This window comes from Sphingomonas pruni NBRC 15498 (assembly GCF_001598455.1).
Classification (GTDB): domain Bacteria; phylum Pseudomonadota; class Alphaproteobacteria; order Sphingomonadales; family Sphingomonadaceae; genus Sphingomonas; species Sphingomonas pruni.
Genome location: NZ_BCYZ01000032.1, coordinates 1 through 49,116, shown reverse-complemented (window position 1 = coordinate 49,116; position 49,116 = coordinate 1). Strand labels below are relative to the sequence as shown.

Here is a 49,116-nt window from a genome sequence, read left to right as displayed (position 1 = left end):
TTCGCGGCTCCCTCCCTCTCCCACAAGGGGAGAGGGAATTTGATCACTTCACTCCCGTGCCAGCAGCGCCTGCGCCGCGCCCTCTGCATCGCCTTGCTCGTCCTCGATCGTGACGACGACCTTCGCCAGCTCTCCGGTGAAGGTGAACGGCGCCTCATAGCGCGATACCGGGCTCGACCGGTCGTGGCCGATATCGAGCCCCGACCAGCTGATGAAATTGACGAAGCCGAAGCGGATCGTACCGCTGCCGATCGGAGCGCCGTCGCAGCGCAATTCGGCCTGCACGGGAGCGCCATGGGCGACATGGACCGAGAATATGTGTTCGCCCGCCGGCACCGGCGCGTCGGACGATACGATCTGGTGCTCGCCGACATTGACGTCGAAGTGGAGACGCCCATCCTTGAGGTAGAGGCTGTAGCCGCAGGTCGCGTCGCCATGCGCGATCAGCACGCCTTCGTCGCCCGATTTCACCGTCGCATACGCCTCAATGCGATACGAGCGCGCGCGGAGGTCGGGCGCGATGTCGGTCGGGATGTGCCCCATCCCTTTGTGGAAAGTGAAGACGCGGCGGTCGCCCAACCGCCGCGCGGCATTCTCGGCGAACCGCGGGCCGAACCGGTCGTCGAGCGGCAGCACCTGGTGCGCCTCCGCCTGTTGCCACCACAGGTCGATCAACTCGGCCAGCTTGTCGGGCTGTTCCGCGGAGAGATCGTGCGTCTCGGCGAAATCGCGCGACAGGTCGAACAATTCCCATTTGTCGGCGTCGTACGGCGTGCCCGGCGGGTGGAACGCCACCGCTTTCCAGCCGCGATGGATAATCCCGCGATGCCCGAACATCTCGAAATATTGCGGCGTGTCGCGTTCCGGCGCGGCGGCGTCGGTCAAGGACGCGGCGAAGCTGACGCCCTCGATCGGCATCTGCTCGACGCCCGCGATACCGGCGGGTGCATCGATCCCGATGAGATCGAGCAGGGTAGGGACCAAGTCGACCGCATGGGCGAATTGGTGCCGCACTTCACCGCGCGCGGGCAGGCGGCTGGGCCAGCTTACCACCAGCGGATCGCGGATGCCGCCGCCATGGGTGTTCTGCTTGTAGCGTCGCACCGGCGTGTTCGACGCCATCGCCCAGCCGAGCGGAAAGTTCGAATGCGTGTCTGGCCCGCCGATATCGTCGATCCGCGCGATCTTCTCCTCGATCGTCTCGGGACGCATATTGTACGGCCCCATCGCGTTGATGAAGCCGTAGCCGAGCCCTTCCTGACTGGCGCCATTGTCCGACAGGACGAGCACCAGCGTGTCGTCGCTCAGCCCGGCGGCGTCGAGGAAAGCGGTCAGCCGCGCGATGTTCTGGTCGGCATGATCGAGCATCGCCGCATAAGCACCCTGGAGCCGCGTGAAGAGCCGTTTGGCATCGGCGTCGAGACTGTCCCAGGGCTGCACGAAATCGTTGCGGGGCGGCAACGTCGTTCCGGTCGGAACCAGCCCCATCTCGATCATCCGCGCCAGCCGTCGCTCGCGCTCGGCATCCCATCCGTCGCAGAACATCTCGTCATATTTCAGAATCAGGTCGCGCGGCGCCTGGTGTGGGGCATGGCACGCGCCATAGGCAAGCCATAGCAGGAACGGTTTGTCGGGCCGTGCGGCGACATGATCGGCGACGTAGCGGATCGCCTCATCGGTCAGATCCTCGGTCAAATGATAGCCGGTCTCATACGTCCCCGGCGCCCTGACCGGCGTATTGTCGCGCACCAGTTCGGGTGCGTATTGGTCGGTTTCGGCGTCCATGAAGCCGTAAAAATGGTCGAACCCGCGCCCCAGCGGCCAGCCGTCATGCGGCCCGGTCGGGCCGGTTTCGTCGAGCGGCGTCACGTGCCACTTGCCGACCATGTAGCTGTTATAGCCGTGCGGCCGCAGCATCTCGGGCAAGGTGCCCGCCTCGCGCGCGATCTTGCCCCGATAGCCCGGATAGCCGCTGTCGAAATTGGCGAGGCACCCCATGCCGACCGAATGGTGGTTGCGCCCGGTCATCAACGCCGCGCGCGTGGTCGAGCACATCGCGGTCGTGTGAAAGCTCGAATAGCGCATTCCGCGCGCGGCGATGGCATCGATCGCCGGCGTCGCGATCGGCGAGCCGTAGCAGCCGAAATCCGACAAGCCGACATCATCGAACAGGATGACGACGATATTCGGCGCGCCGGCCGGAGGCTTGGGTCCCGACGGCCAGAACGGCGCGTGCGGGGCGGCCAACGGGTCGCGGTTCGGCATTGTCACTCTCCTGGCGAGCCGCGTCTGGCGTGCGGGGTCTCGGAACCTGGCTCGTGCTGCGCCCCTAATCCCTCCCCGGCGAAGGCCGGGGCCCAGTCGCGACGTCGTCTCGATGGCGGGATGCCACCTCTTGTTCGCCGAACCTGGGCCCCGGCCTTCGCCGGGGAGGAGTTCAAGGTCGGTGAGCCCGTCCTTAGTCGGTTATGGAGCAAGCCAGATACGGGACAAGAGCCGGCTTACGCGCATTGAACAGCGGTGTCGGTTCAGGCGACCACGCGCAGCCAGATCGCGGTGGCGTCGTCGCCCTGCTTGAAGCGCGGCCAGCGCATGCATTCGGCATCCTCGGCCTCGGCGGCTCGCAGTCGCGCTGCGATGTCGGACAGGCCGTCATTAGTAAGCAGTCCGGGCAGGGCCGCCTGATCGATCAGGCGATAGAGATCGGTCACCGCGACGAACCCGTCGGTCATCAGCAGCAATTCGTCACCGGCCACGCAGGGCTGGCTCGAATAATAGATCTGTTCGGCACCCGCCGGATCGATTCCCAGCACCTGGCGTCCCGGTCGGCTGCGTGCTTGCCGCAGGACATCCAGAACTGGAGCCGCGCGCTTGATCGAGCCTAGGCCGTGGTGCGCGACGCTGCGCGCCAGGTCGGTCTCGTCGTCGCGAATGTCGCGCTGCGGGCCGATCCGCGTCGCTTCGCCGTCGCGGATCAGTAACGCGGCGCAATCGCCGAGCCAGGCGCAATCGACGACATTGTCGGCGACCGCGACTGCCAGGAATGAGGCCGAGGGGATTTCCCAACTCTCGGGCTCACGCGTGCGCTGCTCGGTAAAGCGCGCGGCCACCTGTTCGAATACCATCCGGCAGGTCTGCTCGATCGACCCGTCCTCCGGGGCGGCAGCGAAGGCGCGGTCGGCCTCGGCCGCGATCCAGGCCGCGCCCCCGCGATTGCCGAGCAAGCCCGGTTCGCCCAGGTCGGTCGCGCCGTCGATCACCCAGGCATGGGCGTGGCCCGCGCCGGTGCGGTCGTCATTCGCTTTCGAACTGTCGCCCGCGATGGAAAGCGACTGGATCACGTCGAGGTGCATCTGCCCCTCCGCTTCAAGAGGAGGTCAGGCGCCCGCGGCGTCGAGCTTGTCGAGTTGCGCGGCGCTGAGCGTCAGGTCCATCGCCGGCAGCAATTCCTCGAGCTGCTTGACGCTGGTCGCGCTGGCGATCGGCGCGGTGACGCCGGGTTGCGCCGCAAGCCAGGCAAGCGCGATCTGAGCGAGGGTCGCGCCGGTTTCCGCGGCAACCTCGTCCATCGCCTTGAGCACTGCGGCGCCCTTGCCCTCGAGCAACTCGGTCATCCGGCCGCCGCGCACGCTCTTGCCGAGATCGTCGGCCGAGCGGTACTTGCCCGTCAGGAAGCCCGAGGCGAGCCCGTAATAAGGCAGCACGCCGATATTATGCTCAACGCAATAATCCTGCAGCTCGCCCTCGAACTTGTGGCGGCTGACGAGATTATATTCGGGTTGCAGCACCTGAAAATGCGGCAGGCCGGCGGCGCGCGCGACGTCGTTGGCGGACTTCAACCGCGCCGCGTGAAAATTGGATGCGCCCAGGACAGCGACCTTGCCGGCGGCGACCAGCTTGGCGAACGCCTCCATATAAGCTTCCTGCGGCGTCGCCTCGTCGTCCTGATGCGCGTAATAGAGCGCGATCTGCTCGACCCCGAGCCGCTGCAACGACGCGTCGCAGGCTTCGGCGATCCGCGCGGGCGCCAGCTTCTCGCCCGCCGCGCTGGGGATCATGCCGACCTTGGTCGCGACGTCGACCGTCTTGCCGCTCGACTTGAGCCACTCGCCGATCACCGTCTCCGACTCGCCGCCTTTGTGCCCGGGGACCCAGGCCGAATAGACGTCGGCGGTGTCGACCAGCGTGCCGCCGGCATCGACGAATGCGTCAAGCACGGCGAAGCTGGTCGCCTTGTCGGCGGTCCAGCCGAAAACGTTGCCGCCGAGGCACAATTTCGGCGTATGCAGATGGCTGGCGCCGAGACGGCGAAGATCGGTCATTGCGCGTTTCCTTGGTCGGACGGCGTCGGATCGGAAGGTTGGGCAGGCACCGCATTGTTGGCATCGAGCATCGCGGCGGCGTCGTTCAACGCGCGCTGGTCGTCGGCCGACACCCCGCCGGTATCGTCACGGCTCGAACACGCCGCCAGCCCCACCACCAAGGCGAGGCCGGCGAATGCCAGGCGAGCGCGCATCAATCCTCGATCTCGTTGCCGGCGTCCTTCAGTGCCTGACCGGCATCCTTCTTCGCGTCCTTGGTCGCCTTGTCCATTTTGTTCGACGTGGCATCCATCTTGTTCTCGGCGGCGCCGAGCGCGCTGTCGACCGCGGCGTCGGTGGTATTGACCGCGCGCGCCATCGTTGCGTTGGCATCGCCTGCCATCGTATTGGCAGCCTCGGCCGCCTCGTTCTGCGCCTTCTGACTGCACGCGGCGACGCCGAGCATGGCGATGACGGCGAGCGAGATTGCCAGCGTCTTGGGGGCCTTGGTCATCGGGAAATCTCCTCCGAAATGGGTCGGAAACACCGCTACCGCCGGCACGTTCCGTGCGCAACGCGTTGACGGCATATAAAGATATCTTTATATCTCTATCTGCCATGCCGAATGCCCTCGACATCTTCCGCGCGCTTGCCGATTCGACGCGCCTCAGGATCGTCGCGCTGGTGCGCTCGATGGAGTTGTCGGTCGGCGAACTCGCGCAAGTGCTGGGGCAAAGCCAGCCGCGCGTCAGCCGGCATGTCAAGATATTGTCCGACGCCGGCATCGTCGAGCGCCGCAAGGAAGGCAGTTGGGTGTTCGTCGCGATGGGTGCCCGCGACGTGGTGGCGCCGCTTTGCACCGCGCTCGATGCCTGGGAAGGCGACCGTGCCCAGGCGCGTGCCGAAGCCGATGCGGCGCGGCTAGCGGCGGTGCGCGCCGACCGCGCGGCGCACGCGGCGGGCTGGTTCGAGAGTAATGCCGGCCAATGGGACGCGATCCGCTCGCTCCATATCGCCGAGGAACAGGTCGAGGCCGCGATGGCCGCGGTGCTCGGCGACGCCAGGGTCGAGCGGCTGATCGATATCGGCACCGGCACCGGCCGCATGCTCGAATTGTTCGCTGGCCAGGCCGATCATGCGCTCGGCATCGATCGCAGTTCCGAGATGCTGCGGCTGGCGCGGGCCAAGCTGACCGAGCGCGGGCTCGACAATACCGAATTGCGCCAGGCCGATCTCTACGCGCTGCCGCTCGACAGCGGGACTGCGGACCTTGCGATCCTGCACCACGTCCTGCATTTCGCGCAGACGCCTGACGCGGCGATCGCCGAGGCGGCGCGCGTGCTCGGACCGGGCGGCCGGCTGCTGATCGTCGATTTCGCGCCGCACGGACGCGAGGAGTTGCGGATTCGCGATGCGCATGCGCGCCTCGGCTTTTCCGACGAACAGATGCTCGGCTGGTTCGAGCATTCGGGGCTCGCGCCGGTGCGGACGGAAACGCTCGAGGGCGGCGAACTAACGGTGAAATTGTGGCTGGCGCGCAAGGCAGGCGCGCCGGCGCGTATAGCGGAGGCAGCGTAATGGTTTCGGTCAAGGAGATGGCGGAAGCGCGCCGTGCGCTGGGGAGTCCGTTGTTCGCGGACCTGGCGGGCGACGCTCGGGTCAGCTTCGAATTCTTCCCGCCCAAGACCGAAAAGATGGAAGAAACCTTGTGGGAGTCGGTCCAGACGCTGAGCCCGCTCGGCCCGCGTTTCGTCTCGGTGACTTATGGCGCCGGCGGCTCGACCCGCGAGCGGACGCACGCGACCGTTGCCAGGATCGCACGCGAGACCGATATTCCGGCCGCCGCGCATCTGACCTGCGTCGAGGCGACCAGGGAAGAGATCGACCAGGTCGCCGACGATTACTGGAACGCCGGCGTGCGCCATATCGTCGCGTTGCGTGGCGATCCGCCGCGCGCGGGCGAGAAATATGCCTCACATCCGGGCGGCTATGAGAATGCCGCCGATCTGGTCGCAGGGCTGCGCAAGCTGCATCCGTTCGAAATCTCGGTCGCGGCCTACCCCGAATGCCATCCGGATTCGCCCAATGCGGCCGCGGACATCGACAACCTCAAGCGCAAGCTCGACGCCGGCGCGACGCGCGCAATTACCCAGTTCTTTCACGAGGCGGAGACCTTCTTCCGCTATCGCGATGCGATTGCCGCGGCGGGGATCGACGCGGAAATCGTCCCCGGCATCATGCCGGTGATGAACTTCGCCAGCGTCCAGCGCATGTCGGCGATGTGCGGCACGGCGGTGCCGAGTTGGATGGGTCGCCTGTTCGAGGGGCTCGACGATCATCCGGCGGCGCGGCAACTGGTATCGGCGACGATCGCCGCGGAATTGTGCCGGCGGCTCTATGCCGGCGGCGTGCGCAATTTCCACTTCTACACGCTCAACCGCGCCGAGCTGAGCTACGCGATCTGCCATTTGCTGGGGATCCGGCCCAAGGGCGCGGCGAAGGCGGAGGCGGCTTGAGTAGTCGCCCCGGCGGAGGCCGGGGCCGCCGGGTTGGCTGGCGAGAAATAACGTAACGGCCCCGGCCTGCGCCTGGGCGACGGGAAAAAATGATGACACCACGTGAAAAACTGCTCGCGGAAGCGCGGAAACGCATCCTGATCACCGACGGCGCGTTCGGCACCGAGATCCAGAACTGGAAACTCGCCGAGGCCGATTATGCCGGTAACCTCGGCCTGAGCCACGACCAGAAGGGCAATAACGACATCCTCGCGCTGACCAAGCCCGAGGTGCCGGCGTCGATCCACCGCGCCTATTTCGAGGCTGGTGCCGATATCGCCGAGACCAACACCTTCTCGGCCAACCGGATCAGCCAGGCCGATTATGGTGCCGAACATCTGGTGCGCGAGATCAATCTCGAAAGCGCGAAGATGGCGCGCGCGATCGCCGACGAGTTCGAGGCCAAGGATGGCCGCCCGCGCTTCGTCGCCGGCGCCATCGGGCCGACCAACAAGACGCTGTCGCTGTCGCCTGACGTCAACGACCCCGGCTATCGCGAGATCGACTTCGATTATCTGAAGGACGTGTATCGCGAGCAGATCGACGCTTTGGTCGAAGGCGGGATCGATTTCGTCCTGATCGAGACGGTGTTCGACACGCTCAACGCCAAGGCGGGGATCATGGCAGCGATCGAGGCAGGGCAGGCGCTCGGCCGCGACTTGCCGATCATGCTGTCGATGACCTTGACCGACTTGTCGGGCCGCAACCTGTCAGGCCATACGGTTGAGGCGTTCTGGCACGCGGTGCGCCACGCCAGGCCGGTGACGATCGGCCTCAATTGCTCGTTCGGGGCGGAGCAGCTCCGGCCGCACGTCAAGGCGCTGGCCGAGATCGCCGACACTCTGATCATGGTCTATCCGAACGCGGGTCTGCCCAACGAGCTCGGTGCCTATGACGAGGCTCCGGCGACCACGGCCGGTCTGGTCGGCGAATGGGCCGAGGCCGGGCAGGTCAACATCCTCGGTGGCTGCTGCGGCTCGACGCCGGAGCACATCAAGGCGATCGCCGATGGCGTGAAGGATCTGGCGCCGCGCAAGATCGTGACGCCGGAAGTACGGACTCGGCTCGCCGGGCTCGAACCGATGACGATGGCGGCGTGAGAGCCGTCACCCCAGCGAAAGCTGGGGTCTTTGAGTTGATAGGGCACGCGCTTGCCGCGTGAGATCCCAGCTTTCGCTGGGATGACGAATGGGAAAACGATGACGATTGCCTCCTCCTCCGCCAATTTCGTCAATGTCGGCGAGCGCACCAACGTCACCGGGTCGGCGGCGTTCAAGAAGCTGATCATGGCCGGCGATTACGCCAAGGCGGTCGAGGTCGCGCGCCAGCAGGTCGAAAACGGCGCCCAGGTGGTCGACGTCAACATGGACGAAGGGCTGCTCGATGCGGTCCACGCCATGACCACCTTCCTCAAGCTGATCGCCGCCGAGCCCGATATCGCGCGCGTCCCCGTGATGATCGACAGCTCGAAATGGGCAGTGATCGAGGCGGGGCTGAAATGCGTGTCGGGCAAGCCGATCGTCAATTCGATCAGCATGAAGGAAGGTGAGGAGCAGTTCCTCGAACACGCCCGCAAATGCATGGCTTACGGCGCCGCGGCGGTGATCATGGCGTTCGACGAGACCGGCCAGGCCGACACCAAAGAGCGCAAGGTCGAGATTTGCGAGCGCGCCTATAAATTGCTGATGGGGATCGGCTTTCCGCCCGAGGATATCATCTTCGATCCCAACGTGTTCGCGATCGCGACGGGCATCGAGGAGCATAACAATTACGGCGTCGATTTCATCGAGGCGACGCGCGAGATCAAGCAGCGCTGCCCCCATGTCCATATCTCGGGCGGCTTGTCGAACCTGAGCTTCTCGTTCCGCGGCAACGAGCCGGTGCGCCGCGCGATGCACTCGGTGTTCCTCTATCACGCCATCCCCGCGGGCATGGACATGGCGATCGTCAATGCGGGCCAGCTCGACGTTTATGACACGATCGATCCCGAACTGCGCCAGGCTTGCGAGGACGTCATCCTCAACAAGGATCCGGACGCCGGCGAACGGCTGGTCGCTCTGGCCGAGAAGTTCCGCGGCACCGACGCCGCCGCCGAGAAGGCCGCCGAGGAATGGCGCGGCTGGGCGGTCGAAAAGCGCCTCGAACATGCGCTGGTGAAGGGCCTCGACCAATATGTCGTCGAAGATACGGAGGAGGCCCGCCTTCAGGCCGCCCGCCCGATCGAGGTGATCGAGGGTCCGCTGATGGACGGCATGAACGTCGTCGGCGACCTGTTCGGGTCGGGTAAGATGTTCCTGCCGCAAGTGGTCAAATCGGCGCGCGTGATGAAGAAGGCGGTGGCGCACCTGCTGCCGTTCATCGAGGCGGCGAAGGAACCCGGCGCCAAGGGCAAGGGCAAGGTCGTGATGGCGACCGTCAAGGGCGACGTCCACGATATCGGCAAGAACATCGTCGGCGTCGTGCTCCAGTGCAACGGGTTCGAGGTCGTCGATCTCGGCGTGATGGTGCCCTGGTCGAAAATCCTCGAGGCGGCGAACGAGAATGACGCCGACATGATCGGCCTGTCGGGCTTGATCACGCCGAGCCTCGATGAGATGGTCACCGTCGCCGAGGAAATGAAGCGCGCCAAGATGTCGATGCCGCTGCTGATCGGTGGCGCGACCACGTCGAAGGTTCACACCGCGCTCCGCATCGCACCGGCTTATGACGGCCCGGTGGTGCACGTGCTGGACGCCAGCCGCGCGGTCGGCGTCGCCACCACGCTGGTCTCGGATACGCAGCGCGACGATTACGTGACCAAGGTCGCCGACGAATATGAAGCCGTGCGCAAGGCGCGCGAGGGCAAGGGGCAGAACGAATTGCTGCCGATCGGCGAGGCGCGAAAGAACGGCTTCAAGGCCGACATGGCGCTCAAGCCGCCCGCCCCCAAACAGCCTGGCAGGCACGTTTATACCGACTGGGACTTGAGCGACTTGCGCGCTTGCATCGACTGGACGCCGTTTTTCCGCGCCTGGGAGCTTGCCGGTACTTATCCCAAGATCCTCGACGACGAAGTGGTCGGGGAAAGCGCGCGGTCGTTGTTCGCCGATGCCAACAAGATGCTCGACCGGATCATCGCCGAGAAATGGCTGACCGCGCGTGCGGTGGTTGGTCTGTGGCCGTGCGTCCGGCACAGCGACGACGTGTTCGTCGACCCGGAGAATGTCTGGAGCCCCGACGAACTCGGCGGCTTCGAATATCTCGGCCTTTCGGAGAATAGCGATCTCGTGCGCCTGCCGATGCTGCGCCAGCAGATCGTCAAGCGTGAAGGCCGGCCCAACATGTGCCTGGCCGATTTCGTCGACCCCGCGGGCGACTGGATCGGCGGCTTCGCGGTGTCGATTCATGGCATTGAGCCGCATCTCGCCCGGTTCAAGGCGGCGATCGACGATTATTCGGACATCCTGCTGAAGGCGCTGGCCGACCGCTTCGCTGAGGCACTGGCCGAGCGGCTGCATCAGCATGTCCGCACCACTTTGTGGGGCTATGCCGAGGGCGAGCAGCTGACCAACGAAGCGCTTATCAAGGAAGAATATCGCGGGATCCGTCCGGCACCGGGTTATCCCGCGTGCCCCGATCACAGCCTGAAGCCGACATTGTTCAAGTTGCTCGACGCGCATCATGCGACCGGGATCAGCCTGACCGAGAGCTTCGCGATGCTGCCGACCGCGGCGGTCAGCGGCTTCTATTTCGGGCATCCGCAGGCGGAATATTTCGGCGTTGCTCGGATCGGCAAGGATCAGGTCGAGGATTACGCGAAGCGGCGCGGGATCCAGCTGCCCCAGGCTGAGCGCTGGCTGCGGCCGAATCTGGATTGAAGTCTTTATTCCCCTCTCCCTCCGGGGGAGAGGGAGGGTGAGGGTGCCAGCCGCAGGCTCGCGCGGCGCTTCGCGCCGCATACCCCTCATCCAAGCTTCGCTAGGCGCCCCGGTAAAGGTCGGGGGCACCAAGCTACGCTATCCTTCTCCGCCAAGGAGAGAAGGAGTGCATGTCGTCGTCACGACTCCTCCCGTTTGTCTCTCCTTGGGGCAAACTCTAGGCGTGTTCATATCTATGGCCGCCGCTTGTCGTGCGACGCGGGTATTAACCGTCATTCCAGCTACCCCAGTCGCATTCCGCGTCCGATAGCCCAGCGCAAAGGAGTCCCTTAATGCGCCGCGCCTTCATCGCCCTGCTTCCACTGCTTGCCACCGCACAGCTGCACGCCGAGCCCGCCGCGGCGCCGTTCACGGTGCAGGAAACCGGGCAGGTCTTCGCTAATCTCGACGATGCGGTGCAGTCGATCCGCATGGGCACGGCTACGATCGTGATCGCGCCGGGTGTCTATCACCAATGCACCGTCCAAGCGGGCGGCAACATCACCTTCAAGGCCGCGGAACCGGGCAAGGTGATTTTCGACGGCGAAACCTGCGAAGGGAAAGCGGCGTTCGTGCTGCGCGGGCTGTCGTCGGTGGTCGACGGCATCGTGTTCCGCAACATGCGCGTGTCGGATGGCAACGGCGCCGGCATCCGCACCGAGATGGGTAATCTGACCGTCCGCAACTCGATGTTTCTCGACAGCCAGGAAGGCATCCTCGGCGGTCAGCCGGCGGGCCAGCAGATCGTCATCGATCGCTCGACCTTTTCCGGGCTCGGCCAATGCGACGAGACGGTCGATTGTTCGCACTCGATCTATCTCGCCAACAAGGGATCGGTGACGATCACGCGCTCGCGCTTCGAGCGCGGCACCGGCGGGCATTACGTCAAGCTGCGCGTGCCGAACCTGACGATCACCGATAACAGCTTCGACGACAGTCAGGGCCGCAAGACCAATTACATGATCGACCTGTCGGAAGGCGGCACCGGCCTGATCGCGCGCAACACTTTCGCCGACGGCCCGAACAAGGAGAACTGGACGGGCTTCATCGTCGTCGCGGCGGAAGGGCGGACCTATTCTTCGGCGGGACTGAAAGTGGTCGACAATGTCGCGACGCTCGCGCCGAATTTTAGTAAGAGTCCTGCCTTCGTGGCGAATGTCGGGCGCGACCGGCTGGACGTGGGGGAGAACCAGTTGGCGGCGGGGATCCGCAAGTACGAAGAGCGCTGAGCGCGTAGGGCGGTCATCAGTTTTCACGCTTCCCCGGCGAAGGCCGGGGCCCAGTTCCACTGTCGTTCGTCGGAGACGGTGCGAGCTAACTCAAGTCGCCGAAGCTGGGCCCCGGCCTTCGCCGGGGAGGCGTATTTTTGCTGGTCCGGTTCGCGTTTTAGGGCCGGTTCGATAGCTGGAACCGATTCCCGTCGGGGTCGTCACCGTCGCATAAGTGCAACTCGCCGAACACCTTGACCGGTCCCATCTTCGCCCCGCGCGCCACCAGATCCTCGCGCGCGGCGGCGACGTCGTCGGCGTGGAACACGATCTTGTGCGGCACTGCGCCATCCCCGCCGGCCGCTCCCTTGCCTGCCGCGTGGATGGCGATGTTGCAGTTGCCCGCGGCCATATCCGCCCAGCCCTCGTCCTCCTCGACCACTTCCAACCCGAACATGTCGCGATAGAAATCGCGCATCGCGGCGAAATTGTGCGTGAACAGGATCACGCGGCGCATGGCGTAGCTCATCGGCAGGTACTGGCGGTGCCGCCATCGAGATCTAGGCAGCGGCCATCGACGTCGCCCGGCTTGAGCGCGAAGCCGAGTACGCCCGCCAGGCTGGGCATTATGTCCACTGTCTCGATCGACAGCGGCTGCTCGAACCCCTTCATCCCCTTGCGCCAGAACAGGATCGGCACGCGGCGGTCGTAATCCCAGGGCGATCCATGCGTCGCCACCGCGCCGGGATAATCGCCGGGTGGGATCGCGGTGATGCGCGGCTTCAGGAATACCACGAAATCGCCCGATCGCGCCGGGTCGAACGACTCGCGCTCGCGCTGCAACAAGGTCCAGGTTTCGGGCGGGCCGTCGGGCAAGGCTGCCGCCGCGATCTCGGCCTGGGTATAGACGGCGGCGACTTGCGGGTCGGCGCGATAGCGCGCGACGGCGGCAGTGAGTACCTTGGCGCGCTCGCCACCGGTGATCTTGGGATCGATCCAGACGTCGCCATTGGTCACGCCGTAGAGCAACCGGCCGGTCAGGCCCATGTCCTTGGCGATCGCATCGCCGACGGCCTTGGGCGACAGCGCGGCCGCGACCCGGTTAGCCATCGGCATCGCCCGCTCGCGCTCGCGTTCGGGAACGTCGTTGCCGCCGTGATCGGCCGTCAGCGCAACGACATAGTCGACGCCGGTCTTGTCGAGTGCGGCGAACAACTTGCCCAGCGTCTGGTCGAGAGTGGCCAGCTGGATGCACATCTCGGCCCCTTCGGTGCCATAGGTGTGGCCGACATAGTCGGTGGCCGATGCGCCGATCGTCAAAATGTCGGTCGATTTGCCCTGCCCGAGCTTCATGTCGCGAATCATGGCGGTAGCCAGTCCGACCACCGAGCTGTCGAAGGCGGGCGACGCCTTCCACTTGGGTTCGCTGTTGGCGGGCCGTTCGAATTTGCCCGCGCCGACGTTCTGGCCGTTGGCCAGGATCGCGCGGTCGATCGGCTTGCACCAATCGGGTTCGGCATAGGCAGCGCCGGGTTTCGCGATCTCCGCCCTGGCGGCAGTGTTGGCGGCGGTCACCGCGGCCGGTTCGGCACGGCCGGCATAGGAAATGAAGCCCTTGCCGTCGCGCCAGAACCAGAGCTGGTCGACCTTGTGCCCGCCCATCATGATCGCCGCGCGGTCCTTGCCCGCGATCGACACGGTGCGGACATTGGGATCGGCGTCCTTCATCCGCTCACCCAGCGTCGGCACGCGAAGGTGGAGGTCGGACGCAACATAATCCTTGGCCGTGCCTTTCGATGGGTCCTCGGCGCAATAGACCGATCCCGGCCGTGGGCCGGTCCACTCGTACCAGTCGTTGGCGATGATCCCGGTGCGCGTGGGGCGATCGCCGGTCATGATCGTCGAATGGCCTGGGCAGGTTTCGGTCGCGGCATGACTCTGATAGCCCGCAGGGAATACCGCGCCGTCGAGCAGCCGCTTGAACCCGCCGGTGAACCGGTTGCGATATTCGGCGAACAAATCGGCGGAGAATTGATCGACCGAAACGACCACGACCAGTTTCGGTGGCGGTGCTTTGGCAGCGGCGGCGACGGGGGGCGCGTCCTGCGCGGCGAGCGGAGCGGCCGTAACCGCGAGGAGGAGCGGAACGAATTTGGCTAGGCGCATCAGTGGGAAACTCCGCTGGCGGGCTGGGCTAGGTGATGAAGGACCGCTAAGGGGCGGACGGGTCAGGTACAAGAGGTCGCATGCGCGCTTTCGGTTTCGTTCCGATGACAATGATGCTGACGATGATCCTGGCGATCTTCGCCTGGGCCGTGCCGGCGTCCGCGCAGGGCGATCCGGCGAACGACCCGCCGCCGCATCTGAAGATCGAGCTCGTCGCCGAAACGAGCACGCCCAAAGCGGGCAGCACGATCAATCTCGCGCTCGACACGCGGCCGCAGCCGGGCTGGCACGGTTACTGGCAAAATCCGGGCGATGCGGGATTTCCGGCGAAATTCTCCTGGACCTTGCCCAACGGCTTGGCCGCGGGCGACCCGCGCTATCCGGCGCCGCAGCAACTCATTGTCGCCGGGTTGATGAACTATGTGTTCGAGCAGCCTTATGCGGTGATCGTGCCGCTGACCGTGCCCAAGGGCCTGGCTGCCGGAAGCTCGCTGCCGATCAAGCTCCACCTGCAATATCTCGTCTGCACCAAGACCCTGTGCGTTCCCGAGCAGGCTGACCTCTCGACGGTTCTGACTGTCGGCGGCGGGCAGCCCGATCCGGCGCGCGCGGCGCAATTCGCGCAATGGTTGCGCGCGCTGCCGCAGCCGCTGGGATCGCCGGCGACCTACCAGGCGCAAGGCGGCGCATTGCGGATCGCCATCCCTTATCCCGCGAGCGCGGCGGGGAAGGGAGCCTATTTCTACCCGATCACTGCCGATGCGATCGATTATGCCGAGCCGCAAAAGGTGGCGCGCGATGGCGATCGCCTGGTCATCACCACCAAGGGCAAGGGCTCGCCCGGTCCAATCGAGGGGGTGCTGAACGTCGATGGCCATGCCCTCGCGCTGACGGCCGATCGCGGTGTCGTGCCGGCTCCGGCTGCTTCGGCCGCCGGCGGCTGGACCACCGCCTTGCTCGCATTTCTCGGCGCAGTGCTGGGCGGGCTGATCCTCAACGTCATGCCCTGCGTGTTCCCCATCCTGAGCCTCAAGGCGCTGAGCCTGGCGCGCGCCGGTGGCGACGAGCGCGCCGCGCGACACGAGGCGTTGGCCTATACCGGCGGTGCCATCGCCGTCTGCCTGGCGCTCGGCGCGGCGATCCTGGCGCTCCGGGCCGGTGGCAGCGCGGTGGGCTGGGCGTTCCAGTTGCAGGATCCGCGCGTCGTCATGTTGCTGTTGCTGCTCGCCGTCGCGATCGCGCTCAATTTCGCCGGCCTGTTCGAAGTGCCCGTTCCCGCTTTCGTCAACCGAACTGGTAGTGCCGGCGGCGCGTTCGTCACCGGCGCGCTCGCCGCGTTCGTGGCCACGCCGTGCACCGGGCCGTTCATGGCTGCGTCGCTTGGCGCGGCATTGGTCCTGCCCTGGCCCGCTGCGCTGGCGGTATTTGCAGGCCTGGGACTGGGGCTCTCACTGCCATTCCTGTTGCTCGGCTACGTGCCGGCGCTGCGCAAGCGGCTGCCCAAACCGGGCGCCTGGATGGATACGCTGCGCCGCATCCTGTCGATTCCGATGTGGGTGACCGCGGTGGCGCTCGCCTGGGTGCTGGGCAAACAGGCGGGGGTCGACGGCATGGCGCTGGCACTGCTCCTGTCCCTGGGTACGGCGATCGTTTTCTGGGTGGCCGGGCGCCGCCAGGCGAAGGGCTTGGGATTCGGCACCGTGCCGCTTGTGCTGATGTTGATCATCGCTGCCGGCGGGTTCTGGCTGGTCCGCGCGCATCCGGCCGGGGCGAATGCCGTAGCCGCGGGCGAGGAGAAATTCAGCGAGGCGCGGCTCGCGCAATTGCGCGCGCAGGGGCGGCCGGTCTTCGCCTATTTCACCGCCGATTGGTGCCTGACCTGCAAGGTCAACGAACGCGTCGCGATCGACACCGACGCCGTCCACGCCTCGTTCAAGGCAAAGAATGTCGCGGTGCTGGTCGGCGACTGGACAAACGGCGATCCGGTGCTCGGCCGCTTCATCGAAGCGCATAATCGTGCGGGCGTGCCGCTCTACATTTATTATCCCGCCGGCGGCGGCGAGCCGCGCATATTGCCGCAGGTATTGAGCCCGTCTCTGCTGGAGGAATTATGATGACCGTCAGAATGCTGGGCATGGCCATAGCCGGGCTATCGCTTGCCGCGGCGGCGCCGTCCGACGATCCGCCAGCCTGGACACAGCCCACGGCGCCGTTCCGCATCGCCGGCAACATCTACTATGTCGGGACGGCGGGATTGGCATCCTATCTGATCGTCACGCCCAAGGGGCTGATCCTGCTCGATCCGACGATGGAGGAGAATGTTCCGGCGATCGAGGCGAACATCAAGGCGCTCGGCTTCAAGATCTCCGACATCAAGATCCTGCTCAACAGCCACGCCCATTTCGATCATGCCGGCGGCCTGGCCGCGATGAAGCGCGATACCGGCGCGAAGCTCGACGCGATGGAACAGGACGTCTGGGCGCTCGAGAACGGCAAGCATTTCGGCGACCAGAATTATGTCGGTACGTTCCCGCCGGTGAAGGTCGACCGCCGCCTGAAGGACGGGGACAAGGTGACGCTTGGCGGCGTGACGATGACTGCGGTGCTGACCGCCGGACACACGAGCGGCTGCACAACCTGGACGACGACCGTGAAGCTGAAGATCGGCGTGAAGAGTGTTGTCTTCCCGTGCAGCCTGTCGGTCGCCGGCAACAAGCTATACGGCAACAAGACCTATCCGGGCATTGTCGCCGATTACCGCGCGAGCTTCAAACGACTCGCCGCGATGAAGGCGGACATCGTGCTGACCGCACACCCCGAATTGTCCGACGTGATGGGACGCAAGGCGAGCGGAAAGTGGCTGACGCCAGACCTGCTGCCGAAGATGGTCGCGGAGTCCAAGGCGGCGTTCGACAAGGAGTTGCTCAAGCAGCAGGCGATCGCGAAGTAGGGGCGGCCTGGGTCGGGAGCATAAGCTGCCTGGCGGCTTACGACCCAATCTCGGACGCCAGATCCTATTCTGAACGAACGACGGCTTACGGGGTTCGTCAGACGTTGTGGTTAAGCGTCAGCTTCACTGCGGTTGCCGTTAAGCCGATCGTTGCCTTCCCACCAGTTTCCGACATTCCATGCCCACATGAACGGAGGTCCGCTTTCGGGGTAAGGGCAAACATCATCGACCGTCTGATGATAGGGCGCTAAGCGGACTTTGCGGGTCCGATTGACGCCCATCGGGCAGCGAGCTGTGCAACGCTGCTCGTCAGGAGCAGTGCAATGAAAAGCATGGTCCATTGCAGCCTGCTCGTGGGCGCCGACGCCACACCGGGCAGGTGCACCAGCAGCACGAAGGAGAGCATCATCGCGGCCTCGATCGCAGCGGCGATGATGGGCGCAGCGCCGACGACCAATAGCACGCCCGCCGCGACATGGATCGTACCCGTCAGATAAGCTAGCGCCAAACGAGCCGGCAGCCAGGCAGGAACCATCTGGGCGGTGAATTTCGCATAAGCGAAATGCGACAGGCCATAAACGAGCATGCAGGTGCCCAATCCCGCCGACAACAGGCGCAGATAGCGATGGTTCGACACCGTCGCCGCGGTCAGGCCGATCGCGATCCCCGCGCATTCGGCGACGCCGAGCAGGCCGGGAATCCCGCCGCCCGTCGCGATCCAGATCGGGAGGTGCAAGGCCAGCACCCATAGCCCGATCCAGAAGCTGGCCAACCGCAATCCGATCGATCGCCTAATGCCCGAAAGAACCGACAGTCCGGCGAGCAGCAAAATGCCTCCCGAGGCGATGCCGATAGGGGCGCGCATTTCGGGCACAAGCGTCAACGGCTGCCATTGCAGCAATCCATCTCGATAGGCCAGATTGAGCGCGGCAAGGCCAAGCAGAGCAATCCCGCAGCCGAATGTCGCTAACCGCCAGACGATCGACATAAAGGTCCGAGCGCGCCGCGCCTCTTGGCTCGATTCAGCCCCAAACGCTGCATGAGACGAGACGATAGATTTGGCCATGCCTGCCCCCCTGTCAGACCGGAGTCTTAGGCCGGCGCCAGCGGGAAGCCCCATCGTTGTTGCGAGCGACCGCCTTGGCGACGCGAATGGCATGATGGAGAGACGTTTGAGCCTGGACACGATCAAACTGGCGGACGACTGCCGTAGCGAGCAGGCGATCAGGCTCTTTCGCGAAAAGACACGAACGACCGCTTCGGCGCAATGAACAGCGACTTCGCCACACCCGCGTTGCCGATCGCGAACGCGGCGCATCGCCTCCGATGGCACAATGGCAGCGGGCTTTCGGTCGGTCGGCGGCGGCGCAAGCCTGGAGGGCCGCAGCCGGACGCCGCCGCCACGGCTCTAACGTGAGCCGCGATCATCGAGCAGTCGGACGCGCTTATTGCCGTTTGTGCTGGCCAGCCTGCTGTTCATGAATTTCGCGGTCTCTCTGCGATTTGGCGTCGCTAGTCCTCCCCCCTGGAGTCAGCTCCCGAGAGGCTGACAAACAAAAAGGGTATGTTCATGACAGCTTCGCTTCGGGCGCAATTGCTCGCGACCTCGGTCGTGGCCAGTTGGCTAATCGCTTTCCCCGCCGCTGCGCAGGCCACCGCCTCTGTTGGCGATGCGACCACCGCCGCGTCGGCTTCCGGCCAGACGGCATCGACGGTCCAGCCGCAGGACGCCGCACCTCAAGACAACACGCCGGACATCGTCGTCACGGGCACCTTGTTCTCGCGTACGAACGCCGAAACCCCCTCGCCGGTCACGGTCCTCACGGCCGACAATTTGGCCAAGGCCGGTATCAACAACGTAACCGATGCCGTGCGCTCCATTTCCGCTGACAATAGCGGATCGATCCCGATCGCATTCTCGGCCGGCTTCGCAAATGGCGGCGCGGGCGTCTCCTTGCGCGGACTCACCGTAAATTCGACGCTGGTCCTGTTCGACGGCGTTCGCGCGGCAAATTTCCCTCTCGCAGACGACGGACAGAAGAGCTTCGTCGATCTTCAGACGATCCCCGATGCGATCATCGACCGGATCGAGGTTCTGAAGGACGGAGCCTCCGCCACGTACGGCGCCGACGCCGTGGCAGGCGTCGTCAACATCATCACCAAGAAGCAGATAACCGGCATCTCAGGCACCGTCGAAGCCGGAATTTCGCAACGCGGCGACGCGGCGGAACGCCGGGCGTCGCTCACCATGGGCATAGGCGATCTCGAGAAGGATCGCTTCAATGCGTATCTCAGCGTCGAATATCAGCACGATGCCCTGATCATGAACACCGATCGCGGCTTCCCGTACAATACGACGGACCTCAGGTCGATTGGCGGTGTTGACGCCAACACCGGCACGACCGGCGGCGGATCGTCGACCAGCGCAGTGGTCCGTCCGGCGACGCGGCTGCCAGGCGGATCGCTCGCCGACGGCACGGCGGTTCCAGGTGGTCTCTATCAAGTGTTGAATGCGGGCGGATGCGGCGCCGGAACGATCGCTCATACAACGGCGAAAGGCAGCTTCTGCGAGCAGAATATCATCGGTCAGACGGGAGTCATCTCGCCGGAGCAGTCAAGATTCGGCGCTACTGCCCACTTCACTGGCAAGCTTGGTGATAATGCTCAACTATATGCCGTTGCGACCTATTACCAGGATAAGGTCGTAACGCCCGGCATTCCCCAGAACATCCGGCAGATTCTTCCGGTCGGCAACACCTCGCTCCCCTCGACCGGCACGCAAAATATCGTCCTGCCGGCCCACCTGACGAACGGTGCGCTGAATCCTAACGATCCCTTTGCCGCCTCTGGGCTCGACGCTCAGATATTCTATCGCTTCGGTGACATCCCGCAGGGCACCGTGGCGTTCAGCCGCACCTATCGCGGTGCGATCGGAGTGAACGGAGAATCCGGCGGCTGGCGATATACCGCCGACCTCACCGGCATGCGCAGCACCGTCGACATCACGCAAAGCGGCTTCATCAACGCGCCCGGCCTGTTGGCGGCGATCGCCGATGGCTCCTACAATTTCGTCAACCCGTCGCTCAACACCCAGGCCGTCCGCGACCGCATCGCGCCGACCCTTCGCAGCACGGCGAACTCGTCGCTCGCGATGGTCCAGGCAAATGTCACCCGGAACCTGCTCGATCTGCCGGGCGGCCCGCTCGCCTTGGGCATCGGCGGATCGGTGCGCTATGAAAGCCTCTTCAATCCCTCGATTAACCCGTTCGGGGACACGCTCAACGCAAATCCGATCCAGGCCAAAGGCAGCCATACGGTGGAGGCCGCGTATTTCGAGTTGAGCGCGCCGCTCGTCAAATCGCTCGAGCTCAACCTCGCCGGCAGGTACGACCATTACTCCGAGGGATATGGCCACTTCTCGCCCAAGATCGGCGTGAAATTCACTCCAATTCCACAGCTTGCGATACGCGGGACGTTCAGCAAGGGATTCCGCGCGCCCGGCTTCGCCGAGACGAACGGCCAAGTCGAGGGCTTCATCACCGCGCCCGCGATTCCCTGCAACATCGTTGTTCAACATGGCGGCACCGCGACGGCCGGCGGCGGCTGCACTGGCGGCAACCAATATGTCCGCCCGGGCGCGCTGGGCCTCCTGTCGGTGGCGAACCCGAACATCAAGCCGGAATTGTCGCGCAGCTTCACGGGAGGAGTCGTACTACAGCCGGTGCGGTGGCTGAGCTTCACCGTCGACTATTACAATATCAAGAAGACCGACGTCATCGCCGGCGGTCCGGACTATGCGCAAGCGATCAATGCCTATTATGCCGGAACGGCGCTCCCGGCCGGCTATTCGGTGATCCTGAACGCGCGCGACCCGGAATTCCCGACCGGCACACAGACGGTGGCGGTGGTCGAGGCGCCTTATGTCAATGCGGCCTCGATCCGGACGTCGGGACTGGACGTTTCAGCCCAGGCCAAGTTCAAACTGGCCGACAATATCCGCTTCACGAGCCGGCTCGAAGTGACCGACATCTTCCAGTACAAGTTCACGACCGCGGCGGGCACGTCGAGCTATGTGGGCACCGAGGGCCCCTATTCGCTGTCATCGGGCGCCGGCACACCAAAGTGGCGCGGGAACTGGCAGAACAGCCTCGAGATGGGCGCGCTGACGCTGACCGGCACCGCATATTACACCAGCGGGTTCAAGGAAACGGCTGATGATTCTACCGGACCCGGTACGTCCGGCGACTGCGCCAACGAACTCTACAACAACGACCCGGCATTTTGTCGCGTCAAACGCTTCATCGATGTCGACTTCGTCGCCAGCGTGAAGGTGAGCGACAAGTTCACCTTCTACGGCAACCTGGTGAATGCGTTCGATGCCGCGGCACCGCTCAACGCCGCGAATTATGCCGGGCTTAACTACAACCCCACTTATCATCAGGCCGGTATCATCGGGCGGTATTTCCGCTTCGGTGCCAATGTGAAGTTCTGAACGCTGGCGGTGCAGCGCCGGGTATGATCGGAAGGGGAGGCCTCGCGCCTCCCCGTCTAGCTCGCCGGCCGCGCCAAACGATGCCTCGCCTTGTACAACCGAGCGCCTGGCAGTCCTCAGGTCGAGCGAATTTCCGAGTCCGTCGAACCGAGGCCTGTCCTGCTCAACAGCCGACCGCGGGCCAGTCTCGCATATTTCCGTCCAAGCGGAAGGCGCTCGCCATCGCGCAATTGGAGCTCGCTGGCGCCGTGCAAGGTTCGTCGGATCGACGCGACATGGTTCAGCCGGACAATATGCGACCGGTGAACGCGGATGAACCGCGCCGGGTCGAGGCGCGCCTCGATGGCCCCGATCGAGGCGCGATGCAGAAAAGTATGCGCGCCGCTGTACAAGCGGACATAGGCGCCCTCTGCGGCAATCCTGTCGAGCCGGGCGAGGTCGACCCGCACCATCTCGCCACGCCGCTGCACCCACACATGGGGCTCTCCATAGGGATCCGTCTTGCCGCGCGCGGCATCAAGCATCCCTTCCAGATCCGCCAGCCTCCGGCGCGCATCCCGAGCGGCGGTCGCGCCTCGGGCCCGGCCGATCGTTGTTTCCAGGCGGCTCAACCGCACCGGCTTCGACAGGAAATCGATCGCGCCGCTATCGAATGCTTCGGGCGCGAACTGCCGGAACGCCGTGACGAAAGCGATGAAAGGCGCGTCGGCATTAGGGCGGTCCCGCGCCAACATCTCGACGATATCGAACCCATCCATGTCAGGCATCTCGATATCCACCAATGCGAGATCAGGCGACAGATCACGGATGCCGGATACCGCATCCTGGCCGGTTGCGGCGACGCCGACGATGCTGACGCCGTCGATCTGCGCGAGCAACCCCTCCAGCCGGCGAATTGCGAGCGGTTCGTCGTCACAGATAAAGACACGCACGGGGGTCACGACGGCCGTGCCAGCGGCAAATTGATATGGACAGCGAACCCGCCCTCCGCGGGGCGCCTGGCGATGATCGCCTGGGAGTCGCCAAACCGCGCGCGCAGGCGAGCCTCGACATTGGCAATTCCCACACCCGTACCCTCGGCGGCCGCACGCAGCGGCCGCCCGTCATCGGCAACGATCAGGAGCAGCATTCCGTCAAGGGCATTCGCAGTTAGTCGGACCGTCACCGGTTCAACGCTGCGTGCGACGGCATGCCGGATACAATTCTCCACCAGCGGCTGGGTGATAAGAGCGGGAATATGGGCGTCGAGCAAGTCGTCCGGAACATCGATCACGATGATCAACCGATCGGGAAAGCGCAGTTGCTCGATCGCGAGGTACATTTGCTGCAACTCGATCTCGCGGGCCAAGCTGATATCCTGGTGCGGATCGAGCTCGAGCGTCGCGCGCAGGAAATCCGCGAGATCCTCGACCATTCGCTCCGCGGTATCGCGCGCGCCGGTCGCAATAAGCGACGCGATCGAATTGAGCGTGTTGAACAGGAAATGCGGATTGAGCTGATAACGCAGCGCCGCCAGCTGCGCCCGATTGGCGATCGCCTCCATCGCCGCGAGACGGTGGTCGCGGTTGCGCATCTCGAGATTATAGGAAAGCGCCAACAGCGCACCGGCGACCGAAAGGCAAAACCACGACCAGGCGAAGGCGGTATAGACATATTCGCCCGCGTTGAAGCCGACCTTCCCTCGCGCAGAGGCGAGATAGAAGATGCCGAAGTTGACTGCCAGGACCAGGAGACAGAACAGCAACGCCCATAGCGACGTGAGGATCAGACGCGTCCGGAACGGTCGTCGCTCCAGCTTGGCGACGATCTCGACGAAGCCGAACATGAGGATGACGCCGACCACCATCACCATCGCGCGGGGCTCGAGCGACTTGACCGCGGCATCACGGCCCTCGATCAGACTGAGCAGGCTGAGTTCGACAAACTGCAGCAGCCAGAAGAATAGCACGATCCAACGGCTGGCGCGGCGCAGGTCGGCCAGCGATTGTTGCGATTCAGATGCCAGATTTGCCATCGGCTCGTTCATGACTCGTCCGGGACTATCACAATATCGGCGGATGCGGTCGCTCGCATCATCTCCGCTTTCGCCCGGGATGGTAGCGACCGATGCTCCGTCCCGGGCCCGGAATCTCGATAGCGCAGCGCACATAGGGATCCGGTTCTGACGGGATCGGGGGGCGCGCATAGTTTTGACAAGCCTAACACTGGCTATCTGGCCAGGCAGGCGGACCGAACAGCGCCCCCGAATGCCTTCCGGCGGAATATTCGTCGCATCTCCTGCGGGCTCGGAAAGCTAGGGGGCCGGCAAGAGATATCATCGACAGAGAGCGCCCTCCGAATTCCGTGAGGGATGACGCCGTCCGGTCATCACTGCCGCGGCCGCAAGTGTCGCAGCACGAACGACCGCGACGATGGCATGAACGACGGTGGACGGCACGGCTTGATCGACGACGGGCGTCAGTGCCGTCGGCGGGTCGGCCATTGAGGTGGCTACAGGATCAACTCGCGATGACGTAGCGAGGCACAGTCAATCCAATAACCGGCGCTGTTGAACCATGCTCATCCGGATCGACCCGCAAACGCAACATATTCATTCCGAGCCGTTCGAACGGACAACACGCGCCGATCTGGCGAAACTTACCGCGAATATGGCCCAGCACCAGCGAGCGGGTCGCAGGATTGGCGCCATTATTCGCCAATACCTGATTCAGTTCCTCATAGGTCGCTCGACCGCGGCGGCAGATATAGGCGTAGACTTGCGCTTCCGTTGGCGAAAGCGGCACGCATCGACCGCGCCACGTTACTAACAAGGGGTCGAAGGTCAACACGACCGCCCCGCGCTTGATCGCGCGTTCCATGTCCGGTGCGGCCCTCGCGTCGGCGGACGCCGTGCCAGGGCCGCCAGCCGACGGCGAGTCGATCGCTGTGCCCCGCAACGACCGGGTCGGGAGTACATCTGCTTCCATCCGGAAGCTCTTGCCTGGCGTACCGCTGTAAAGGCACTGCGAAGTGACGAACGGGCGCGCCAGAGTTGCGAGCCGTCGATCCTTTATGAACGACCGCCTGGCGGCGCCGAACGCACGGCTCTCGCCGCCGCGTATTGGACTTAGTTGAAGGCGAACTTTGTTCAGCGCGCTTACTGCTCTACGCCTTCATTTGGCTCTCGGAATGCATGCCCCGCATGCATTTATTTCCGGCGGCGCTTGTGCACCGCAGCATTCCGTTGCAGCATGGAACTCTGACACCTGGCGGGGCTTTGGCATTTGGTGGGAATTGGGCCGGCGTTTGACGAGATCATGGGCACTTCGGGTGCTGCGCTCGTTCGTCCCGAATTGACCGCGCTCGGCGAATGGCTCGACACCACCGACGCCGCCGAGCTCAAGCGCCGCCAGCAATCCGCCGAAGTCACGTTCCGCCAGCTCGGCATAACCTTCGCCGTCTATGGCGATGAGGATGCCAGCGAGCGGATCATCCCGTTCGACATCGTGCCGCGGGTGTTCCTGGCCGACGAATGGGCGCGGTTATCGGCCGGGCTGGTGCAGCGGGTCGAGGCGATCAACGCTTTCCTCGACGACATATACGGGGCGCGCCGCATTCTGAAGGACGGCGTGCTGCCCGAGGACCTGATCTTCGGCAATCCGCAATTCCGGCCTGAGATCGCCGGCATGCGCCCGCCGCACGGAATCTGGGCGCATATTTGCGGGATCGACCTAGTGCGGACCGGACCCGACGATTTCTTCGTGCTCGAGGACAACGCGCGAACGCCCTCGGGCGTCAGCTACATGCTCGAAAACCGCGAAGCGATGCTGCGCCTGTGCCCCGAGCTGTTCCGCCAATTCCGCGTCGCAGCAGTCGATTCCTATCCCGACCGCCTGCTCCAGACGATGAAATCGGTCGCGCCGCAGGGCACTGGAAGCAATCCGGTCTGCGTCGTGCTGACGCCGGGCCATTTCAACTCGGCCTATTACGAACATAGCTTCCTCGCGGACTCGATGGGCGTTGAGCTGGTCGAGGCGGCGGACCTGGTGGTCGACGATGATATCGTCTGGATGCGGACGATCGCCGGGCGGGTGAAGGTCGATGTGATCTATCGCCGGATCGACGACGATTATCTCGATCCGCTGGTATTCCGGCCGGACTCGATGTTGGGCGTGCCGGGTCTGATCGCGGCCTATGCGGCGGGGAACGTCGCGTTGCTCAACGCGCCGGGCAACGGCATCGCCGATGACAAGGCGATCTATTCCTACATGCCGGAAATTGTGCGCTATTATACCGGCGCCGAAGCCAAGCTGCCCAACGTCCAGACCTTCCGCTGCCGCGAGCCCGAGGCGTTGCGTTACGTGCTCGACCATCTCGACGAACTGGTGGTGAAGCTGGTCGACGGATCGGGCGGTTACGGCATGCTGGTCGGGCCGACCGCGTCGAGAGACGAGATCGAGCGGTTCCGGGCTGCCCTGATCGCCGAGCCGCATCGCTACATCGCGCAGCCGACGCTGGCGTTGTCGACTGTCCCGACGTTGGTCGAGCAAGGACTCGCGCCGCGCCATGTCGATTTCCGTCCGTTCGTGCTGACCGGATCGAAGGGGATACAAGTCGTGCCTGGCGGCCTGACCCGGGTAGCGCTGCGCGAGGGATCGCTGGTGGTCAATTCCTCGCAAGGCGGGGGGACCAAGGACAGTTTCGTATTGCTGGATAATGGCCCGGCGCATTTCCAGGTGCAGGGAGGGGCGGCATGACCCCCCTCAACGCTTCCCCGGCGAAGGCCGGGGCCCAGTTCCACTGCGGTTCGTCGGCAAGGACAATCCAGGCAAACTTAAGCCGCCGAAGCTGGGCCCCGGCCTTCGCCGGGGAGGCGTCTGGGATTGGGCGAGGGCGCCACTGATGCTATCCCGTACGGCTTCGTCGCTCTACTGGCTCGGTCGCTATGTCGAGCGCGCGGACTTCATCGCGCGCCTCGTCGAAGCGACCGTGCGCCTCGACGTCCTCTCCCCACGTCCGGCCGGCGAAATCGCCTGGGCCAGCGCGCTGGCGGTGATCGACGCGCAGGAAGCGTTCGCGGCCTCGGGCGCGACGATCGGGCAGCAATCGGTGGCGCGCTTTCTGACGCTCGATACCGGCCATCCCGGGTCGATCATGCAATGCCTCGACAAGGCGCGGACCAATGCGCGCGCGGTGCGCACCGCGCTGACCCGCGACGCCTGGACCGGGATCAATCGCGCCTGGCTGTTGTTCGACAGCCGCTCGTCGCCCGGCGGCGCCACCGCGACACTGAACCTGGCCGAGGCGGTCAAGGCGGAAACACGCGGGTTCGAGGGCGCGATCCACCGCATGCTGCGCAACCAGACGACCTGGTTCATCCGGCTGGGCCAGGCGATCGAGCGTGCCGACAACACCGCGCGCCTGCTCGACGTCAAATACCATATTCTACTGCCCGAGGGCGAGACGGTCGGCGGCGTGGTCGACCGCGACCAATGGACCACGATCCTGCAGACAGTGTCGGCGGTGACCGCGTATCGCTGGCTTTATTCCGACGGCCTGGCGCCGGCCAATGTCATCGATCTGCTGATCGCGCGTCCCGAACTGCCGCGCAGCCTGGCCGCCTCGGTCGAGGAGACGGTCGAGTTGCTGTCCTTGCTCGCCAAGCGCACCGGACATCATGGCGAGGCCGACCGTATGGCCCGCGGCCGCCACGCACGCATGATGAAGACGCGATCGGCTGACGTGATCCTGGGCGGGCTGCATCAATATCTCGAATCGTTCATCGAAGAGAATGCCGAGTTGCATTTCGCGATCGGCCGGCAGTTCAAGTTCGCCTGATGCGGATCGCGGTCGATCAGACGATCACCGTCGATTTTCCTGGTTCATTATCTAGCGTGACCTTGGCGTTGCGCGTCACGCCCGAGGATAGTCACGATCAGACGGTCGCCGGCTGGCGGATCGGCCTCGATTGCGACGCTCGCCTTAGCACCGGTCGTGACGGTTACGGCAACGTCCTGACGATGCTCTACGCCGACGGTCCGGTCGATCGGATCGAGATCCATGTCGGCGGCGAGATATTCACCGGTCCGTCGAGCGGCATCCTCAGCGCGGCGCATCCCGAGCCGTTGCCGCCGTCGCTGTTTCTGCGTCAATCGTCCGGCCAGCCGGAGGCGCCCGACCTGGCGGCGCTCGCGATCGACGCGATCGAAGAAGCGGATGGCGATATCGATCGCCTGCATCTTCTCAACGTAGCGCTCCATCGCCGCGCCGACGATTCCGGTCCGGACGTGCTGGCCGGGATGTTCGTCGCCGCGGCCCGACGCTTGAGTTACCCGGCGCGATGCGTATCGGGCTATCTCGCCCGCGATGGCGGCGCGACACCGCATTTCTGGGCCGAGGCTTATGTCGCCGACATCGGCTGGATCGGGTTCGATCCGGCGATCGGACTATCCGCCGGCGAGGATCATGCGCGGGTCGCGAACGCCGTCGACCTGAACGGCGTGGCGGCGGTGGTCGGAGGACGGGTTAGGCCTTAGCGCTTAGCCGATGGGAAGGGCTGTCAGGCGAACTCGCCGGTAACCGCCAGCGCCTGTTCGGCCGGGTGCGTCGGCGGCGCGTAATTCGCGTCCTCGTCCTCGAGCAACGACCAGCCCGACGGGCCGAGCACTTCGATCGGACGATAGCGCGTCTTGTAGGCCATCCGCGCCGACCCCTTCACCCAATAACCGAGATAGACATAGGGCAGGCCGGCGGCACGGGCGCGCAAGATGTGGTCCATGATGATGAAATTGCCGAGCCCAGGGCGGCTTTCCTCATCGGCCAGGAAGAAGCTGTAGATCATCGACAGGCCATCGGCCTGCTGGTCGGTCAGGCACGCGCCGACCAGCCGGCCACGCTCACCATGCAGGCTCGGCTCGCGATATTCGACCACGACCGAATTGACCGGCGATTGCTCGACCATGTCGGCATAATCGCCGTCGTCCATCATCGTCATCCCGCCGCCGGGATGACGCGCGCTGAGATAGCGGCGGAGCAACTGAAACTGTTCGTCGGTCGCCCAGGGATTGCAGGCGGTGATCTCGAGATCGGCATGGCGGCGCATCAATTTGCGCTGGCTCGCATTGGGTTTGAACTCGGGCGCCACCACGCGGACGGAGACGCAGGCCGAACATCCCGCGCAGCTGGGGCGATAGGCGACCGACTGGCTGCGGCGGAAGCCGATCCGGCCGAGCGCGTCGTTCAGTTCGCTGGCGTGCGGACCGTTGAGTTCGGTGAACACCTTCCGCTCCTGCCGGCCCGGCAGATACGGGCACGGCGACGGTGACGTCACGAAAAAGCGCGGAAAACGAAATGGCGCAGTCACCGACGAATATGTCCCCTTGGACGCCGGTCCATCCGGCCTCTGGGAACGCACTATGAATCGCGCGGAGCGTGATGAAAAGCGGCTTTACCAAGAAAGGTGGTTAACGATTCACCAGAATGCGACGAACCGCCTTGCATCGACAGAATACGCCCTCGCGACTCACCGGTGCAAGGCGGCTCGTCGCCGCTCCGATTCGCTTTGTCGCAAGCTTCGGTTCAGGGACCGCCGGTTAGCAGCTCCGGCAAAGGAGATGTTGATGATGCGTCGCTTGCTGTTTCCCGCTCTGATCGTCGCCATTGCAGTTCCGGCGATGGCGCAGCGCGTGCAACCGGTACTGCCCTTTGCCCCCCGCGGCGTCGATTATGTCGAGAGCGTCTGCACCGGCGGTTTTGACGGCCGCTACGAACAGACGCGGATTCTGGCCAATGGGCAAGTATCGAAAGTGACGCGTCGGTCCGGCGGCGTGCTGCACGCGCGGGCGACCAGGATGGAGGTCATGAAGATCTGGCGCGAACTCGACCTCGCCCGGTTCGAACGCCGCACCGTACGGCCCGAAAAGCCCTATGTGATGGACGGTATCGACTGCGCGCTGACCCGGCGTCAGAATGGGCGCGTCCACACCGTGATGCTGATGCAGCAGAGCCGCAGCAATCCACGCTATCGCGATTTGGTCGAGGCTCTGGACGACGTGAACGAAATCGGCCGTCGCGCGACCGGTCCGGTGCTGCGGCCGGCGGCGGATTAAGTTTACTCTAGCCCCTCCCCCTGAAGGGGAGGGGCTTTATAGTGGCGCCGCCTCGCCCCGCGTTCTACCTCGGCCGCATGCACCTTCGCGCGCCAGCCCTGATCCTGTCGGTCCGCCAGCATGGCGAGCACAATGCCGTGGTCCGCTGTATGACGCGGGAGGCGGGGATGATCGCGGGTTATGTCCGCGGCGGGCGGTCGCGCGCGTTGCGGCCCGTGCTGCAACCGGCCAATCTGGTGGTAGGCGAGTGGCGCGCGCGGACCGAGGACCAGCTTGCCGGTCTGACGGTCGAACTGACCCATAGCCGTGCCCCGCTTTATTCCGAGCCGCTGGCAAGCGCCGCATTGGAATGGGTTACGGCGCTGACCGCGATCGCGCTGCCCGAACACCAGCCCTATCCGCGCCTTTACGAAGCGCTCGACGGCATGATCGGCGCGATCGAGGCGGCGCCCGCGGCGCGCGGCTGGGCGGTGGCGCTGGCACGGTATGAGCAATTGTTGCTGGCCGAGCTAGGCTATGGTTTTCGCCAATCGCCGGCGCTGGCCGGCGAGTCCGGCTGGCCCGAAATCATCGCCGCCCTGGCGCTGACGGGGCGCGAGATCGAAGCGCATCTGCTGACCGATCGCCGCGCCGAAGCGCTGGCGGCGCGCGCGCGGCTGGTCGAAAGGCTCAAGCGCGCGGTTGCGTGAGCGCGTTTCGCTCGGCAAAGGCGGCGGGACGAGAGAAAGGAAGCCGCGTGCCGTTGATCGCCTTGCTGCCCGGAGACGGGATCGGACCCGAAGTCATCGACGAAGCGCGCCGCGTGCTCGACGCGCTGGCGCTCGACCTGACGTTCGAAGAGGCGCCGGTCGGCGGTCAGGCCTATATGCGGGCGGGCAACCCGCTTCCCGCGACGACGCTCGACCTAGCCAAGCGCGCCGACGCGATCCTGTTCGGTGCGGTCGGCGATCCGCAATTCGACGGCCTCGAGCGCCGGTTGCGTCCCGAAGCAGCGATCCTGGGCCTGCGTCGCGAACTCGGCCTGTTCGCCAATCTGCGGCCGGCCAAGCTGACGCCGGGCCTGGAGGATGCCTCACCGCTCAAGCCCGAGATTGCGGGGGCCATCGATATGGTCATCGTCCGCGAGCTGACCGGCGATGTCTATTTCGGCGAAAAGGGCCGTCGCGTCGGACCCGGCGGCGTGCGCGAGGGCCATGACCTGATGCGCTATGACGAAACCGAAGTCGAACGCATTGCCCGGGTCGGGTTCGAGACTGCGCGCCGCCGTCGCGGCAAATTGTGCTCGGTCGACAAGGCGAACGTGCTCGAAACCTCGCAATTGTGGCGCGACATCGTCAACGAGGTCGCCGGCGATTATGACGATATCGAACTGACCCATATGTATGTCGACAATGCCGCGATGCAGCTGGTCCGCAATCCTGGGCAATTCGACGTGATCGTGACCGGCAATCTGTTCGGCGACATCCTGTCCGACCAGGCGAGCATGTGCGCCGGATCGATCGGCATGCTGCCTTCGGCTTCGCTGTCGAGCTGGCGGTCGAGCCTGGGGATGTACGAGCCGATCCACGGCTCGGCGCCCGACATTGCCGGGCAGGGCAAGGCCAATCCGTGCGCGACGATCCTGTCGGCGGCAATGATGCTGCGGCATTCGCTCGACATGGCGGCACCGGCGGACCGGATCGAGGCGGCGGTGGGCAAGGCGATTGCGGGCGGCGCGCGCACCGCGGATTTGGGCGGCACGCTGTCGACCACGGCGATGGGCGACGCGATCCTCGCCGGCCTGTGAGCGACCTGCTCGACCTCGCGGTCGTCATTCCGACGTTCAACGAGCGTCGCAACGTGCCCGTGCTGGTCGCCAAGCTCGACGAGGCGCTGAAGCACGTCGCCTGGGAAGCGATCTTCGTCGACGACGACAGTCCCGACGGCACCGCGGATGCGGCGCGCGAACTGGCGCGGGTCGATCGCCGCGTGCGCGTGATCCAGCGGATCGGACGGCGTGGCCTGTCCTCGGCCTGTATCGAAGGGATGCTGGCGACCGCCGCGCCGTTGGTCGCGGTGATCGATGGCGACCTTCAGCATGACGAGACGATTCTGCCGGCCATGGTCAAGGCGCTGCACGACGACCCGACGCTCGACGTGGTGATCGGGTCGCGGTTCGTGGATGGCGGCGGCACGGGCGAATGGGACAAGGATCGCGTCGCCAAATCAGCGCTGGCGACCAGGCTCGCGCGGCATGTGCTCGAGGCCGATCTCAGCGACCCGATGAGCGGCTTCTTCATGATCCGCACCGAGATCGTGCGCAATCTCGCGCCGCGCCTCGCGGCAATCGGCTTCAAGATCCTGCTCGACATCATGACGGGGTCGCCGCGCCCGCTCCATTTCCGTGAACTGCCTTATACCTTCCGCGTCCGCACCGCGGGCGAGAGCAAGCTCGATCACGTCGTCGCGATGGAATATCTGATCGCGCTTTACGACCGTATGTTCGGGCGCGTCATCCCGGTGCGCTTCGCGATGTTCTCGGCGATCGGCGCGATCGGTGTCGGCGTGCACATGGCGGTGCTGACCTTCGCGATGTTCGTGCTCAACGTGCATTTCCTGACCAGCCAGATCATCGCCGCACTCGCCGCGATGACGGGCAATTTCTTCCTCAACAATGCGCTGACCTATCGCGACCGTCGGTTGAAGGGCGTGCGCCAGCTCGTCGACGGCTGGATTTCGTTTTGCGCGGTGTGCGCGGTCGGACTGGTCGCCAATGTCGGTGTAGCCGGGTTCCTGTACGATTTCCGCGACGGCAGCTGGGCGGCGTCGGCGATGGTCGGCGTATTGGTCGGCGCGGTGTGGAATTACGCGCTGTCGAGCAAGTTCGTTTGGGGGAGGTACTAGGCTCAGCGCAGCAAAGCGCCGACCGACGGCGCAAATTCACTTCGCGCCGGGCGCACTTCGTTACTTGGCTCCGTCGAAAATCACGCCTCCCCGGCGAAGGCCGGGGCCCAGTCGCGACGCATTGAAAGCAGTGGGATGCCGTCGCTATGTCACGAAACTGGGCCCCGGCCTTCGCCGGGGAGGCGTTAGAGATCAGGGCGTGACCCGGTAACCCCCGCCCAACGCCCGGAACGTATCGCTAGCCACCTGGAGCTGCCGCGCGCGCAGCTGCAACAGGCTACGCTCCGCATCCAATGCCGCCGTTTGGGCGAGCACGACCTCGAGATAGTCCGACGCTCCGTCGTGATACCGGGTCAAAGCGAGATCGCGCGTCCGCTCCGCCGCGCGCGTCGCCTGCGCCTGATCCGCTTCGCCCGCGATCAGCAAGCGCTGCGCCGCGAGATCGTCCTCGACCTCGCGGAACGCCGTCAGCACGGTCTGGCGGTAATTGGCGGCGGCTTCGTCATATTGCGCGCGGACGATCTTGACCCCGGCGCGCCGCTTGCCGCCGTCGAAGATCGACAGCACCGCCTGTAACGGGCCCAGCGCCCAGAACGTGCTCGGCGCGCTCAGCCAGCTGCCGCCGGCCGCTTCATATCCCGCCGCTCCGCCCAAGGTGATGTTCGGAAACAGCGCGGCCTTCGCGACGCCGATCTCGGCATTAGCGGCGGCGACACGGCGTTCGGCAGCGGCGATATCCGGGCGCCGCTCGAGCAGGGTCGAGGGCAGGCCGGCGGCAATGACCGGCGGCCGCGGCTGCTGGTCGGCAACGGCGATGGCGAAGGTCTCCGGCGCTTCGCCGACCAATACGGCGATGGCGTGCTCGTCCTGTGCACGGTCGATCTCGACCGTGGATAATTCGGACTTGGCGCTCGACAATTGCGTCTGCGCGCGGCTGACGTCGATCCCCGAGGCGATCCCGCCGGAATGCCGCGTATCGGTGAGGTCGAAGGCGCGCTGATAGGACGCGACCGTCTGCTTGAGCAATGTGATCCGCGCGTCGAGCCCGCGCAGATCGAAATAGGTCGAGGCCAGCTGGGTCTGCAGGCCCAGCCGGATGCCGTCGACATCGAACGCCGCGGCCTTGGCCGATGCGTCGCCCGCGGCGACGCGATTGCGCACCTGGCCGAACAAATCGAGCTCAAAGGAGAGCGACGCGCCGATCGCCTTGTCGGTGAACGTGCTGGGTCGGCCCGGACTGTTGGGGCGGTTCGCCGACTGGCGCTGGCGCTCGATGCTGGTCGACGCGCCGACTTGCGGGAACAGGTCGCCACGCGCCTGGCGCGCGGCGCCAATTGCCTGCTGATAGCGTGCCGACGCGGCAGCGAGATCGAAATTGCCTTTGTCGATCCGCTCTTCGAGCGCCGTCAGCGCGGGGTCGCCGAAGGCCTCCCACCATTTGCCGGATGGAGCGACGTCGCTGCCCGCCGGCTGCCACGGCGCTTCCCTGAAGGCCGCGGGCGTGTCGGTCGCCGGACGCTGATAGGCGGGCGCCAGCGAGCACCCGCCGAGCAAGGCCAGCGACAAAGCGATGAGGCGCCTATTTGCCACCGCGCGCGACCTGCACCTTGTCGCCCGACTGGATCGAGTCGGGCGGGTTGTCGATCACCTGATCGGCCGGCGTCAGGCCCGCGCTGATCTGGACGCGGTCGCCCAGATCGCGGCCGATCGTCACCGTCTTGAGCCGGACCTTGCCACCGGCATCCAGCACCGCGACCTGGGTACCATTCTTGCCGATGATCATCGCGCTGGCAGGGAGCTCGACGGCAGCGCCGGCGCGGCCGATCGGGAAGGTCGCCTGCGAATAGGCACCCGGCTTCAGTGCGCGGTCGCCATTGTCGGCGAGCAATTCGACCAGCACCGTACCCGAGCTGGTATCGACCGCATCGGCGGACCGCGTCATCACCGCCTTGAACGTGCGGCCGGGATATTCCGGCAGGGTCAGCTGGACTTCCATGCCCGGATGGACCTGCGCCGAATAGGCCTGGGGCACTTTCACGAAGGCGCGGATCTTGCTGACGTCCGATACCGTGAATAGCGGCGCGCTGGCGGCGCTGCCCGCCGTCACGAGCGCGCCGATATCGGTCGAGCGCGTCGTCACCACGCCGGCGAACGGCGCGGTCAGCCGGGTGAATCCCTGCTGATATTGCAGCCGGCTGACATTGGCGCGGGCGGCATTGGCGACGGCCGATTTGGCGGCGAGGTCGCCGACCTTCTCGTCGGTTTCCTGCTTCGACACCGCGTCCTTGCCCAGCATCGTCTGCCAGCGTGTCGCGGTGGTCGCGGCGAGTTGCTGGTTGGCGCGCGCCGTCTGAAGGTCGGCGCGGGCCGCGGCGAGTTGCTGGTCGACCTCCGGCGCGTCGATCACCGCCAGCAATTGGCCGCGCCCGACAGTGTCGCCAATATCGACGAACCATTTGCGGATATAGCCGCTGGTCCGGGCGTAGATCGGCGCGCTTTGCAACGCCTGGAGCGTCGCGGGCAAGGTCAGTGCGGTGGTCGCCGCGCTCGGCTTGGCATGAATCACGGTGACTGTCGGGGTCGACTGGTCGTGCGTCCAGGTCGCGAGCTGCGCCTGCGAATGGACGCGGGTGCCGATGCCGATGCCGACCACTGCGATGGCGGCCACCGCGGCGATGATGCCGGTGCGTTTCAGATTGGGGCCGTCGCCGTCAGGCATAGGCTTCCTCCAGCTTGGGAGCCGCGTCCGTTTTTCCGGCGTGCCGCCGATGGACGAGGCTGAAGATTATGGGGACGAACATCAGGGTGGCGAAGGTCGCGACCATCAGGCCGCCGATCACCGCGCGGCCGAGCGGGGCGTTCTGCTCGCCGCCTTCGCCCAGCCCCAGCGCCATTGGCAGCATGCCGATGATCATCGCCAACGCGGTCATCAGAACGGGGCGGAAGCGGACCAGCCCGGCGTCGAGCGCCGCTGCGGTCGCGTCGCCCAGTTCCGCCAGCCGCTCGCGCGCGAAGCTGACGACCAGGATCGAGTTGGCGGTGGCGACGCCCATACACATGATCGCGCCGGTCAGCGCCGGGACCGATAGGGTCGTGCCGGTCGCGAACAGCATCCAGACGATGCCGGCAAGCGCGCCGGGCAGGGCTGTGATGATCACGAACGGGTCGAGCCACGACTGGAAGTTCACGACGATCAACAGGTAGATCAGCACGATCGCGCCGAGCAGGCCAAAGGCGAGGCCCGAAAATGCCGCGTTCATTGTAGCATATTGGCCGCGCAGGGTGACAGTCGTGCCCTTCGGCGCCTTTGCCTTCATGTCCTTGAGCACGTGATTGATGTCGCCCGCGACGGCGCCGAGATCTCTCCCGTTGGTGGTCGCGAACACGTTGACTACCGGCGCGATATTATAGTGCGATACCACCGTCGGGGCGTAGGAGCGGCCGATCGTGGCGATGCCGCCGACGATCTGGCTGGCGCCGGCCGAGCCGGTGACCGGGACGTTGGCGAGGTCGCTGATCGACCCGACCTGATATTCGGGCGTCTGCGCCACCACCGGATACGACACGCCGCTGGCCGGATCGAGGAAATAGACCGGCGCGGTCTGCGATGAGCCGGCGAGCGAGTTGCCTAGGCTGGCGGTCACGTCGCGCTCGGTCAGGCCATATTGGCCGATCCGGCTGCGGTCGACATCGACATTGAGCTGTGGATAGCGCGCCGATTGCTGGATGCGGGCGTCGGCCACGCCGGGGATCGCCTTGATCCGGCGCAGCACTTCGCGCGCGAAAGCAGCATTGCCTTCGCCGTCCTTGCCCGAGATCGCCACGTCGATCGGAGCCGGCGCGCCGAAGTTCAGGATCTGGCTGGTGATGTCGGCGGGCAGGAACGAGAAGGTCGAGCCGGGGAAGTCGTGCGGCAATTGCTCGCGCAGCATCCGGACATAATCGTCGGTCGGCCGGTGATCCTTGGTCAGCTGGATCAGGATGTCGCCGTCCTGCGGCCCGACCGTTCCCGAGTTGTTGTAGGTCGTGTTGATCGAACTGACCGGCAGGCCGATATTGTCGACCACCGACACCAGTTCGTCCGCCGGGATGATCTGGCGGATTCGCTGTTCGATACGGTCGAACTGCGCCGACGTATCCTCGATCCGCGATCCGACTGGCGCACGGACATGCAGGGCCATCTGCCCGGCATCGACCGACGGGAAGAAATTCTCGCCCAGGAACGGCACCAGCAGGAAAGACAGCGCGACGCATGCCAGGAAGCCGATGACGAACGGCCGCGGCGTCGCCAGCGCGCGTTCGAGCAGCGCGCCATAGCTCTTGCGAAACCGTTCGAATCGCTGCTCGAAGCCGCGCTGGAAACGGAACAGCGGGTTGCGCGAAGACGGCGTCCCGGCCGCGTGCATGTCGCCGGCATGCGGCTTCAGCAGATAGTTGGCCATGGTCGGCACCAGGGTGCGCGACAGGATGAACGACATGATCATCGCGAACACCACCGCCAGCGCCATCGGCACGAACAGGAAGCCGGCGACCCCAGGCAGGAAGAACATCGGCACGAACACGATGCAGATGCACAGCAACGACACGAACGCCGGTGTCACGATCTGCGCCGCGCCGTCCATGATCGCAGTGAACACCGGCTTGCCCTGTTCGAGGTGCCAGTTGATGTTCTCGATCGTCACCGTCGCATCGTCGACCAGGATGCCGACCGCGAGGCTCAAGCCGCCCAGCGTCATGATGTTGAGCGTGTTGCCCGTAGCCGACAAGGCGATGATCGCGCCCAGGATCGCCAGCGGGATCGAGATCGCGATGATCACCGTCGATCGCCACGAGCCCAGGAACAGCATGATCATCAATGATGTGAGCGCGGCGGCGATGGCGCCTTCCTTGATGACGCCTTCGACCGCGGCTTTGACGAACAGCGACTGGTCGCCGATCGGCACGATCTTGAGCGCGCTGGGCAAGGTCGCCTGGATGTTGGGTAGCGCGTCCTTGATTCCCTGGACGATCGCCAGCGTCGACGTGGCGCCGTTCTTGAGCACGGTGATCAGCACCGATCGCGACCCGTCGACATGGACGACATTGGTTTGCGGCGCCGATCCGTCGCGGACATGGGCAACATCGCGCATATAGATGGTGGCGCCGTTCACCACCTTGACCGGCAGGTTGTTGAGTTGCTCGACGGAGCTCGGCGCGTTGTTGAGCGCGACGCTGTACTGGAAGCTGCCGATCTTGGCGAAGCCGACCGGATTGATCTGGTTCTGCGCGGCGATGGCGTTGCCGACATCCTGCGCCGACAGTCCCTTGGACTGAAGCGCGGCGGGGTCGAGATCGATCTGGATCTGGCGTTGGCGTCCGCCCGAAGGATAGGGGATCGCCGCGCCGGGTACGGTCACCAGGCCGGGGCGGACCTGGTTCTGCGCCAGGTCGAACATCTTGCCCTCCGACAGACCCTTGCCCGACAAAGCGAGCTGCAGGATCGGCACGGTCGAGGCGTTGTAGTTGAGGATCAGCGGCGGGGTGACGCCCGGCGGCAGCTGCTTGAGCACCGTCTGCGACACGCTGGTCACCTGCGCGGTGGCGGTGCGGATATCGGCGCCGGGCTGGAAATAGATCTTGGTCACGCCGATGCCGGGCATCGACTGGCTCTCGATATGGTCGATATCGTTGACGGTGGTCGTCAGCACGCGCTCGAACGGCGTGATGATGCGCCCCGACATCTGATCGGGCGGCAGGCCGCTATATTGCCAGGCGACCGCGATCACCGGCACCCGGATATTGGGGAAGATGTCGACCGGGGTCCGGGCCGCCGTCAGCACGCCGATCAGCGCGATCAGAATGGCCATGACCACGAAGGTCAGCGGTCGCGTCAGCGCTATGCGGACGATTCCGATCATCGGCGATTCCCATGTTCGACAGCCGGTGGCGGGGCGGGGGGCACCGTCGGCAATCTTTGTGATGGCACCGGTGGCAAGCCGATGCTGCGTTGCGGCGAAGTGGGCGCGACGACCGCGCCTGTCCAATATTGTTTACGGCATGATTGATATTCCGTACGTCTTGATCATGGAGTTACGCCACCTGCGCTATTTCGTCCGCGTCGCCGAGGACCTGCACTTCGCACGCGCGGCAAAGCATCTCGGCATTTCGCAGCCGCCGCTCAGCCAGCAAATCCGGGCATTGGAAGACGAACTGCAGGTGCGCTTGCTCGATCGCACCAGCCGCAGCGTCGCGCTGACTCCCGCCGGCAAGCTGTTCCTCGATGCCGCACGGGCGACGTTGCGCCAGGCCGAGCACGCCATGGCGGTCGCGCGCGGCGCGGCGCGCGGCGAGCTTGGCGAACTGGCGATCGGGTTCAACGCCTCGGCCCCGTTCATTCCCGAGATCGCCCGCGCGATCGCCGAGTTCCGCCGGCTCTATCCCGACGTGAAGCTCGTCCTGCGCGAGGCGTCGGGCCGTGCCCAGGTCGAGGATATCGACGACCGCTTGCTCGACATCGGCTTCATGCGCAGCCGCGCAAGGCCTGTCCTGCCGCGCGACCTGATCGCGCAGCCCTTCCTTCGCGAACGATTGTTCGTCGGCGTGCCGCCCGATCACCGGCTGGCAGCGCAGGACACGGTCGACCTCCTTGATCTGACCGGCGAACCCATGGTCTTCTACTCGACCGAACGCAGCCTGTTCACCGGCGAGCTGATGGCGTTGATGCGCGAACGCGGCGTAGAGCCCAATGTCGCCCAGGTGGTAAGCGACGTGTCGACGCTATTCGGGCTGACCGCGGCCGGCATCGGCGTGATGGTATTGGCGGAATCGCTATGCAATCTGCAATCGGCTGCCTTGGCCTATCGTCCGCTGACCGATGTGACGATGATGCTGTGGCTGGTTCATCACGTTTCCGACCTGACGCTGCCCTGTCGTCATTTCCTCCAGGTACTTACCCGTCCGGCGGGTGCGATGGAGGCTTAGTCGTGGCGAGGCGCCGGCGCGGAGTGAATCCGCGCCGCCGGCCGCGCTGGCCTTCGGGCGCGAATAGCGCCCGCTATTCCGCTAAGGCCAGCTCGAGAACCACATCCAGTGCATGAAGGATTGCTCCCCGGGCAGCGCCGCGGCCGAGAGGATCGGGAAGAAATAGACCGCGATCCCGAACGCCAGGACCGCAAAGCCTTCGTCCCAATGCTCGAACCTGCCCTTGCCGAAATGGTCGAACGCGGCGGCCAGCGCGATGCACAGGAAGATCGATGGCAGGTAATAGTAATAATAGAAGCCGAGCGACTTGGGGATGATCGCCCAGATCAGATAGCTCGCCATCCACAGCCCTGCGGCGAACAGCAGCCTGGGGTCGCGCGCACGGAGCCAGCCCCAAAAGCAGGCGAAGACCGCGACCAGACCGCCCCACATGATCACCGGATTGCCGATCATCAGGATGCCGCGCATCGCGCCGTCCGACGGCTCGTAGAAATACCAAATCGGGCGGATGATTAGCGGCCATGTCCACCACGCCGATTGATAGGTGTGATGCGGCAGGACCTGCGTCTGCTCGGCATACATCGTCATCTGGAAAGGCAGCAGCTCGGCGAGGGTCAGCGGCTGGTCGTGATAGGAGAAGGCGGGTGCGAACGTCAGGAAATAAGTCGCGATCGAGACCAGCCCGAAGACGAGCAGCGCGGGGAAGGCGGCGAGGCCAGGCCAATGCGGCTGGGCGCCGGCCGACCACACCGTCGCGAGGGGACGCTTCGCTCGCATCGCATCGCGCCAGCGCATGGCGAGGAAGGCGATACCGGCCCCGGCTACATAGGGCGCGGCGGCCCATTTCGCCGCGACCGCCAACCCGAAAAGAATCGCCGCGGCGATCCAGCGCGGCCAGACCTTGCCCGGCGGCGCGCGCATCGCCCACAACATGGCGGCGATCGCCCAGATGGTAAAAACGGCGAGGAACGGGTCGATCATCGCGATCCGCGCTTCGATATAGATGGTGAAATTGAGCAGCGCGAAGATCGCGCCCATCACCGCCGGCCGCATCCGTCCGTAAAGCAACCACAGGATCGCGAACACGCCCATTACGGTCGCGGCGCCGGCGACGGTCGAGAAGAAACGCCAGCCCAGCGCATTGTCGCCGAACAGAGCGATCCCAGCGGCGATGAATTCCTTGGCGAGCAGCGGGTGCTCTGTATTCACCGGTCCCGACAGCGCGAGCAGCGCGCGCGCGGCGGGGACATAGTGAATCTCATCGAACACGATCTTGCTGGGGATGGTGACGCCCCACAGGAACAGCGCCTCCGCGGCCAGCCCGATCAGGATCGCGACGAGAAACGGGCGAGGACGACCATGCATCCCCGCCCGCTTAGCCTATCGTGTTGAAAAGTGGATACCGGTATTGGAAGCGATTTGCGTCGACGCACTTTTAATCCTCCCCCGCCAGGGGGAGGTGTCAGGCGTAGCCTGACGGAGGGGGAGGAAGCATGACGGCGAGTTCGTTACTTCCTCCCCCTCCGTCGCCTTCGGCGCCACCTCCCCCTGGCGGGGGAGGATTAAGCTGAATGCCCACAGTCCGCGCCTACCACTTCTCCTCCCGCATCCGTGCCTGGCGCTCCTGCTCGCGTTGGCTCGTGCTGGGCTCGGGGAACGACGCGTCCCTCGGGATAGCGCCGTCCGGTTCGTAGGTCGCGATGACCGTGCCCTTGGCTGTGACCTTGTGGTCCGTCATCCGCAGCTTGCCTGCCGGCGTCCCCTCGCCGAAGAGCCTTTTGCCCTTGCCGAGCGTCACCGGGAAAATCATCAGCACGAGACGATCGATCAGCTCGGCGGCGAGCAGTTCGGGATAGATCGTGCTCGACCCCTGGATGATCAGGTCGGGACCATCGCTCTGTTTTAGCGCCGCGACGTCGTCGACTCCTTTCAGGCGATGGCTATTCTCCCATTCGAGCGTCTGGGCGCCGCGCGTCAGTACATGCTTGCCGGCACGCGTGAACGCCTGACCCATCTCCGCCTCGGGACCTTCGACATAGGGCCAGTAGGAGGCGAAGATGTCGTAGGTGCGCCGCCCGAGCAGCAGGTCGTACTCGCCGGCGAACAGCGACCCGACCGTGTCGAATATGCCTTCGTCGCCGAACCGGAAAAGCCAGCCGCCTTGATCGAAGCCGCCGGTATAGTCCTCGGTCGGGCCGCCGGGCGCTTGCATCACGCCGTCGAGCGACAGGAACGCGCCGCCGGTCACCTTACGCATCGATCTGCTCCCCGGCACGGGCGCGCTCGATCGTCGCGATGTCGATCTTCTTCATCTGCATCATCGCATCCATCACGCGCTTGGCGGCGGCGCGATCAGGGTCGCTCATTCCGGCCATCAATGCCCGAGGCACGATCTGCCACGAAAAGCCCCAGCGGTCCTTGCACCAGCCGCACGCGCTCTCGGCACCGCCATTGTCGACGATCGCATTCCAATAGCGATCGGTCTCTTCCTGGTCGTCGGTGAAGACCTGGAAGCTCACGGCTTCGTTGGGCGTAAAGATCGGGCCGCCATTTAGCCCGACGAACGACTGGCCGAGCAGGGTGAACTCGACCGTCAGCTCGTCGCCCTGCTTGCCGCCGGGGAAATCCGATGCTGCTTTGTGCGGACTTCCGACCCGGCTGTCGGGGAAGATCGCGGCGTAGAATTCGGCCGCTTCGCGCGCCTTGCCGTGGTCGAACCACAGACAGGTGGTGATCTTGTTCATTGCCGTTCTCCAGAAACGAAACCGACCGACGCGCCCTGCGGGTCGACGGCGAGGATGATGCGTTGGCCGCCGGGGACGTCCATCGGCCCCATAATGACGCTGCCACCGCCCGCCTTCACCTTGTCGACGGCGGCGTCGACGTCGGGAATGGCGAAGTAGAAGGTCCATTTGAGCGGCTGTTCCGGACTGGCCCGATCCATCATCGCGCCCAGCCGCACGTCGCCGCAATCGACGAAGGTGTAATCCCCCATCTCGCCCATCGGCATCACCTCGGTCGAGGCCCAGCCGAGCAGGGACGAATAAAAGGGCAAAGCCGCCTTCTGGTCGCTGGTGACGAGTTCGTTCCAGCTGCAGCGCCCCGGTAAAGTGGCCGAGAAGCTGGTGCTTTCCTGGTCGCCCATCGAGGGATCCGGAGTCATCAGATAGAAGACCACGCCTTGCGGATCGGCGAGCATCGCGATCCGACCGACGCCGGGCAAGTCGGTCGCGGGCACGTGGGTCTTGCCGCCGGCCTGTTCGGTCTGCGCCACGCCGGCATCGACATCGGCGACGTGGAAATAGGCGAACCAGCCGGGGTCGCCCTCCATGCCAGGGGGCAACGGCATCAGCCCGCCAACGCCGGTCTCTCCGTAATTGAGGACGGTATAGGGCATGCCGCTGGCCGAGCTCGGGAATTCGGTCGTGGTCCAGCCGACGATGTCACCATAGAATCGCTTGGCGGCGTCGACATCGGTCGTGATCAGTTCATACCAGATCGGCATTCCGGTTCGGGTAGCCATCATCTCTCTCCTGCTGCGATTGTTATGAGTGATCGGTATCCAGCATCGGCACGAAGCCGCCGAAGATCGCGCGCTGCATGTCGAAGGCGGGCGGCGCGGTCTGGACGTCGGGATCGTCCATCATCCCGGCAAAGGCGGCGTCGCGGGTCCCCTTGTCGGGCCATGCGACCCAGCCAAAGATCACCGTCTCGCCATCCTCGGCGGCGACCGCGCGCTTGAAATCGGTGACCTTGCCGTCGGGGACGTCGGTCCCCCAGCCGTCGACGATGCGGCTGGCGCCCTTTTTCAGGAAATAGGCCGAGAGCCGCTTCGCATGGTCGACAAAGGCCGCCTGGTCCGACGATGTCGGCGCGACGATGCCGTCGACATAGCCGAAGCCGCCGCCGTCACCGCCTTCATAGACCGGCTGGTAGCCGCCATAGATCATGCGCTGCGGGTTGAACGGCATCGCGCCCTCGGGCTGCATGCGCTCGTCGGCCATCAGCTTCTCGGATGCCGCGTCGCAGGTCGCCTTGTCGGGCCAACGAATCCAGGAAAAGACGATATGCTCGCCGGGTTCGGCGTGGACCGCGCGCTTCATGTCGGTGCGCTTGCCGTCTGGGATGTCGTCGCCCCAGCATTCGACGGTCGATAGCGCGCCATATTCGGCAAATACCGGCGCGGCCTTGGTCGCCAGGTCGAGATAGGCCTGTTTGTCGGCTTCCTTGACGGGGATGATGAAGCCCTGGAAATAGCTCATGATGCCTCTCCTCTCTTGCTAATGGTTCAGCGGATCAGGGGCAGCAGCGCGCGGATGCGGGAATCGCGCAGCCACAGGCCACCCCATAGCATGATCCCGAGATAGACGCCGAACAGCGTATAGCCGAACAGTGGGCTTCCGACCCGCAAATGCGTCGCCACGGCGCCGCCCAGATAGCCCGTCAGCAGGATCGCGCCCAGAAAGGCGGTGCGCTGCCAGGCGTAGAGCAGGGTGGCGATCGCCAGGATCGAGCCGAGCAGCCGGTAGAAGCCGGACGTGGAGGGCAGGCCGAGCGGCGGGCTGTGCGCGATCATCGTCATCGGGGCGATCAGCTTGCCCGCCGCGTCGGCACCGAGCGCCAGGATGATCAGCGCAGTCAGGATGCGACCGGTCCAAAGCTGAAGGGCGCGCGGGGTCGGTGCCGCCGGAGCGGCTTGATAGGTGCTGGCCATGGCTTCTCTCCTAAAACTGGTGGTTGCTCAGGCGGTGATCGGCATGCCGGCAAGCGCCGGATAATCGAGGATCACGATGCCGGTCACGGCGAACCAGAAAAGGCCGGCAATCCAGGGGCGGAAACGTTCGGACATCGGAAATCTCCTTGGGGAGGAGGGCGCGGCGCTCAGGCCGCGACGCTCTCTTGTTGATCGGACATCGCGGCGGAGAATGCTTCCATGTCCATGTAGATCGGTTCGAACGTATGGCCGTCGAGGTCCTCGAACGGGCGAGCGTACATGAAGCCGCCATCCTCGGTGTCGCGGGTCTGGCGTCCGCCGGCGGCGATCGCGGCATCGGCGATGGCATCGACCTGTTCGCGGCTGTCGCGCGACAAGGCGATCAGCGCCGCGCTAGCCTTGTGCGTGTCGGCGATCTGCTTGGTCGTGAAGGTGCGGTAGAAACCGCGGTCGAGCAGCATCACATGGATCGCGTCCGACCAGACCATGCAGGAAGCCTGCTCGTTGCTGAACTGCGGATTCTTGTCGAAACCGATCGCTTCGTAGAACGCGGTCGCCTTGGCGACATCGGCGACGGGCAGATTCACGAAAATCATCTTGGTCATCTGATCTCTCCCTAAAGACGATGCCGCCATGGGCTGGCGAATCGACTGACTTGACTTTTATGACCTTGAGAGTTACAAAAAGCAACTATGAAGTTAGAAAAAATGACTAAACAGGAAAAAACGTCGGAAAAACGGTGGTATGACGATGCATGCGGCACCGCGATGGCGCTCGAACTGGTAGGGGAGCGCTGGTCGCTGCTGATCGTGCGCGAGCTGATGTTCGGCGGCCGCCGCTTCGGCGAGCTCAAGGCGGCATTGAACGGCATCAGCGCCAATGTCCTGACGCAACGGCTCGAGGGGATGGAGGCCGCCGGCATCCTCAAGAAGCGCAAGCTCCCGCCGCCCGCGTCGGTCCAGATCTACGAGCTCACGCCCTGGGGCTACGAGAGCGAGACGGCGATTCAGGAACTCGGCCGCTGGGCAACGCGATCGCCCGCGCACGATCCGTCGTTGCCGCTGTCGGCGGCGTCGCTGATGCTGTCGTTCCGCACCATGTTATCGGCCGAACGCTCGGCGGGGATGGTGGCCAGGATCGGCTTCCGCCTGGGCGACGAGGTGTTCACGACCGAACTCGCCAATAGCAGCTTTCAGGTCATACGCGCCGAGCCGGTCGATGCCGATGTCGTTTTCACCTCCAGCTCGCGCGGATTTGCCGCGCTGACCTATGGCGGCGTGCCGATCGCGGAAGGCGAACGGTTGGGACTGGTCGCGATCGAGGGGGACCGGGCGCTTGCCGAGCGGTTCGTGACGCTGTTTCCCCTGCCGCCCAAATGGACCGAAGAGTGACCGGGCGGACGGGCACCGGCAGCCGGATCATTCGCGCCAGCCCGCAGGCGATCTATGACGCGTTCGTCGACCCCGACATGCAGGCGCGTTGGTTGCCGCCGGAAGGCATGACAGGGAAATTCGATGTGTTTGAGCCGTGGCCGGGCGGGCGCTATCGCATGACGCTGACATTCACCGGCGCGCATGCCACGGCCGGCAAGACTTCCGCCGATGCCGATACGGTGGAGGGGCAGCTGGTCGAACTGATCCCCGGCGAGCGTATCGTCCAGACCGCCGGCTTCGAGTCGGATGATCCTGCCTATGCCGGCACGATGACGATGACGTGGACGCTTCAAGCTATCCCCGAGGGCACGGAAGTGACGATCACCGCGCGCGATGTTCCGTCGGGCATCTCCGCCGAGGATCACGCCCGGGGACTCGCCTCCACCCTCGCCAATCTCGCTGCTTTCCTCGAATAGAGCGCGCGGCGAGAGCTGGCGGTGTCGGGTTTTCGAACATCGGGTCCGCAATTCGCGTCTCGACTTCGCGCCATGGCCGCGTCTAGGGAGGCGCGTGAAGGAATAGACGATGACCGACATCCCAAACATCCAGCCCGATAGCCGTGAGACGACGCTGCTCGACGCGCCCGACCAGATGAAGAAGGTGCGCGACCTGTTCGGCATCGACAGCGACATGGAAGTGCCTGCCTTCAGCGAGGCCGATGAGCGCGTGCCGGATCTCGACCCCGCCTATGTGTTCGATCCCGACACCACGCTGGCGATCCTGGCGGGCTTCGCTCACAATCGCCGCGTGATGGTCCAGGGCTATCACGGCACCGGCAAGTCGACTCACATCGAACAGGTCGCGGCGCGCCTCAATTGGCCGTGCATCCGCATCAACCTCGACGCGCATATCAGCCGCATCGACCTGATTGGCCGCGACGCGATCGTGCTCAAGGACGGCCAGCAGGTCACCGAATTCCGCGAAGGCTTGTTGCCCTGGGCGCTGCAGACGCCGACCGCTCTGGTGTTCGACGAATATGACGCCGGCCGGCCCGACGTGATGTTCGTGATCCAGCGTGTGCTCGAGACCGAGGGCAAGCTGACCCTGCTCGACCAGAATCGCGTGATCCGTCCGAACCCCTATTTCCGCCTGTTCGCGACCGCCAACACGGTTGGCCTGGGCGACACCAGCGGGCTCTATCACGGCACGCAGCAGATCAACCAGGGCCAGATGGACCGCTGGAACATCGTCGTCACGCTCAACTATCTGCCCGCCGCGGTCGAGGCGCAGATCGTGCTCGCCAAGTCGGGCGAATATGACAAGCCCGACGGCAAACAGGTCGTCGACAACATGGTCCGCGTCGCCGACCTGACCCGCAAGGGCTTCATCAACGGCGACATCTCGACCGTGATGAGCCCGCGTACCGTCATCACCTGGGCGCAGAACGCGCTGATTTTCGGCGATGTCGGCTTCGCCTTCCGCCTGTCGTTCCTCAACAAGTGCGACGACGCGGAGCGCGCGCTCGTGGCGGAATATTATCAGCGCGTGTTCGGCAAGGACCTACCCGAGAGCGTGGTCGGAAAGGCGTAACAGCAGGCGCGTGGCGCAGGATACTCCTCTCGATCGCTTCAAGGCCGTGCTCGGCGGCGCGTCGCGCGCGCTGTCGGAAGAGGCCGAGGTGGAGCTGGCGTTCACCGCCGATGCGCCGGCGCAGTCGGGCAAGCATATCAAGGTGCCGATGCCGGCGCGGACGCTGCCGGCCGATCAGGTCGCCGAGGCGCGCGGGTTCGCGGACTCGTTCGCACTCCGGCTGAAGCTCCACAACGCGGCGCTCCACCTCAAGAACGCGCCCCACGACGCGGTGGCGCGCGCGGTGTTCGACGCGGCCGAGACGGCGCGGGTCGAGGCATTGGGGTCGCGCGGCTATGCGGGCATCTCGGCCAACCTCAACCATGCGCTCGATATGCGCTTGCGCTCGGACCCGATCACGCGCGCGCGCAGCCGCGACGAAGTGCCGCTGTCGACCGCGATCCAGCTGCTGGTGCGCGAGCGGCTGACGGGCCAGCCCGCGCCCGAGGTGGCGCAGCAGGGGCTCGATCTGGTCCGAGAGTGGATCGAGGAGAAAGCGGGAGGCGATCTCGACGCGTTGCGCCTCGCGCTCGACGACCAGCGCGCCTTCGCCAGCCTGGCGACCAAAATGCTCGAGGACCTCGACCTGGTCGAGGGCGATCAGATTCCCGAGGACAGCGACGACGGCGGCTCGGACGACGAGGGCACCGACGAGGAGCAGGATCAGGGCGAGGAAGGCGACGACCAGGGTGAGCAGGGCCAGGGCGAGGTCGAGGCGCGCGGCGAGCAATCGGAGGCTGAGAGCGACGAGGGCGAAGGCGCCGAGGCCGGGGATGAATCGTTCGAGGATGCCGAGGGCGAAGCCGGCGACGAAGGCGAGGAGGGGATGCTTCCCGTCCGGCCCAACCGCCCGTTTTCGGACCTATCGCCGCAATTCGACTATAAGGCCTGGACCACGCAATATGACGAGGTGATCGCGGCGACCGAGCTATGCGATGCCGAGGAACTGGCGCGGCTGCGTTCGTATCTCGATCAACAGCTCGTCCATCTGCAGGGTGCGGTGACCAAGCTCGCCAACCGGCTGCAGCGTCGCTTGATGGCGCAACAGAACCGCTCGTGGGACTTCGACCAGGAGGAGGGATTGCTCGACGCCGCGCGGCTGGCGCGCGTGGTGATCAATCCGATGCAGTCGTTGAGCTACAAGATCGAGCGCGACACCGAGTTCAAGGACACCGTCGTCACCTTGCTGATCGACAATTCCGGGTCGATGCGCGGGCGGCCGATCTCGATCGCGGCGATCAGCGCCGACATCCTGGCGCGCACGCTCGAACGCTGCGGGGTCAAGACCGAAATATTGGGCTTCACCACCCGCGCGTGGAAAGGCGGGCAGGCGCGCGAGAGCTGGCTCGCCGCCGGGCGCCCACCGCAGCCCGGCCGCCTCAACGACATTCGCCACATCGTCTACAAGCAAGCCGACGAACCCTGGCGCCGCGCCAAGCCCAGCCTGGGGCTGATGATGCGGGAGGGGCTGCTCAAGGAGAATATCGACGGCGAGGCTTTGCTCTGGGCGCACAATCGACTGATCGGCCGTCCCGAGGAGCGCAAGATCCTGATGGTGATCTCCGACGGCGCACCGGTCGACGATTCCACCTTGTCGGTAAATAGCGGCTCGTATCTCGAACGCCATTTGCGCCAGGTGATCCACTGGGTCGAGAACCGCTCGCCGGTCGAGCTCGTCGCGATCGGCATCGGCCATGACGTGACGCGCTATTACGAGCGCGCGGTGACGATCATGGATGCCGAGCAATTGGGCGGCGCGATCATCGAACAGCTCGCGGCGCTGTTCGACAAGCCTTGAACATGGGGCTTCATCAAGCCCCTCCCCTTCAGGGGAGGGGTTGGGGGTGGGGCAGTCACGGACGATACGCTTTGCGAGACATCCCCCCCCCCCCCCCCCCCCCC

The 49,116-nt window shown here is 65.1% G+C and carries 42 protein-coding genes; 20 read left to right on the top strand and 22 right to left on the bottom strand.

Going from position 1 to position 49,116, the window contains the following annotated elements; genetic code table 11:
* Positions 1-48: 48 nt before the first annotated feature.
* The 5 genes from SPR01S_RS11375 to SPR01S_RS11355 form a co-directional block, all read right to left on the bottom strand.
* Positions 49-2,265 carry an arylsulfatase gene (locus SPR01S_RS11375; protein ID WP_066589632.1) on the bottom strand — a complete coding sequence of 739 codons (2,217 nt, stop codon included), beginning with the start codon at positions 2,263-2,265 and terminating at the stop codon, positions 49-51.
* Positions 2,266-2,528: 263 nt separating this feature from the next.
* Positions 2,529-3,353, bottom strand: coding sequence for a PP2C family serine/threonine-protein phosphatase (locus SPR01S_RS11370; RefSeq protein WP_066589627.1), 825 nt, complete (start codon positions 3,351-3,353; stop codon positions 2,529-2,531).
* 24 nt (positions 3,354-3,377) lie between these two features.
* Complete coding sequence (locus SPR01S_RS11365) at positions 3,378-4,322, bottom strand: aldo/keto reductase (protein WP_066589624.1); 945 nt, start codon at positions 4,320-4,322, stop codon at positions 3,378-3,380.
* Entirely contained in the window at positions 4,319-4,516 is a 198-nt protein-coding gene (locus SPR01S_RS11360) for a hypothetical protein (protein WP_066589616.1), read from the bottom strand. Before SPR01S_RS11360 ends, SPR01S_RS11365 begins: the two co-directional genes overlap by 4 nt.
* On the bottom strand, positions 4,516-4,815 hold the full coding sequence (locus SPR01S_RS11355; protein WP_066589613.1) for a hypothetical protein: 300 nt from the start codon (positions 4,813-4,815) through the stop codon (positions 4,516-4,518). Before SPR01S_RS11355 ends, SPR01S_RS11360 begins: the two co-directional genes overlap by 1 nt.
* A 104-nt stretch (positions 4,816-4,919) precedes the next feature.
* Between SPR01S_RS11355 and SPR01S_RS11350 the strand changes: the two genes are divergently transcribed.
* From SPR01S_RS11350 to SPR01S_RS11330, 5 genes are all read left to right on the top strand, one after another.
* Positions 4,920-5,879: an ArsR/SmtB family transcription factor gene (locus tag SPR01S_RS11350; protein WP_066589610.1), complete on the top strand. Its 960-nt coding sequence runs from the start codon at positions 4,920-4,922 to the stop codon at positions 5,877-5,879.
* Positions 5,879-6,817, top strand: a complete 939-nt coding sequence (gene metF / locus SPR01S_RS11345; RefSeq protein WP_066589603.1) for a methylenetetrahydrofolate reductase — start codon at positions 5,879-5,881, stop codon at positions 6,815-6,817. The genes SPR01S_RS11350 and metF overlap by 1 nt, the downstream gene beginning before the upstream one ends.
* A 92-nt stretch (positions 6,818-6,909) precedes the next feature.
* Positions 6,910-7,956, top strand: a complete 1,047-nt coding sequence (locus SPR01S_RS11340) for a homocysteine S-methyltransferase family protein (protein ID WP_066589642.1) — start codon at positions 6,910-6,912, stop codon at positions 7,954-7,956.
* Between the two features lie 99 nt (positions 7,957-8,055).
* Entirely contained in the window at positions 8,056-10,713 is a 2,658-nt protein-coding gene (metH, locus tag SPR01S_RS11335) for a methionine synthase (protein ID WP_066589638.1), read from the top strand.
* A gap of 332 nt (positions 10,714-11,045) precedes the next feature.
* Positions 11,046-11,981: a right-handed parallel beta-helix repeat-containing protein gene (locus SPR01S_RS11330; protein ID WP_066589596.1), complete on the top strand. Its 936-nt coding sequence runs from the start codon at positions 11,046-11,048 to the stop codon at positions 11,979-11,981.
* Between the two features lie 157 nt (positions 11,982-12,138).
* On the opposite strand, the gene SPR01S_RS11325 is transcribed toward SPR01S_RS11330, so the two are convergent.
* Both SPR01S_RS11325 and SPR01S_RS11320 read right to left on the bottom strand, forming a co-directional pair.
* Positions 12,139-12,489, bottom strand: coding sequence for a VOC family protein (locus SPR01S_RS11325; protein WP_066589594.1), 351 nt, complete (start codon positions 12,487-12,489; stop codon positions 12,139-12,141).
* Complete coding sequence (locus SPR01S_RS11320; RefSeq protein WP_066589587.1) at positions 12,486-14,126, bottom strand: alkaline phosphatase family protein; 1,641 nt, start codon at positions 14,124-14,126, stop codon at positions 12,486-12,488. The genes SPR01S_RS11325 and SPR01S_RS11320 overlap by 4 nt, the downstream gene beginning before the upstream one ends.
* Before the next feature lie 80 nt (positions 14,127-14,206).
* Between SPR01S_RS11320 and SPR01S_RS11315 the strand changes: the two genes are divergently transcribed.
* Both SPR01S_RS11315 and bla read left to right on the top strand, forming a co-directional pair.
* On the top strand, positions 14,207-16,240 hold the full coding sequence (locus tag SPR01S_RS11315) for a protein-disulfide reductase DsbD family protein (protein WP_066589584.1): 2,034 nt from the start codon (positions 14,207-14,209) through the stop codon (positions 16,238-16,240).
* On the top strand, positions 16,240-17,076 hold the full coding sequence (gene bla, locus SPR01S_RS11310; RefSeq protein ID WP_084251122.1) for a subclass B3 metallo-beta-lactamase: 837 nt from the start codon (positions 16,240-16,242) through the stop codon (positions 17,074-17,076). The genes SPR01S_RS11315 and bla overlap by 1 nt, the downstream gene beginning before the upstream one ends.
* Before the next feature lie 247 nt (positions 17,077-17,323).
* Here the strand turns inward: bla and SPR01S_RS11305 are convergent, their stop codons facing one another.
* Positions 17,324-18,142, bottom strand: coding sequence for a DoxX-related protein (locus SPR01S_RS11305; RefSeq protein WP_169803422.1), 819 nt, complete (start codon positions 18,140-18,142; stop codon positions 17,324-17,326).
* A gap of 504 nt (positions 18,143-18,646) precedes the next feature.
* Between SPR01S_RS11305 and SPR01S_RS11295 the strand changes: the two genes are divergently transcribed.
* Positions 18,647-21,568, top strand: a complete 2,922-nt coding sequence (locus tag SPR01S_RS11295) for a TonB-dependent receptor domain-containing protein (protein WP_245661963.1) — start codon at positions 18,647-18,649, stop codon at positions 21,566-21,568.
* A 116-nt stretch (positions 21,569-21,684) separates the two neighbouring features.
* Here SPR01S_RS11295 and SPR01S_RS11290 read toward each other — a convergent pair whose 3' ends face one another.
* The 3 genes from SPR01S_RS11290 to SPR01S_RS11280 all read right to left on the bottom strand — a co-directional run bounded on the left by SPR01S_RS11290 (position 21,685) and on the right by SPR01S_RS11280 (position 24,426).
* Complete coding sequence (locus SPR01S_RS11290) at positions 21,685-22,509, bottom strand: LytR/AlgR family response regulator transcription factor (protein WP_084251121.1); 825 nt, start codon at positions 22,507-22,509, stop codon at positions 21,685-21,687.
* The gene (locus tag SPR01S_RS11285; RefSeq protein WP_218016743.1) at positions 22,506-23,582 is read right to left on the bottom strand and encodes a sensor histidine kinase; all 1,077 of its coding nucleotides are present in this window, start codon (positions 23,580-23,582) and stop codon (positions 22,506-22,508) included. Before SPR01S_RS11285 ends, SPR01S_RS11290 begins: the two co-directional genes overlap by 4 nt.
* Positions 23,583-24,066: 484 nt before the next feature.
* Positions 24,067-24,426, bottom strand: coding sequence for a hypothetical protein (locus SPR01S_RS11280; RefSeq protein ID WP_066589568.1), 360 nt, complete (start codon positions 24,424-24,426; stop codon positions 24,067-24,069).
* A gap of 438 nt (positions 24,427-24,864) precedes the next feature.
* Here SPR01S_RS11280 and SPR01S_RS11275 point away from each other — a divergent pair, with 438 nt between their 5' ends.
* The 3 genes from SPR01S_RS11275 to SPR01S_RS11265 all read left to right on the top strand — a co-directional run bounded on the left by SPR01S_RS11275 (position 24,865) and on the right by SPR01S_RS11265 (position 28,083).
* A complete protein-coding gene (locus SPR01S_RS11275; RefSeq protein ID WP_174531889.1) occupies positions 24,865-26,304 on the top strand; it encodes a circularly permuted type 2 ATP-grasp protein in 1,440 nt (479 codons plus the stop codon).
* 145 nt (positions 26,305-26,449) lie between these two features.
* On the top strand, positions 26,450-27,385 hold the full coding sequence (locus SPR01S_RS11270; protein WP_066589562.1) for an alpha-E domain-containing protein: 936 nt from the start codon (positions 26,450-26,452) through the stop codon (positions 27,383-27,385).
* Positions 27,385-28,083, top strand: coding sequence for a transglutaminase family protein (locus SPR01S_RS11265; protein WP_066589559.1), 699 nt, complete (start codon positions 27,385-27,387; stop codon positions 28,081-28,083). The genes SPR01S_RS11270 and SPR01S_RS11265 overlap by 1 nt, the downstream gene beginning before the upstream one ends.
* A 23-nt stretch (positions 28,084-28,106) precedes the next feature.
* Here the strand turns inward: SPR01S_RS11265 and SPR01S_RS11260 are convergent, their stop codons facing one another.
* Entirely contained in the window at positions 28,107-28,910 is an 804-nt protein-coding gene (locus SPR01S_RS11260; RefSeq protein WP_066589556.1) for an arginyltransferase, read from the bottom strand.
* Positions 28,911-29,166: 256 nt separating this feature from the next.
* Here SPR01S_RS11260 and SPR01S_RS11255 point away from each other — a divergent pair, with 256 nt between their 5' ends.
* From SPR01S_RS11255 to SPR01S_RS11240, 4 genes are all read left to right on the top strand, one after another.
* Positions 29,167-29,655: a hypothetical protein gene (locus SPR01S_RS11255; RefSeq protein WP_157082170.1), complete on the top strand. Its 489-nt coding sequence runs from the start codon at positions 29,167-29,169 to the stop codon at positions 29,653-29,655.
* Positions 29,656-29,732: 77 nt separating this feature from the next.
* A complete protein-coding gene (gene recO / locus SPR01S_RS11250; protein ID WP_066589552.1) occupies positions 29,733-30,344 on the top strand; it encodes a DNA repair protein RecO in 612 nt (203 codons plus the stop codon).
* A gap of 47 nt (positions 30,345-30,391) precedes the next feature.
* Positions 30,392-31,441 (top strand): 3-isopropylmalate dehydrogenase, encoded by a 1,050-nt coding sequence (leuB, locus tag SPR01S_RS11245; protein WP_066589550.1) that lies wholly within the window; start codon positions 30,392-30,394, stop codon positions 31,439-31,441.
* A complete protein-coding gene (locus SPR01S_RS11240; RefSeq protein WP_066589547.1) occupies positions 31,438-32,538 on the top strand; it encodes a glycosyltransferase family 2 protein in 1,101 nt (366 codons plus the stop codon). The genes leuB and SPR01S_RS11240 overlap by 4 nt, the downstream gene beginning before the upstream one ends.
* Before the next feature lie 192 nt (positions 32,539-32,730).
* Here the strand turns inward: SPR01S_RS11240 and SPR01S_RS11235 are convergent, their stop codons facing one another.
* Genes SPR01S_RS11235 through SPR01S_RS11225 form a run of 3 tightly spaced genes read right to left on the bottom strand, consistent with a single transcriptional unit; the run spans position 32,731 to position 38,435 of the window.
* On the bottom strand, positions 32,731-34,128 hold the full coding sequence (locus tag SPR01S_RS11235; RefSeq protein ID WP_066589544.1) for an efflux transporter outer membrane subunit: 1,398 nt from the start codon (positions 34,126-34,128) through the stop codon (positions 32,731-32,733).
* Positions 34,118-35,257 (bottom strand): efflux RND transporter periplasmic adaptor subunit, encoded by a 1,140-nt coding sequence (locus tag SPR01S_RS11230; RefSeq protein ID WP_066589542.1) that lies wholly within the window; start codon positions 35,255-35,257, stop codon positions 34,118-34,120. Before SPR01S_RS11230 ends, SPR01S_RS11235 begins: the two co-directional genes overlap by 11 nt.
* The gene (locus SPR01S_RS11225) at positions 35,250-38,435 is read right to left on the bottom strand and encodes an efflux RND transporter permease subunit (RefSeq protein ID WP_066589540.1); all 3,186 of its coding nucleotides are present in this window, start codon (positions 38,433-38,435) and stop codon (positions 35,250-35,252) included. Before SPR01S_RS11225 ends, SPR01S_RS11230 begins: the two co-directional genes overlap by 8 nt.
* Positions 38,436-38,574: 139 nt before the next feature.
* Between SPR01S_RS11225 and SPR01S_RS11220 the strand changes: the two genes are divergently transcribed.
* Positions 38,575-39,498: a LysR substrate-binding domain-containing protein gene (locus tag SPR01S_RS11220; RefSeq protein ID WP_245661961.1), complete on the top strand. Its 924-nt coding sequence runs from the start codon at positions 38,575-38,577 to the stop codon at positions 39,496-39,498.
* Positions 39,499-39,579: 81 nt separating this feature from the next.
* Here the strand turns inward: SPR01S_RS11220 and SPR01S_RS11215 are convergent, their stop codons facing one another.
* The 7 genes from SPR01S_RS11215 to SPR01S_RS11185 all read right to left on the bottom strand — a co-directional run bounded on the left by SPR01S_RS11215 (position 39,580) and on the right by SPR01S_RS11185 (position 44,817).
* Positions 39,580-40,863 carry a phospholipid carrier-dependent glycosyltransferase gene (locus SPR01S_RS11215; RefSeq protein WP_066589536.1) on the bottom strand — a complete coding sequence of 428 codons (1,284 nt, stop codon included), beginning with the start codon at positions 40,861-40,863 and terminating at the stop codon, positions 39,580-39,582.
* 223 nt (positions 40,864-41,086) lie between these two features.
* Positions 41,087-41,755, bottom strand: coding sequence for a dihydrofolate reductase family protein (locus tag SPR01S_RS11210; protein WP_066589535.1), 669 nt, complete (start codon positions 41,753-41,755; stop codon positions 41,087-41,089).
* The gene (locus tag SPR01S_RS11205) at positions 41,748-42,242 is read right to left on the bottom strand and encodes a VOC family protein (protein ID WP_066589534.1); all 495 of its coding nucleotides are present in this window, start codon (positions 42,240-42,242) and stop codon (positions 41,748-41,750) included. Before SPR01S_RS11205 ends, SPR01S_RS11210 begins: the two co-directional genes overlap by 8 nt.
* Entirely contained in the window at positions 42,239-43,021 is a 783-nt protein-coding gene (locus tag SPR01S_RS11200) for a VOC family protein (protein ID WP_169803421.1), read from the bottom strand. Before SPR01S_RS11200 ends, SPR01S_RS11205 begins: the two co-directional genes overlap by 4 nt.
* Before the next feature lie 22 nt (positions 43,022-43,043).
* Positions 43,044-43,760, bottom strand: a complete 717-nt coding sequence (locus SPR01S_RS22220; RefSeq protein WP_084251118.1) for a DUF1428 domain-containing protein — start codon at positions 43,758-43,760, stop codon at positions 43,044-43,046.
* Positions 43,761-43,786: 26 nt separating this feature from the next.
* Positions 43,787-44,212 carry a DoxX family protein gene (locus SPR01S_RS11190; protein WP_066589529.1) on the bottom strand — a complete coding sequence of 142 codons (426 nt, stop codon included), beginning with the start codon at positions 44,210-44,212 and terminating at the stop codon, positions 43,787-43,789.
* 167 nt (positions 44,213-44,379) lie between these two features.
* Entirely contained in the window at positions 44,380-44,817 is a 438-nt protein-coding gene (locus SPR01S_RS11185) for a VOC family protein (protein WP_066589526.1), read from the bottom strand.
* Positions 44,818-44,919: 102 nt separating this feature from the next.
* Between SPR01S_RS11185 and SPR01S_RS11180 the strand changes: the two genes are divergently transcribed.
* The 4 genes from SPR01S_RS11180 to cobT all read left to right on the top strand — a co-directional run bounded on the left by SPR01S_RS11180 (position 44,920) and on the right by cobT (position 49,012).
* A complete protein-coding gene (locus tag SPR01S_RS11180) occupies positions 44,920-45,603 on the top strand; it encodes a winged helix-turn-helix transcriptional regulator (protein WP_245661959.1) in 684 nt (227 codons plus the stop codon).
* Positions 45,600-46,061 carry an SRPBCC family protein gene (locus tag SPR01S_RS11175; protein ID WP_218016742.1) on the top strand — a complete coding sequence of 154 codons (462 nt, stop codon included), beginning with the start codon at positions 45,600-45,602 and terminating at the stop codon, positions 46,059-46,061. Before SPR01S_RS11180 ends, SPR01S_RS11175 begins: the two co-directional genes overlap by 4 nt.
* A gap of 109 nt (positions 46,062-46,170) precedes the next feature.
* A complete protein-coding gene (cobS, locus tag SPR01S_RS11170) occupies positions 46,171-47,175 on the top strand; it encodes a cobaltochelatase subunit CobS (protein ID WP_066589518.1) in 1,005 nt (334 codons plus the stop codon).
* Between the two features lie 10 nt (positions 47,176-47,185).
* Positions 47,186-49,012 carry a cobaltochelatase subunit CobT gene (gene cobT, locus SPR01S_RS11165; protein ID WP_066589514.1) on the top strand — a complete coding sequence of 609 codons (1,827 nt, stop codon included), beginning with the start codon at positions 47,186-47,188 and terminating at the stop codon, positions 49,010-49,012.
* Positions 49,013-49,116 lie beyond the last annotated feature (104 nt).

Coding starts and splice junctions, on each gene's coding strand:
- SPR01S_RS11375 (WP_066589632.1), bottom strand. CDS start 2,265: ATGCCGAACCGCGACCCGTTGGCCGCCCCGCACGCGCCGTTCTGGCCG.
- SPR01S_RS11370 (WP_066589627.1), bottom strand. CDS start 3,353: ATGCACCTCGACGTGATCCAGTCGCTTTCCATCGCGGGCGACAGTTCG.
- SPR01S_RS11365 (WP_066589624.1), bottom strand. CDS start 4,322: ATGACCGATCTTCGCCGTCTCGGCGCCAGCCATCTGCATACGCCGAAA.
- SPR01S_RS11360 (WP_066589616.1), bottom strand. CDS start 4,516: ATGCGCGCTCGCCTGGCATTCGCCGGCCTCGCCTTGGTGGTGGGGCTG.
- SPR01S_RS11355 (WP_066589613.1), bottom strand. CDS start 4,815: ATGACCAAGGCCCCCAAGACGCTGGCAATCTCGCTCGCCGTCATCGCC.
- SPR01S_RS11350 (WP_066589610.1), top strand. CDS start 4,920: ATGCCGAATGCCCTCGACATCTTCCGCGCGCTTGCCGATTCGACGCGC.
- metF (WP_066589603.1), top strand. CDS start 5,879: ATGGTTTCGGTCAAGGAGATGGCGGAAGCGCGCCGTGCGCTGGGGAGT.
- SPR01S_RS11340 (WP_066589642.1), top strand. CDS start 6,910: ATGACACCACGTGAAAAACTGCTCGCGGAAGCGCGGAAACGCATCCTG.
- metH (WP_066589638.1), top strand. CDS start 8,056: ATGACGATTGCCTCCTCCTCCGCCAATTTCGTCAATGTCGGCGAGCGC.
- SPR01S_RS11330 (WP_066589596.1), top strand. CDS start 11,046: ATGCGCCGCGCCTTCATCGCCCTGCTTCCACTGCTTGCCACCGCACAG.
- SPR01S_RS11325 (WP_066589594.1), bottom strand. CDS start 12,489: ATGAGCTACGCCATGCGCCGCGTGATCCTGTTCACGCACAATTTCGCC.
- SPR01S_RS11320 (WP_066589587.1), bottom strand. CDS start 14,126: ATGCGCCTAGCCAAATTCGTTCCGCTCCTCCTCGCGGTTACGGCCGCT.
- SPR01S_RS11315 (WP_066589584.1), top strand. CDS start 14,207: ATGCGCGCTTTCGGTTTCGTTCCGATGACAATGATGCTGACGATGATC.
- bla (WP_084251122.1), top strand. CDS start 16,240: ATGACCGTCAGAATGCTGGGCATGGCCATAGCCGGGCTATCGCTTGCC.
- SPR01S_RS11305 (WP_169803422.1), bottom strand. CDS start 18,142: ATGGCCAAATCTATCGTCTCGTCTCATGCAGCGTTTGGGGCTGAATCG.
- SPR01S_RS11295 (WP_245661963.1), top strand. CDS start 18,647: ATGACAGCTTCGCTTCGGGCGCAATTGCTCGCGACCTCGGTCGTGGCC.
- SPR01S_RS11285 (WP_218016743.1), bottom strand. CDS start 23,582: ATGGCAAATCTGGCATCTGAATCGCAACAATCGCTGGCCGACCTGCGC.
- SPR01S_RS11280 (WP_066589568.1), bottom strand. CDS start 24,426: ATGGAACGCGCGATCAAGCGCGGGGCGGTCGTGTTGACCTTCGACCCC.
- SPR01S_RS11275 (WP_174531889.1), top strand. CDS start 24,865: ATGGGCACTTCGGGTGCTGCGCTCGTTCGTCCCGAATTGACCGCGCTC.
- SPR01S_RS11270 (WP_066589562.1), top strand. CDS start 26,450: ATGCTATCCCGTACGGCTTCGTCGCTCTACTGGCTCGGTCGCTATGTC.
- SPR01S_RS11265 (WP_066589559.1), top strand. CDS start 27,385: ATGCGGATCGCGGTCGATCAGACGATCACCGTCGATTTTCCTGGTTCA.
- SPR01S_RS11255 (WP_157082170.1), top strand. CDS start 29,167: ATGATGCGTCGCTTGCTGTTTCCCGCTCTGATCGTCGCCATTGCAGTT.
- recO (WP_066589552.1), top strand. CDS start 29,733: ATGCACCTTCGCGCGCCAGCCCTGATCCTGTCGGTCCGCCAGCATGGC.
- SPR01S_RS11230 (WP_066589542.1), bottom strand. CDS start 35,257: ATGCCTGACGGCGACGGCCCCAATCTGAAACGCACCGGCATCATCGCC.
- SPR01S_RS11225 (WP_066589540.1), bottom strand. CDS start 38,435: ATGATCGGAATCGTCCGCATAGCGCTGACGCGACCGCTGACCTTCGTG.
- SPR01S_RS11220 (WP_245661961.1), top strand. CDS start 38,575: ATGATTGATATTCCGTACGTCTTGATCATGGAGTTACGCCACCTGCGC.
- SPR01S_RS11215 (WP_066589536.1), bottom strand. CDS start 40,863: ATGCATGGTCGTCCTCGCCCGTTTCTCGTCGCGATCCTGATCGGGCTG.
- SPR01S_RS11210 (WP_066589535.1), bottom strand. CDS start 41,755: ATGCGTAAGGTGACCGGCGGCGCGTTCCTGTCGCTCGACGGCGTGATG.
- SPR01S_RS11205 (WP_066589534.1), bottom strand. CDS start 42,242: ATGAACAAGATCACCACCTGTCTGTGGTTCGACCACGGCAAGGCGCGC.
- SPR01S_RS11200 (WP_169803421.1), bottom strand. CDS start 43,021: ATGGCTACCCGAACCGGAATGCCGATCTGGTATGAACTGATCACGACC.
- SPR01S_RS22220 (WP_084251118.1), bottom strand. CDS start 43,760: ATGAGCTATTTCCAGGGCTTCATCATCCCCGTCAAGGAAGCCGACAAA.
- SPR01S_RS11190 (WP_066589529.1), bottom strand. CDS start 44,212: ATGGCCAGCACCTATCAAGCCGCTCCGGCGGCACCGACCCCGCGCGCC.
- SPR01S_RS11185 (WP_066589526.1), bottom strand. CDS start 44,817: ATGACCAAGATGATTTTCGTGAATCTGCCCGTCGCCGATGTCGCCAAG.
- SPR01S_RS11180 (WP_245661959.1), top strand. CDS start 44,920: ATGACTAAACAGGAAAAAACGTCGGAAAAACGGTGGTATGACGATGCA.
- cobS (WP_066589518.1), top strand. CDS start 46,171: ATGACCGACATCCCAAACATCCAGCCCGATAGCCGTGAGACGACGCTG.